This window comes from Flavobacterium sp. 90 (genome assembly GCF_004339525.1).
Lineage (GTDB): Bacteria > Bacteroidota > Bacteroidia > Flavobacteriales > Flavobacteriaceae > Flavobacterium.
Map to the genome: position 1 here is coordinate 2,364,534 of NZ_SMGE01000001.1, position 57,671 is coordinate 2,422,204.

Below are 57,671 nucleotides of genomic sequence, written 5' to 3' on the forward strand. Positions count from 1 at the left end.
TAGATTACGTCTCGTTTACTGAATTCGTTGTCATCAACGGATTAAAATCCGTCGCTACAATATGGTTCGTTCCTTCGGAACTTTTAGGAAAGAGCCTTAGGCTCGATTTATATTGTAGGGATGGATTTTAATCCATCCAATTTATAGATTGCAGTTTATAAAAACCTTTGTGAATCTTTGTGTAGTTTCTTCGTGAATCTCCGTGAAATAATTTCTAAACCAACTTCACAAACAAATTCGAAGCAATCTTATTCGAAATAGACAATTCACGACCATCAATTTTAATCTTCACAGATAAATCAAAAGATTCTTTAGACAAAAGTTCGATATTAGAACCCAAAGCAATCTCTTGTTTATCCAGATATTTAAGGAACTCTGATGAAGTATCTTTTACACCCACGCAAACACCAACTTGATTTTCGATTAACTCAGAAAGTAAGTGTTTTTCAATCTTAACGATTCTTCCATTAGCATCCGGAATTGGATCTCCATGCGGATCTTCGGTTGGATTTCCCAGAAAATCATCCAAACGATTAATCAATTGTTCAGATTTGATGTGTTCTAATTGTTCAGCGATATCGTGAACTTCATCCCACGAGAAATTTAATTTTTCGACAAGGAAAACTTCCCACAAACGATGTTTTCTAACAATCATTTTTGCTGCCAGTTTACCATTTTCGGTCAAAGAAACGCCTTGATATTTTTTATAATTCACCAAATCTTTCTCAGACAGCTTTTTAAGCATATCTGTAACCGATGAAGCTTTGGTTTCCATCATTTCGGCAATAGCATTTGTACTTACTTCAGCATCATTCGACGCTGTAAGATGATATATAGATTTAAGATAGTTTTCTTCTGAGAAAGTCATTCCATTTTAGATTTTAGAGTGTTGATTTTAGATTTTAGATTCAGAGAAAGCCTTTGCAGCTTTGTATCTCTGAACCTTTGTATCTCTAAAAGAACTATTTTTTGAGGTTCTAAGGTTCTAAGTTAAAAGTCTCGAAGTAAAAACCTCAGAAACTTAGCAACTCAGAACCTTAGTCCCTTTTATTTAACAATCAACAAAGGTATTGAAATTTTATGTCTCAATTTGTCTACAGTTGTACCAAACAAAATATCTTTTAAACCAGTGTGGCCGTGCGTTCCCATTACTAAAACATCGAAGTTTCCAAGGTTAATAATCTTCGGAATCACGGTGTTAGGTTTTCCAAAACCAAGTTCGGTTTGGATTTTGAAACCCTTTTGCGAAAGCATATCTTTATATTCTAATAATAATTTTTCGTCGATAGTCGTTTCATGATCGTCAACATTGCCACCATACATTAATGCACCAACTGTTTCTACGATATGAATTAAGGTATATTGTGCGTCGATTCCGCCAAGTTCGAAGGCATTGTTAAGTGCAGCTTCATCGGCTTTAGAAAAGTCTACAGAAATCGCTATGTTTTTTCTGTTGTAACTTTCTTTGGGAGTGTATTGCAGTTTTAAATGATGCGGTGAATGATTTTCGATATTGGATTTTGCTCTTGCAATAAAAGGCTTCGCAATGATGTACAACAACAAAGCAAGAAAACCAAAAGCAAGCGGAACCACTGTAAACCAAAGAATAGTTGGATTAGTTGAGTTCTCTAACCAAGAAGAGATTTCGTCATACACTAATTTCGCATTTAGCGAAACAATAATCAAAGCAATAATCCATGCGGCAACCTGAGTTGTTTTGGAAATATGAAATCCTTTCATTTTGGTTTTATCGCTCACAAAATGAATCAACGGAATAATCGCAAACCCTAATTGTAAACTCAAAATCACCTGACTTAAGATCAGAAGTTTTCCGGTAACGCTTTCTCCATAAATTAAAATCACGATAACAGCTGGAACAATCGCAATTAAACGTGTTATAATACGACGAACCCATGGTTGAATTCTTAAATTCAAATATCCTTCCATTACGATTTGTCCGGCCAAAGTTCCGGTTACGGTTGAGCTTTGTCCTGCAGCGATCAAGGCAACGGCAAACAAAACCGGCGCCCATTTGGTTCCTAACAAGGGTTCGAGGAATTTATGTGCATCCTGAATTTCGGCGACTTCAAACATTCCGTTTTTATAGAATGTGGCTGCAGCCAAAATCAAAATAGCAGCGTTGACAAAAAATGCGAGATTTAAAGCAATTGTGGAATCGATAAAGTTGTATTTCAGGGCTTGTTTGATTCCCGCAGGAGTTCTGTCGAATTTGCGAGTTTGCACCAAAGAAGAATGTAAATACAAATTGTGGGGCATTACAGTGGCACCAATAATTCCGATTGCGATGTATAAAGCCGCTGAACTTGGGATTGAAGGAACCAAACCATAAATGACTTTGTCCAATTCCGGTTCGGCAAATATCATTTCGAAAATGAAAGAAAATCCAATAATTGCGACCAATACAATTATGAAAGCTTCCATTTTTCGGATGCCTTTATTGATTAAGAAGAGTAGAAGGAAAGTGTCTAAAACCGTAATCAAAACACCTTCGATAAGTGGAATGTCAAAAAGAAGATTGATCCCGATTGCCATTCCCAGAACTTCGGCTAAATCACAAGCGGCGATCGCAATTTCGGCCAGAAAATATAAAATGTAGTTTATAAATTTCGAATAGGTTTCTCTCGATGCTTGCGCTAAATCACGTTGCGTTACAATTCCAAGTCTTGCGCTCAAACTTTGAAGTAATAAAGCCATTAAGTTGCTCATTAGCAACACCCAAAGCAAAGAATACCCAAACTGACTACCACCGGCAATGTCTGTCGCCCAGTTTCCCGGGTCCATGTATCCTACGCTTACTAAATATGCCGGACCTAAAAAGGCTAATATTTTTCTGAATCCTGTTTTTTTATGCTGTGTTGCAACCGATTGATGAACTTCTTCTAAAGATTTGGTCATTGTAGAAATGTTGTTTTAACAAATGTATGTAAAAATTACATTCGCGCAACAATATTTTTAGGCTTGTCTAAAACTTAAATGTTAGAATTGAAACATTTTGGGCATATTCCTGATAACGTAAAGTTTATATCATTGACCTTATAATTGTGCGGAAGAATATAACTTGGCTTCACATTTTCTAAGCAAGTTACCTCTTGACATTTCTCACAGCTAAAATGTGCATGATTATGTATGTGTACTCGTTGGGCATTATGATGACATTTTGCATACTTTACCGTTCCGTCGAGGTTGACAATTTTATGTACAATATCGTCATTTACTAATCGATCCAGGATTCTGTAAGTAGTAACGCGATCACACAAATCATTCAGTTCTTTTTGAATTTCTGTGTGAGACAATGCAGTCTTAGATTTCCCAAAAATCTCTAGAACGGCTGTCTTTGCTGCTGTATTACGTGTAGTTTTCATTTTTATTTGAATTTAAAAATATTAACGCAACAATGTTGCAATTGATTTTTATGTGTATATTTGCAACAAAATTGCATTAAGCAAATATACAGAAAATGAAGAAAACAAGTACATCTCTTTACGATATTTTAGGAATCTCGAGCGCGACCGTTTGTTTGGTTCATTGTTTGATTTTTCCGCTTTTGACAATTCTGCCTTTTGGATTAAGCCACAATCCTTTTATCGATTTGGTTTTTGCGACGATTGGTCTTTTTGCGATTATTAAAATTATAAATAAATCAGATCTTTTCGTTGCAACAATTCTTGTGATTTCAATGTCTTTGATTTGGATTAGTATTCTGAGTGAACTTTTTCTAGACATTCATCTTGATCTAATATTTATTGGCGGAACCGGAATGATCATTGGACACTTTTTGAATTATATAAATCATAAACCTTCCCAACAATGAAAAAATTACCCGTAACCGTATTAAGCGGATTTCTTGGTGCTGGCAAAACGACGCTGCTCAATCATATTTTGCACAACAAAGAAGGATTAAAAGTAGCTGTAATAGTCAATGACATGAGCGAAGTAAATATTGACGCGCAACTCGTAAAAAACGAATACACTTTATCCCGAACCGAAGAAAAATTAGTTGAAATGACTAATGGCTGTATTTGCTGTACATTGCGCGAAGATTTAATGCTTGAAGTCGAGAAACTGGCAAAGGAAAATAGGTTTGATTATTTGCTTATCGAAAGTTCCGGAATTAGCGAACCCATTCCGGTAGCGCAGACTTTCTCGTTTGTTAATGACGAAGAAAACATTGATTTGTCCAGATTTAGTTATATCGATACGATGGTTACAGTTGTGGATAGTTTTAATTTCTTTAAAGATTTTGGCTCAGCCAAAACATTACAGGAGCAAAATTTATCGGATATTGAAAATGATAACCGAACAATAGTCAATCTTTTGGTCGATCAGATAGAGTTTGCCAATGTTATTGTTTTGAATAAAACAGATTTAATCAGTGCAGAATCATTGCAAATGCTCCAAGCTTCAATTCAAAAACTGAATCCGGTTGCAAGAATAATTACGGCGGTTTTAGGAAAAGTAAATCCAAATGAAATTATAAATACCGGTTTGTTCAATTATGAAGAAGCTGAAAATTCTGCAGGTTGGATTAGAGAATTAGAAGGTATTCACACGCCTGAAACAGAAGAATACGGAATAAATTCTTTTGTATTTCGTGATCCAAGACCTTTTCACCCCAATAGATTATGGAATTTCATTTCTTCTGATTTTCCAAGTAACGTCATTCGAAGCAAAGGGTTATTGTGGATGGCATCACGACCGGAACAAGCCATTAACTGGAGTCAGGCCGGCGGATCTATGAAAGCCGAAGGAGCAGGAGTTTGGTGGGCAAGTATGCCACTAACCGAGCGAATGACCTTTAATAATTTTGTCGAATTTCAAGATGTTATAGAAGAACGATGGACTGCGGGTTTTGGCGACAGACTCAATGAGATTGTTTTTATAGGTCAGAAAATAAATGAAACGGAAATCCTTGCAACACTTAAAAAATGCCTTTGTACCGAAGATGAAATTGAAGATTATCATGATGGTTTCTTCCCAAACAAAGATCCATTTCCAATTCCAAGAACATATTAAAAGATACATTTATGACAGAACAAAAACACTTTGAAGTTATAATCATTGGCGGAAGTTACAGCGGACTTTCTGCAGCAATGAGTTTAGGTCGTTCTTTGCGACAAGTTTTAGTTATTGATAGTGGTTTGCCTTGTAATCGACAAACGCCACATTCGCATAATTTTATTACTCATGATGGTGAAAAACCTGCTGTTATTTCGGCGAAAGCCAAATTGCAAGTCGACTTATATAATACAGTTCAGTTTTATAATGGTTTAGCCGTAAGCGCCGTTAAAACTGAAAATGGATTTGAAATTAAAACCGAATCGGGAAAATCCTTTACTTCTCGAAAATTATTGTTCGCAACCGGAGTAAAAGATTTACTTCCCGAAATTCCAGGTTTTGCTGAATGTTGGGGGATTTCGGTTTTGCATTGTCCGTATTGTCATGGTTATGAAGTTAAAAAAGAGAAAACAGCAATTATTGCGAATGGCGAAATGGGATTTGAGTTTGCCAAACTGATTTCTAATTGGACAAAAAATCTCAGCGTATTAACCAATGGAAAATCAACTTTATCTCCGGAAGAAACCTTGATTTTAAAGCAACATAAAATTGAGATTATTGAAGATGAAATTGATTCATTTGAACATGAAAACGGAAATATCAGAGAAATTGTCTTCAGAAATCAATCAAAAATTGCAGTAAAAGCCATTTATGCAAGACCACCTTTTGAACAGCATTGTCGTTTACCAGAAGGTTTAGGTTGTGAATTGACTCCACAGGGTTTGTTGAAAGTCGATGCTATGCAAAAAACAAATATTGCTGGAATTTATGCGAGCGGAGATTGTACAATTCAAATGCGATCTGTGGCAATGGCCGTTTCTACAGGATCTTTTGCCGGAGCATCTATTAATAAAGAACTTATTGATGAGTCATTTGTTTAGCTTTTTTACATGGGAGATTATAAACAGTTATGTAAATCAAAGATTGAAATGTGCCTTTAGGTACTAAATATTGGTAGAAACATGAATTGTAATAAATTGAAGCGTGCCGCAGGTACGCAACAGCAATCGTTTTGTAGCGTACCTACGGCACGCTAACGAATTTCGCATTTATAACTACCAATATTTAGTACCTAACGGTACAAAAAAAAAGGGCTTTATTTAAACTTATAAGATTTGGCTAAAGCCCTTTTCGGTCCTGTTTATATTCTCATCCAGCTAAAGCTGGACGCTATTCAATCTTATTAAAGAACTTTTTGATGAAGATTGTTAGGCTTTTTGCATAGCCCCTAGTTTCAACTAGGGGAAAATAAGATTTGAATTAAAAAAGGCTTTAGCACAATTTTTTGGTTTAAAACCTTTTAGCCTTCTTTATAGTAAATAATAGAAATATAACATATTGATGTCATAAGAGTTATAAAATTATAATTCTAAAATCATTATTTGTCAAATTTAATTTTTAGTTTTGTCTAAATTTAATTTTATAACAATGAAAAAACTATTTTTAATATTGCTTTTGTTTTGTTTGCAATTCTTGTCTGCGCAGGAAACTACTTCTGTATCCGGTTTTATATCTGGTGAAGGGCAGAAATTACAGCTTGTAAACGTTCATTTAATTGGAACAAAACAGAAAACGGTTACAGATAGTTTAGGATATTATAAGTTCGAAAATGTTGCTATTGGAATTTATACCATTCAAATTTCTCAAATGGGTTTTCAGACTTTAAAAAAGAAAATCGAAGTTGTGAAAGATCCCGTTATATCATATGATTTTGAATTGACGGATAATGAAAATCAGCTTAACGAAGTCGTAGTTTCGGGAACTTTAAAACCCGTAAAAAGATTAGAAAGCGCTGTTCCGGTTGAGGTTTATTCGCCGGTTTTCTTCAAGAAAAATCCAACACCAAGTATTTATGAAGCACTTCAAAATATAAACGGCGTTCGCCCGCAACTTAATTGCGGGGTTTGTAATACGGGAGATATTCATATTAATGGTTTGGAAGGTCCATATACTTTGGTTTTAATTGACGGAATGCCAATTGTGAGCAGTCTTTCGACAGTTTACGGTTTATCCGGAATTCCGAATTCTTTGGTTGAACGTATAGAAATCGTAAAAGGTCCGGCGTCTTCTTTGTACGGAAGTGAAGCTGTTGGCGGATTGATCAACATTATTACCAAGAATCCAACGAATGCTCCATTATTTTCGGCGGATGTTTTTTCGACAACCTACTTAGAAACGAATGTTGATTTAGGAATGAAATTCAATCCAACTAAAAAGTCAACAACACTTTTAGGAATCAATTACTTCGATTACAATCAGGTTATTGATAAAGATAAGGATGGCTTTACCGATGTTACTTTGTCTAATAGAATTTCGGTTTTCAATAAATGGAGTTTTTTACGAAATGATAATCGTCTTTTTACGATCGCTGCCCGCGCAATGTACGAAGATCGTTGGGGCGGAGATGTACGTTGGGAGAAAAAGTACCGTGGTGGAGATGAAATTTATGGAGAAAGTATTTATACCAAAAGAGGAGAACTGATTGGAAGTTATCAATTGCCTTTTGAAGAAAAACTGATGCTTTCGTTCTCAGGAAACGTTCATTATCAAGACAGTCGTTACGGAACAACATCGTTTATTGCCAACCAGAAAATTGGTTTTTTACAATTAACCTGGGATAAGAAAATAGGTCGGAATGATTTCCTTGCGGGAATTGCCAATCGTTATTCGTATTATGACGATAATACCACGGCTACAAAGGAAGCGGAGAGTACGTGGTTACCGGGAATTTTTGTGCAGGATGAAATTACGCTTTCGCCTAAAAGTCAGGTTCTGTTAGGAATGCGATACGATTACAATTCCATTCATGGTTCGATTTATACACCAAGAGTTGCTTATCGATGGAAGAAAAGTGAAAACACTATTTTTAGATTCAACGCAGGAACTGGATTTCGGGTTGTGAATTTATTTACCGAAGATCACGCGGCACTTACAGGTTCCAGAGATGTTGTCTTAAAAAGTGATCTGAAACCCGAACAATCCATTAATGCAAATCTTAATTATATTCAGAAGATAAACTTTGGAAATGGAACTTTTATCGGAATTGAAACTACGGCTTTTTATACGCGATTCAGCAATAAAATCATTTCAGATTACGAAACCGATCCCAATAAAATCATTTACGACAACATAAACGGCTACGCAATAAGTCAGGGAATCAGCACGAATGTTGATGTAAATTTCCCAACGGGTTTAAAGATGATTTTGGGAGCGACCATTTTAGATAATAAAAATGTTGAAAATGGAGTTTCAGAAAGACCTTTTTTAACAGAGAATTTCACGGCAACCTGGAGCGTTTCGTATAAAGTAGATTCCTTAAATTTATTGTTAGATTACACAGGGAATGTTTACAGTCCTATGAATTTGCCTTTGTTGAGTCAATACGATCCAAGAAGTCCGAAATCGCCTTGGTATAGTATTCAGAATATTCAGTTTACGTATTATGGATGGAAGAATTTTGAACTTTATGGCGGAATCAAAAACCTTTTAAATTTCACACCGAAACAAAATAATCCATTTTTGATTTCAAGAACAAATGATCCTTTTGATAAAAATGTGCAAACTTCAGACGGAACTGCTGTTGGTATTCATGGCAACGTAGTTCCAAAAGGTCAAATAGTGGACACACCGGATAATCCGTATGGTTTGACTTTTGACACGACTTATGTTTACGGACAAAACCAAACAATTCGTGGATTTTTTGGATTGAGATATACTTTGAGATAAAATTATATGCCACAGATTAAATGGATTAAAAAGATTATTGTTTAGAATAAAGTTTGCCACGAATTGCACAAATTACCACGAATTTAATTAGTGTAAATTCGAGAAATTCGTGGCAAAAAAATCTTTTTAATCCATTTAATCAGTGGCAAGAAAACGATAACAAATGAAAAAGCTTATTCTCATTTTCTTCTTTCTAGGTATAACTTCAACAGGATTCTGTCAATTAAAAAGCAGATCTTTTGAGGAAGTAGATAGTTTGCAGCAAATTCAAAAGCGAAAAATAATCGTTTTCATCCATACTGATTGGTGTCAGTTTTGTCAAAGAATGAAAAGTACCACTTTTAAAAATCAGGAAATTATTGAAAAACTAAATTCCGATTTTTATTTCATTGATTTAAATGCAGAAGAAAAACGTGATATTACGTTCAATAATCAGGTTTTTAAATTCCAGCCTTCGGGAAATAATGTCGGTGTTCATGAACTGGCTTTGCAATTAGGAACGATAAAGAATCAAATTGTATATCCGGTTTTATGTGTTTTGAATGAGAAAAAAGAAATTATTCTGCAGTACAACAACTATTTAAGTCCAAAGGATTTTAAACTTCTTTTAGAAAAATTGAAAGAATAAAATTTCTTATTTTTGAAGATGACTTCCTCGCAAATAAAACATTTCAACTACATTTTTACCGGATCAGGTTTATCTGCTTTGATGACTGTTTATAAAATGGCATTGTCCGGAAAATTTTCAGATAAATCTATTTTGCTTTTAGATCAGGATCCAAAAAAAACAAATGACAGAACCTGGTGTTTTTGGGCAAAAGAAGAAACGATTTGGCATTCTATTGTTTTCAAAAAGTGGAATTCGGCTTTATTTGCTGATGAAAACTTTAAACGTGATTTGGCGTTGAAACCTTATCAATACAATCAAATTCGGGGTTTAGATTTTTATGATTTTGTTTTTGAAGCGCTTTCGAAACATCCGAATATTACTTTTCTAAATGAAAAAGTAACGGACATCAACGAACTCGAAACGCATGTTTTTGTTGGAACAGAAGAAAACAGATATACGTGTGATTCTTTATTCAATAGTATTTACACAAAGGCTTTCGCCGAAAATCAAACTAAATATCCGGTTTTGCAACAACATTTTATAGGTTGGTTTGTAAAAAGCGAATCTGAAATCTTCAATCCGGAACAAGCTACTTTTATGGATTTTTCGGTCGAACAAAGAGGAAATACAAGATTTATGTATGTTTTGCCCATTTCTAAAACTGAAGCTTTGGTAGAATATACTTTGTTTTCTGAAAAACTACTTCCAAAAGAAGAATACGAAAATGAGATTCAGCTTTATTTAAAGAAACTCGGAACAAAGAATTTTGAAATTCTCGAAAAGGAGCAGGGAAGTATTCCAATGACTTCTTATCCTTTTTGGAGGAAAAACACCAAACGAGTTTTAAATATTGGAACTGCCGGCGGATGGACAAAAGCGAGCACGGGTTTTACTTTTAGAAATTCGGATAAAAAGTCATCTGAATTGGTCGAGTTTCTTTGCGTTAATTCTTCCGAAACTTTAGAATCTTTAAGAATGACATCGTTTCATAAGAGAAATAGATTTTGGTTTTATGATTTATTGCTTTTGGATATTCTGTATCGCCATAATGAATTAGGAAGTTCCATTTTTTCGTCTTTGTTTAGAAAAGGAAATCCTGCTTTGATATTTAAGTTTTTGGATGAAGAAACTAGTTTATTAGAGGATTTTCAGGTGATTTTAAAATGCCCAAAACTTCCGTTTATAAAGGCGTTACTTCGTGTTATCTTTAAATAAAAAATTCTTTTCACTCAGCTTTTACAGCTTTAGGTAGATTGGTTTTTATATTAACTCAAAGTAAAAATCTGCGCTTATCTGTTTAAATCGGTATAATCTGCGTGCAATTTATCTCTTTGTTTCTATTACTATTTTAATAATTCTTAATATCGTAAAAAGTAGTGGATACCTTGAATATGAAGATTCATTTTAATAAAATGTCTTATTCTTTTGCTTTAAGAACCTTTCGAGGTCATTGCAAAACTGCTCTAACATTTAGCTTTGCCGCACAAATTTAATATAATCGTTCATTTACGATAATGAACAAATTGGCAAGCTAATGGGAATTACAAAACACTTAAATCTTGATCTGGAAACAAAAGCAATAGGTAAAATTTGCAAAGCTCTTGGACATCCAACTCGAATTCAGATTATGACACTTTTATGGAAAAGAAACAATAGAACTTGTGGTGAAATTGTTGAATTAATTCCGTTAGCGCAATCGACGATATCAAAACATTTGTTAGAATTAAAAAAAGCAAATCTGGTAAACATAGAAAACGTTGGTAAAAAAACGATCTATTCTGTTGAAGTGGAGAATATTCAAATGCTTAAAAAATATTTGAGCAGTTATCTTTCAACCATCGAAATTCCAGAACAAAGTAAATCGACGGTTTCGGCAACAAAACACAAATTAATAGGCAGAAAAAATCATTTGAAACAATACAATTATGAGTTTCCCGACAGAAGGGTAAAACTGGCACTTTAGTGATTCAGAATTTATGATTGAAATGGTTATAAAGCATTGTAATTTTGAATATTACAATAATATTTGGTCCTATTTATAATCTATTATCGTACTATAACAAAACTTTATACTTGAAATTAAGTAGTTGCGAGTAAACTTTGTAACTTTGCAGTTCAAAAGTAAAATTTAAAAATAAGAAATATGTATCCAGAAGAAATGGTAAAACCAATGCAAGCTGAATTGACAGCTGCAGGTTTTCAAGATTTACATAGTGCTGACGCTGTAGAGAATGCTATCAAAGCTGAAGGTACCACTCTAGTTGTTGTAAACTCTGTTTGTGGTTGTGCTGCAAGAAATGCACGTCCGGGAGCAAAAATGAGTTTAGAAGGAGCTAAAAAACCAGATCACTTAATCACTGTTTTTGCAGGTGTTGACAAAGAAGCTGTTGATGCGGCAAGACAACATATGTTTCCTTTTCCTCCATCTTCGCCATCTATGGCTTTATTCAAAAACGGAGAATTAGTTCACATGTTAGAACGTCACCACATCGAAGGTCGTCCAGCAGAATTAATCGCTGAGAACTTGCAAGATGCGTTTAATGAGTTCTGTTAATTTTTAAGGGACTAAGGTTCTGAGTTACTTAGGCTCTAAGTTTTTAGGTTCAAAGTGACAAAGGTACATAGGGACAAAGATTTAAAACAAAAAAGCATCAGCTACAGCTGGTGTTTTTTTTTATGCTCATAGTTTTTAAAAACCTTAGTGCCTAAGTAACTCAGAACCTTAGTACCTTTAAAAAAAACTAATTCCATCCCCCGCCAAGTGCTTTATATAATTGGATCATTGAGGATAATTGTTTTTGTGTTAAATTAGAAAGACTAAGTTGCGCTTCGAAAAGTGATCTTTGTGCATCAAGAACTTCCAGATACGAAACGTAACCGTTGTAATATCTGGCATTTGATAAATCATAATTTGTTTGTGCAGCTATAACTTGTCTGTTTCTTGCTGCCCATTCTTCTTTGTACATCGCCACATTTTGTAGTGAATTCTCTACTTCAGAAATCGCTATTAAATAGGTTTTTTGAAAGTTCAGTTTGCGTTCTTCGGCAATTTGACGATTGACTTCGACACGGCGTTTGTTTTTTCCGAAATTGAAAATTGGACCGGTAACTCCGGCACCAACATTTTGCAAATAAGAAGCGTCATTAAATAAATCAGCAACCATAACACTTGTAAAACCGGCAAGAGCAGCAATATTAAACGAAGGATATCGCATGGCTTGTGCAACGCCAATTCTTTCGTTTGCCGAACGGTACAAAAGTTCCGTGGCTTTTACATCAGGTCGGTTTTCAAGTAAGGCAGATGGAACCGAAGTTGGAAAAGTAGTGAGAATCAATAATTCACTATTAGTTTTTCCTCTTTCTATAGGTTGCGGAACTTGTCCGATTAAAATCGAAATTGAATTTTCAATTGCTGTAATTTGTCTTTTGATAGCTGGGATATTAGCTTCGGCAATTGCGACTTGTTGTTCGATTTGTACTTTGTCTAATTCAGCAACATAACCACTTTTAAAACGTTCGTTTATGATGTCGTAAGCTTTTTGTCTTGTTTCTAAAGTATGAATCGTGATTTCTAATTGATTGTCAAAATCACGCAATTCAAAATAAGAAATTGCAATATTGCTCACAATGTCTGCAAGTACCACTTTCCGAGCTTCATCAGTAGCCAAAAGTTCATTTTGAAGGGCTTTATTCTGATGACGGTATTTTCCCCAAAAGTCCAGTTCCCAAGACATGTTTGCAAATGCAGAATTAGGCTGCATAAAAGTTTCGGCACTATTTACTTGTCCTGAATATTGAAAAGTAGGATATAAGTCGGCTTTTGCCATTCCCAGATTAGCGCGTGCCTGCTCTAATCGCGCAATAGCGATTTTAAGATCGAAGTTATTTTGAAGTCCTTTTTCGATTAATCCAATTAAAACAGGATCATTAAAAATCGTCGACCATTTTATGGTTCGTACCGTATTTGTTGTGTCTGTCGTATGATCACCATGTAAGAAAGTTTCTGGTTTTGGTTGTTCTGGTTGCACATATTTTGGTCCAACCATACATCCATAAGGAAAAACGGTGATCAAAAGTACTGCTACTATTAATTTTAGATTTTTCATGGTTCTTCCTTTTTAGGTTCATCAATTTCTTTTGAAGGTTTTTTTCCAAAAGTTTCAATAAATACAAACAATACCGGAATCAAACAAACTCCCAGAATAGTGGCGACGAGCATACCGCTAAAAACGGTCATTCCCATTACTTTTCGGGCTTGAGCTCCGGCTCCGGTTGCGGTTAACAAAGGCACAACTCCCAAAATAAAAGCAAAGGCAGTCATTAGAATTGGACGGAAACGAAGTTTGGCTGCATATAAAGCTGCTTCTTTTACCGGCATTCCTTTTTCATATTCTTCTTTGGCAAACTCGACAATCAAAATGGCATTTTTTGCGGCGAGACCAATAAGCATAACAAGTCCAATTTGTGCAAAGACATTGTTGACATAATCCGGACTAAAAAAGCGACAGATGTATAATCCTAAAAAAGCTCCAAAAACGGCAAATGGCGTTCCCAGAAGTACACTAAAAGGCAGTTTCCAACTTTCGTATTGCGCTGCCAGAATTAGAAACACAAAAACTAATGCCATGATAAATACGGTATTTCCTTTTCCTTCGGCTTGTTTTTCCTGATAACTCATATTTGCCCATTCATAACTCATGGCGGCTGGCAAGGTTTTTTGAGCAGTTTCTTCTAAAGCAGTCATCGCTTGCGCGGAAGTAAATCCGGGCGCAGGTGTTCCTCCAATTTCTGCGGCCCTATACAAATTAAATCGGGTTGTAAATTCAGGTCCGCTTTCTTTTCTAATAGTTGCAATACTTGAAATCGGAATCATTTTGTTGCTTTTACTTCGAACAAAGATCTTATTGATGTCTTCGGGATTTACTGTAAAACTTGGATCTGCCTGAAGTAATACAATATATTGACGTCCAAATTTGTTGAACTCATTAATATATTGACCTCCTAAACTGGCACCAATTGCGAGATTGACATCTGAAAGGGAAAGTCCAAGTTCTGTAACTTTTTCGCGATCTACATCGAGACTAATTTGTGGTACATTTGGATTAAAGGTTGTTCGGATAGTTCCAATTTCCGTTCGTTTCCTGGCTTCAGCCATAAATCGTTGTGAGTTTTCAAAAAGATATTGAGGCGTATTTCCTTCCTTATCCTGAAGCATCATTGAGAATCCCGCGGCATTTCCAATTCCGGTAATTGGCGGTGGACCAAAGGCAAAGACGGTTGCTTCGGGAATGCCAAAAACTACTTTTCCATTTACTTCCTTTAGAATCTGAAATACATCTTGTTTACGTTCTTTCCATTCTTTCAAGGCTACGAAAAAGAATCCGTTATTGGTTGCAACCGAGTTTTTGATTAAACTAAATCCGGCAACAGAAGTGTAATATTCAACTCCATCATTTTTAGCTAAAATATGTTCGATTTTCTGAATCACTTTATTGGTTCTTTCTAAGGATGAAGCGCCCGGTAATTCGATATTTACAAACATATAACCCTGATCTTCTTCGGGAACGAATCCTCCTGGAATTTTTCCTCCCAAGAGAATAATGGCTCCAATAAGAATTCCGATGAAAATAAAACTTCGTGCCATTTTTTTGATTAGAAATCCTGAAAAGCCGGTGTATTTATCTGTAAAGGATGAAAATTTTCTATTGAAAGCGGCAAAGAATTTTCCAAGCCAGCCTTTTGCTTCCTGATTGGGTTTTAGTAATAAGGAACATAATGCGGGACTTAATGTTAAGGCGCTTAACGCGGAGAATATTACCGAAATGGCAATCGTTATAGCAAATTGCTGATAGAGTCGTCCAGTGATTCCGGGCGTTAACGCAACGGGAATAAATACGGCGGTTAATACAATTGCAATTGCAATTACGGGACCCGAAACTTCTTTCATCGCTTGATTTGTAGCGTCTTTTGGAGACATTCCTTGTTCGATATGATGCATTACGGCCTCGACGACGACAATGGCGTCATCGACGACAATACCAATTGCGAGTACTAATCCTAAAAGTGAAAGTACGTTTACTGAGAATCCTAATAATGGAAAAAGCATGAAAACTCCAACTAACGAAACTGGTACGGTTACTAACGGAATTAGGGTTGCACGCCAGTTTTGCAAAAAGATAAACACTACAATAATTACCAGCATAATGGCTTCGAAAAGCGTGTGCATGATTTCGTTAATTCCCTCGGAAATGGCGAGAGTAGTGTCTAATGAAACTCTATATTTTAAATCCTGTGGGAAACGCTTGCTTAATTGTTCGATGGTCTTTTTGACATTGGCAGCAACTTCTAAGGCATTTGATCCTGGCATTTGTTTAATTCCGATTGTTCCTGCCGGACTTCCGTTTAGTCTGGCAACAGATGCATAACTTTCAGTTCCTAAAGTTACGGTACCAACATCTTTTAAACGAACTTGCTGATTGTTGATGTTTGATTTTAGAATGATATTTTCAAAATCTTCCGGATTTACTAAACGATCTTTTAGTGTTACATTATAAGTAAATTCATTGTTGTCTGTTGCGGGCGGTGCACCGAATTTTCCTCCTGGCGAAATTGCATTTTGTTCTTTAATCGCCTGAATAATATCGGGAACGGTCAAGTTGTATTTGGACATGATATCGGGCTTGACCCAAATTCGCATAGCATAATTACTTCCTCCGTAAAGAGTAACTTCTCCAACACCTTTAATACGTGCCAATGCATCTACAATATTGATATTGGCATAATTGGTTAAAAAGTTATTATCAAATGTTTTTTCGGGAGAAAACAAAGAGATAATAAGCAAAGGCATCGAAAGCGACTTTTTGGTCGTAACTCCTGTTGTTTTTACATCGTTTGGGAGTTTATTGGTGGCTTCATTTACTCTGTTTTGGGTAAGCATTGTTGCAATATCCAAATCAGTTCCCATGTCAAATGTAATGTTCAGCGTCATACTTCCATCACCAGTATTGGTCGATTGCATGTAGAGCATGTTTTCAACTCCGTTTACCTTTTGTTCAATTGGTGTGGCAACGGCTTGTTCTACATTTAGGGCATTTGCACCTCTATAGCTGGTTGAAACTTGTACTAAAGGCGGAGCAATTTCGGGATATTGTGCAATGGGAGTTCCGAGGATTGAAAGCCCTCCAATAATAACGATAAATATGGATAGCACGATGGCGACTATCGGTCTTCTTACAAAAAAATTATCCATAATTTAGTCGTTTTGAGATGATGCAATCTGTTTTTTGTCGGCTACATAAGGAACAGGGGCAACAGTTGATCCGGGCTGAATAAACTGATTACCAATTATCGCTACTCTTTCATTGGGTTTTAATCCTTTTGTAATGATCCAGTCAACACCAGTTTTTTGACCTACTTCGACCATTCGGGTTTGAATAGTGTTTTTATCATCGATTACAGAAACCTGAAAAAGTCCCTGAATTTCGGTAACTGCTTTTTGAGGAATTACGATTGCATCTTTTGCAGTGCGAATCAGAACGCGAACTTTTCCGAATTGCCCTGAACGTAAAGTCCCGTCTGGATTTGGAAATTGAGCTTCGATAGTCACAGTTCCTGTCGTAGGATCTATTTTAGTATCAGAAAAGTTGAGGCTTCCTTTTTCGGGATGAATGCTTCCGTCTGATAATATGAGCTGAAGATCTGTGATTTTTTCACCTTGTTTAGTGCTTTTTTGATATTTAAGATAATCAGATTCACTAACGGTAAATTGTACTCTTACTTTTTCAAGTTTCGAAACCATATTCAATCTCGAGGCATTGCCTAATTTGGTAATATAATCTCCTAATCTGGCATTCGAAAGTCCGATAACGCCGTCTATTGGGGATTTAATATTGCAATAACCTCTTTCTATCTCCTGATTTTTTAAGCTTGCCTGCATACTGGCATAATTTGATCTTGCAGCTTTGTCTTTTGCAACTGCGGCGTCTAACTCTCGTTTACTCACAGCATTCATATCTGCAAGCGGGCGAATTCTTTTTAATTCTTCGTTAGCATTTACCAAACTACTTTGTGCAACAGCAACTTGTCCGCGGGCTTGCTCGACTTTAGTTTCATATTCTAACGGATCAATTGTATAAAGTAATTGACCTTTTTTAACTTTTTGACCTTCTTTAAAATAAACCCCAGTTAATATTCCGTCTACTCGCGCAATTAATTCGATGTCTAATTCGCCAAAAGTTTGTCCAGCAAAATCTTTATAAATTGGGACATCTTCACTTTTTACCGTTACAAAAGGTGCCTGAATGGGCGGCGGTGCTTTCGGTTGTTCTTTTTTACAGGAAATAAAAAAGATTAAAAAAAGGAGAATTGGGAAAATTGGTTTTGGTAGTTTTAAAGCATTCATAAGTATAAATGTTAAAATTGTTAACATAAATATAGTGATTTTTTTGTAACGTTCTGATAAACAGTGATGTTTTTTAGTTTCTCGGCTTTTTAGACTAAAAAAGATTATTTTATTGGATGAGGTATAGGCAGAAATTCTTAAATTTTCCAGTAAGTCTTATGTTGTTTAATTTTTGATTTTTAGTTGGTTTTGAAATTGCAAAGAAAAGCTTACCTTTGCGCCCGAATTCACTAGGAAAAAGAATTCATTACATAATTATTTCTCAACTTAAATTAGTTTATAGCATGCAACTGTACAACACTTTAAGCGCAGAAGAGAGAGCCATCATGATCGATGATGCCGGTAAACAACGACTAACGTTGTCTTTCTATGCGTATGCCAAAATTCAAGATCCCAAAAAATTTCGCGATGATTTATTTGTAGCCTGGAATAAGCTCGATGCTTTAGGCAGAATTTATGTTGCCAATGAAGGAATTAATGCTCAAATGAGTATTCCTGAAGAAAATTTGGAAGCTTTTAGATCAACTCTCGAAGTTTATGATTTCATGAAAGGTATACGATTGAATGAAGCGGTAGAACATGATGATCATTCGTTTTTAAAACTTACTATTAAAGTTCGTCACAAAATCGTTGCTGATGGTTTAAACGACGAAACTTTTGATGTTACTGATATCGGCGTTCACTTGAAAGCCAAAGAATTCAATGAAATCCTTGATGATCCAAATACTATTGTGGTAGATTTTAGAAATCATTACGAAAGTGAAGTTGGTCATTTTAAAGGTGCGATTACTCCGGATGTAGAAACTTTTAGAGAAAGTTTGCCAATAATTAACGATCAGCTTCAGAACCATAAAGAAGACAAAAACCTTGTAATGTATTGCACAGGTGGAATTCGTTGTGAAAAAGCAAGTGCTTATTTTAAACATCAGGGTTTTAAAAATGTTTTTCAACTAGAAGGAGGAATCATTAATTACGCCAAGCAAATTGAAGCAGAAGGTTTAGAAAGTAAATTCATTGGAAAAAACTTCGTATTCGATAACCGTCTTGGTGAAAGAATTACCGAAGATATTATCTCGCAATGTCACCAATGCGGAAAACCTTGCGATAATCACACTAATTGCGAAAACGACGGATGTCATTTGTTGTTTATTCAATGTGATGAATGTAAGGCTGCAATGGAAAATTGCTGTTCTACGGAATGTCTTGAAGTTATACACATGCCATTGGTTGATCAGGTTCGCTTGAGAACCGGAAAACAAGTTGGAAATAAGGTTTTTAGAAAAGGAAAATCTGAGAATCTAAAATTCAAACATTCAGGAGAATTGCCAGATACAGCTTTAGAACAAGTGAAGCAAAAACCTGCTGATATTCGCCAGAAAATAAAAGTTAAGAAAGTACTTCTTGGAAAAGCAGAGCATTATTATGTTAAAGCACAAGTTGGACTTTTTACTATCGAAAATCAAGAGCTAAACACAGGTGATAAAATCTTAATTTCAGGACCAACTACAGGAGACCAGGAATTGGTTTTAGAAAAAATGATTGTCAATGACGCAGAAGCTACTACTGCTAAAATTGGAGATCGAGTTACTTTTGAAGTTCCATTTCGTATTCGTTTGTCAGATAAATTATACAAAATTGTAAATTAGCAGAAATTTTAAGCTAATTTACATGTCGCATTCTTTTACCAAATTATGGATTCACGCAATTTGGGCAACCAAAAATCGTCAGGAATTAATTGATTATTTCATTGAGGAAAAAGTGTTCAATTATATTCGGGAAGAATTAATTGAATTGGGTTGCCCTGTTAGAATCATTAATGGAATGCCAGACCATGTACATGTTTTATTTTTACAAAATCCACAAAAAACTATCTCAGACTTGATGAAACAAGTAAAAGGAGGTTCTTCTCATGCTATAAATGGAGAAAATCTAATCCTTGAAAAATTTGCTTGGCAAACTGGTTTTGCGGCATTTTCTGTGAGTGAATCTCAGTTAGATGTTGTTTATAATTATATAAAAAATCAAAAGCAACATCATCTTAACAAAAATGGACAAGATGAATTTGATGAATTTGTAAAATTGCATGGGTTAGCGAGTAAATAAATGCTTATCGATATGTTTCCCAAGGTTAAAACCTTGGGCTATGGCTGGACATGAATTATAATCGTGAATCTATATTAACATAGCCCGTGGTTTCAACCATGGGAACACAATCAAAATCCCCAACGATTAGAGCTTTTATAAACAATACCACAAAAAAAGATCGACAATTTGATTCCATTATTTTAATAATGGGATATAATTGAAAAACAACATTTCCAAAGATTTCTATCGTTGGAAAAAATATCAATAAAAATGACATTTAATAACAAAATTGAACTTATGGCTCCCGCTGGGAGCTTTGAGTCACTTCAGGCTGCACTCGATAATGGCGCGGATTCTATCTATTTTGGCGTAGAACAACTTAATATGCGTGCACGTTCGACAGTAAATTTCACTATTGATGATTTACAGGAAATTGCTAATCGTTGTGAAGCTAAAAATGTTAGAAGCTATCTTACTTTAAACACGATTATTTATGATCATGATCTTTCTGTTGTAAAAGTGCTGTTGAACAAAGCTAAAGAAGCTAATATTACTGCTGTAATTGCATCTGATCAAGCTGTAATTGCAATGGCTAGATCAATTGGAATGGAAGTTCATATTTCTACACAATTGAATGTGACAAATATTGAAACGATTAAATTCTATAGTTTGTTTGCTGATACAATGGTTTTAAGTAGGGAATTGAGTTTACGACAAGTTAAAAGTATTACAAATCAAATTGAGAAAGAACAAATAAAAGGACCGAACGGAAATTTAGTCGAAATCGAAATTTTTGGTCATGGCGCTTTGTGTATGGCAGTTTCAGGTAAGTGTTATTTGAGTTTGCATTCGCATAATTCATCTGCAAACCGTGGAGCATGCAAACAAAATTGTCGTAAAAAATATACCGTTATCGATCAGGAAACGGGTTTTGAAATTGAACTTGATAACGAATACATGATGTCGCCTAAAGATTTATGCACACTTGATTTCTTAGATCAGGTTATTGATTCGGGAATTCAGGTTTTAAAAATAGAAGGCCGTGGTCGTGCACCGGAATATGTGGGGACAGTTATTAAAACCTATCGTGAAGCTATCGATTCGTATTACGATAAAATATTTTCTAAAGAAAAAATCGCAGTTTGGATGGAAGCTTTGAATACAGTTTATAATCGTGGTTTTTGGTCAGGGTATTATTTGGGACAAGAATTAGGAGAATGGAGCGATATTCCTGGCTCGGCGGCAACACAGAAAAAGGTTTATGTGGGAAAAGGAACTCATTATTTCCCAAAGGCAGAAGTAGGACAATTCAAAATTGAAGCTTACGATGTTAAAATCGGAGACAAAGTTTTAGTAACCGGACCAAGTACAGGTGCTCAGGAAATGATCATTGAAGAAATGCTGGTAAACGATATTGCATCTGAGAAAGCAACAAAAGGAGATGATTGCACTTTTAAATTGCCTTTTAGAATCAGAACGTCTGATAAATTATATAAAATTGTGGAGGTATAATGGTTATCATAACATTACAAAGAGATAAATGTATTGGATGTAATTACTGTGTAGAAATGGATCCAATACATTTTCAGATGTCAAAAAAAGACGGAAAGTCAGTTTTAATTCATTCGAAAGATGCAAAAGGATTTTTTACATTAAAATCTACTAACCATACGATTGTAGAAAGTTGTGAATTGGCTGCGAAAGCTTGTCCGGTCAAGATTATTACGGTCAAAGAAACTTAAAATATAATGTTTAATGACGAACAGGACTTTGTGTACAAGGACAATTGCTAATTCCGCGAAGAAAATCCAGTCCTATCGTTACAACGTGAGTTCCGGAGTTATAAGCGCCCAGTTGATTTAGTGATGCCTGATAAGAATATCCAAAATAAAAATCATTCTTTCTAAATCCTGCCATTGGCCCAATCATTAAAGGTTCTAAAAATTGATCATTTAGGAAACGATAAGAAACTCCAACCCAGAAATAATCTTCGTAACGATTATATTGTCGGTACTTAAAATTAAAATCAGTACTGGAACGTTTATCACTGGCAAACATTTGATAATAAACTGAAGGTTCAAATTCAATTCTATTAGTGGCACCTTTAAATGTAAATCCTGTGTACACTTGATAATTACGAAGTAAGCTTGGTTCTATTCCTGTAAATTGATCTATTTTTTTTTCGAGGATGTTACTAATGTTAAAGCTTAAAAAGTAACCTTTATTTCTATATAATGCTCCTATATCAAAATTGTTGTTTGCTAAATAGCGGTCATTTGTAATGCCGGGATCTGACATTGGGTTTTCATATGTAGGTTTGAATTCATTGATGTCGATTTTAAAATTATTAAAGTTATAGGAGATTCCAAACGATAAATATTGCTTAGAATAATAATCCAAAATAAGGTGATGCGCAAAAGATATTTTGCCTCCCATTTGTTTTGTATAGCCATTACTATCGTTATAAAGCGAAATCCCTAATCCGGAGCGGTCCAAAACTCTAAAGTCCGCATATATCGACTGATTGTCGGGAGCATCTTTAATACCAACCCATTGTGTTAGTCCATTGGCTCTTATTCTTAAATTGTCGCCAATACCTGCATAAGTTGAAGATATAACAAAGGGATTATCTGCTAAATATTGTGTAAAAACGGGTAAGTTTAATTCCTGACTGTAACCTGAGTTTACAATCATAAGTAATATTGTTATTATAAATTTTTTCATTGTATTGTAAGTTTTAGATAACGTAATGATTTTATTAGTTATCTGTAAAGGGTGAAATGTCCAACAAACTCTCTATTGTCTTTATTGTCGTTTAGTTTGAATACATACCAGTAATCACCAGAAGACAATTCTGTTCCATTGTATTTCCCATCCCATTTTTGGCCATATTTGTAATTACCGATTATACGACCGTATCTGTCAAAAATCATGAAAGTCAAGTTTTTGTATTGTGTGGTGCATCCAGGTCCCCATTCATCATTTATACCATCTCCGTTTGGAGTAAAATGATTTGGGATACAAACATCTATGAATTCAAAGTATCTTGAAGTTGTTACTGTACAGCCATTTTTATCCGTAACTGTGATGCTGTAATCTCCAGATTTGTAGATGATAAATTTATTGGTGGTGCTGTTAGGCTCATTATTAAATGAATATCTATATTGAGATTCACCACCGGTTGCAGTTGCTACAATTTCGTTTAATTCACCATCAGCTAATGTTAAGTTCAAAGGTTCAACGTAATCTATAAAGAACTCTTTGGTTTGTTGTATACATCCGTTAGAGTTTCGTGCGTATATAGTTTGCATTCCTGGACTAACATTTGTAAAAAGGTTATTAGATTGATAAATTATTCCATCTAAAGAATAATCTAAATCATTTACATCTGTAATACTTGGGTCAACATCTATAGTGACAGAATTTACTGTTATATTGTCCAGACAAGAATATGTAACATTGGCGACAGGATTTATTACAATTGCTTTTGGCATTTCTACTATAAGTGCTGTAGTACAATCTGATGAATCTTTGATGTAAATAATGTGTGAGCCTCCTTCAAGATTCGTAAAAGTGTTTTTATCGCCAATAATTTGATTATAGGAACCTTTTTTGTCATCAAGAGTTAAGCTATAAGGCATTATTCCACCTGTGATTTCAATGCTAAATGATCCGTCTTTATCTCCTGAACATAATTCTGGAATTAGGCTATTTGTTATAAGTGAGGCTTCTAATAATTTAGCCATAGTTAATTCCAAAGTCTGATCAGCAGTACATCCATCATTAGTTTTGGTATAAGTTCCAGAAGCCGAATAAGTTTTTCCGTCAACAGACCACGGGAAAGATTCACCAAAACAGATGTTCTCTTTAGTGATTATTGTTTCGGGTTTAGTTCCAATGGTTAATTCCAAAGTCTGATCAGCAGTACAACCGTCATTAGTTTTGGTATAAATTCCAGAAGCCGAATAGGTTTTTCCATCTACAGACCACGGGAAAGATTCTCCAAAACAGATGTTTTCTTTAGTGATTATTGTTTCGGGTTTAGTTCCAATGGTTAATTCCAAAGTCTGATCAGCAGAGCAACCATCATTAATTTTGGTATAAATCCCAGAAGCCGAATAGGTTTCTCCATCTACAGACCACGGGAAAGATTCACCAAAACAGATGTTCTCTTTAGTGATTATCGTTTCGGGTTTAGTCCTAATAGTTAATTCCAAAGACTGATCAGCAGTGCATCCATCATTAGTTTTGGTATAAGTTCCCGAAGCCGAATAGGTTTCTCCGTCTACAGACCATGAGAAAGATTCCCCAAAACAGATATTTTCTTTAGTGATGATTGTTTCGGGTTTAGTTCCAATAGTTAATTCCAAAGTCTGATCCGGGGTACAACCGTTATTGTTTTTAGTATAAGTTCCCGAAACGTTGTAGGTTTCTCCATTTACAGCCCAAGGGAAAGATTCACCAAAACAGATGTTTTCTTTAGTGATGATTGCTTCAGGTTTAGTGCCAATAGTCAATTCCAAAGTCTGATCAGCGGTACAACCATCATTAGTTTTGGTATAAGTTCCAGAAACCGAATAAGTTTTTCCGTTAACAGACCACGGGAAAGATTCGCCAAAACAGATGTTCTCTTTAGTGATGATTGTTTCTGGTTTAGTGCCAATAGTCAATTCCAAAGTCTGATCAGCGGTACAACCATCATTAGTTTTGGTATAAGTTCCAGAAACCGAATAAGTTTTTCCGTTAACAGACCACGGGAAAGATTCGCCAAAACAGATGTTCTCTTTAGTGATGATTGTTTCTGGTTTAGTGCCAATAGTCAATTCCAAAGTCTGATCAGCGGTACAACCATCATTAGTTTTGGTATAAGTTCCAGAAACCGAATAAGTTTTTCCGTTAACAGACCACGGGAAAGATTCGCCAAAACAGATGTTCTCTTTAGTGATGATCGTTTCGGGTTTAATGCCAATAGTTAATTCCAAAGTCTGATCAGCAGTACAGCCATCATTAGTTTTAGTATAAATTCCAGAAACCGAATAAGTTTTCCCATCTACAGACCAAGGGAAAGATTCTCCAAAACAGATGTTCTCTTTAGTGATTATCGTTTCGGGTTTAATGCCAATAGTCAATTCCAAAGTCTGATCTGCAGTACAACCGTTATTAGTTTTGGTATAAATTCCCGAAACGTTATAGGTTTCTCCATCTACAGACCATGGGAAAGATTCCCCAAAACAGATGTTCTCTTTAGTGATGATCGCTTCCGGTTTAGTTCCAATAGTCAATTCCAAAGTCTGATCAGCAGTACATCCATCATTAGTTTTGGTATAAATTCCTGAAACGCTGTAGATTTCTCCGTCAACAGTCCAAGGGAAAGATTCCCCAAAACAGATGTTCTCTTTAGTGATAATCGTTTCGGGTTTAGTCCCAATAGTTAATTCCAAAGTCTGATCAGCGGTACAACCGTCATTAATTTGAGTGTAAGTTCCAGAAGCGGTATACGTTTTCCCATCTACAGACCAGGGAAAAGATTCTCCAAAACAGATGTTCTCTTTAGTGATTATCGTTTCGGGTTTAGTTCCAATAGTTAATTCCAAAGTCTGATCAGCAGTACAACCGTCATTAGTTTTGGTATAAGTTCCAGAAGCCGAATAGGTTTCTCCGTCTACAGACCAAGGAAAAGATTCACCAAAGCAGATGTTCTCTTTAGTAATGATCGTCTCGGGTTTAGTCCCAATAGTTAATTCCAAAGTCTGATCAGCAGTACATCCATCATTAGTTTTGGTATAAATTCCTGAAACGCTGTAGATTTCTCCATCTACAGACCAGGGAAAAGATTCTCCAAAACAGATGTTTTCTTTAGTGATTATCGTTTCGGGTTTAGTTCCAATAGTCAATTCCAAAGTTTGATCTGCGGTGCATCCGTCATTAGTTTTGGTATAAATTCCCGAAACCGAATAGGTTTTTCCATCTACAGACCAGGGAAAAGATTCCCCAAAACAGATGTTTTCTTTAGTGATTATTGTTTTGGGTTTAGTTCCAATAGTTAATTCCAAAGTCTGATCAGCAGTACATCCATCATTAGTTTTAGTGTAAATTCCCGAAGCAGAATAAGTTTTTCCGTCAACAGTCCAAGGGAAAGATTCTGCAAAACAAATGTTTTCTTTAGTGATTATTGTTTCGGGTTTAGTTCCAATAGTTAATTCCAAAGTCTGATCTGCGGTACAGCCGTCATTAGTTTTGGTATAAGTTCCAGAAGCCGAATAAGTTTTTCCGTCAACAGTCCAAGGGAAAGATTCTGCAAAACAAATGTTTTCTTTAGTGATTATTGTTTCGGGTTTAGTTCCAATAGTTAATTCCAAAGTCTGATCTGCGGTACAGCCGTCATTAGTTTTGGTATAAGTTCCAGAAGCCGAATAAGTTTTTCCATCTACAGACCACGGGAAAGATTCTCCAAAACAGATTTCTTTTGTTGTGGTTACGGTTTCTGGTTTATTGTCAACAGTTAATTTTAGTATTTCATCAGCGATGCATCCGTTATAGTTTTTAGTGTACGTTCCAGATGTAGTATAAATTTTTCCGTTAGCATCCCAGAAAAAAGATTTTCCAAAACAGATATTTTCTGTTGTAGTTATTGTTTTTGCTTTTGGACGTACAACGATATTTCCAGTTGCTTCTCGCTTCTCGCAGTTTTCTGTTAATAAAGGTACACTAAACCAAAAATCACCTGATTCTGTTGCTGAACCATTAAGTTTAATGGTATTGTCAGAAGCTGACCAGATAAGAGAAAGTCCTGAAGGTAATCTCATAGGTGTTCCTATACCTGTAACTATACCTGAGGTTACCTCACAGACAGTTTTATTGTTGAATTCTTCACCATCTCCAATACATGTGCTAAATGCTAACTGTGTTACAATAAGCTTTTCTTTGATAGTAAGATTTAATACTTGATCAGATGTACAACCATCATTAGTTTTTGTATACGTTCCCGAAGCAGTATAGGTTTTACCATCTACTGACCAAGGGAAAGATTCTCCAAAACAGATATTCTCTTTAGTGATTATCGTTTCCGGTTTTGGATTCACCCTTACAACTACAGGTTTTATTGTTTCGCAACCTTGTGCAGAAGTATTCTTAATATAATATGTGCCAGATACTGCTACTGCTGTAGAATTAGTTAAAGGAATAGTTGCTACGGCATCTGTCCAGTAGGTTAAAATACCTGGAGTACTTTCTGTATTTACTGTTGAAGAGAGATTTACTGTGTTTCCTGAGCAAATTGCTTCCGGATTATCAATCTTTAAAACTGATATTTTAATAGTTGATACAGGAAGAGCAGTGGGACAGTCTTTAAAATTTACACAGTTTGCTAAGAGAGGAGGAACTAAATATTGATTATTGCCAGATTTAGCTATCCATGATCCAAGAGCAGATAAAGGACTAGGAGGGATCGATGTTTGTATTTCTACTCCATCGACATATATTCGTCCTTTGGTTTCTATTTGAGACACATTAGTTAAGTCACAATCTGCTTTTACCGTAATTAATATTGTTGGTTCACGTTGATAGGTTAAATCCCATAAATATGGATAATCTGTGTATTGAGGTGTAGAAAAAGAAAATCTGGAAGGAGTGACATACATCGATTGTGTTTGACTTACTAAAGTCGTGTGCGCTGGTAAATCGATAGAGCCTGTAATATTATGAAGGGTTACATGATCAGGATCTATATTTGACATTCTTAACATAAAAGTTATATTTTCACCAGGTTCTATTGTTCCGTTATCGTTAGCATCTTTTACTACTAGCCAAGCAGCAATTTTTGGAGATACTATTTGAACATTCGTTTGGGTTGTATTGCTGCAATCTCCATTTGTAAATGTGTATGTTACAGTATATGAATTTGCTAAGCTTTTATTAGGATCAATTGCTCCAGTATTTTCGTCAATATATAGGCCTAAAGGTGTAGCAGTATATTTGCCGTCAACCTGACCATTTAGCGTTACTACTTTTGTTTCTTCAGATGTTGAGTATGAAGATGCTGAATAAGTAATTGATGCCGTAGGTTTTGTTAATTGCTGAGTATAATGAAATTTAGCTGATTTTGCAGAAGTACAAGTAGTGTTAGTTGAAGTGACGGTATATTCTGTATTAACTTTCATTGCTGTAATAACCCCTGTGTTATCTACAGTTGGTCCTAGTGGAGCAAAAATATATGTATTGCTATCTAGATAATTATCAATTTTGCTTGTACTTGGAGTCGAACAGTTTGCATTTGTAGTTGTAACAAGTGGCGTTGTTAGTAAGGCATTAACAATAATATTTCCGGTTGCTGCGCTAGTACCACAATAGTTACTGTCTTTAGTTAAGTTAATAGTATAATTAAAAATTCCCGTTACTGTTGGTGTACCACTAATGGTAATCCTATTATTTGTAAAAGTTGCTGTAACACCAGTTGGTAGATTTGTTGATGAATCAATGCCTGTTATTCCATATGTTGTGTGTGTGATGGCTGGTATCGCTATATCGATACAAGTTTCTGTAGTAGATGTAGCAGCTTCTACAGTTGCATCTTCTTTGATTTCGAAAACAACGGGAATCCTTTTAAAGCATTCTGTTATGTCTCCTATGTAATAAGTTGTTTGACCAGCTGTATTTGTATTTGATAAGCCAGAGTTAGGTACGCCTACAGGATTAAACGTGTCTCCCCAACCTATCGGACTGCCACCAATAGAACTGGTATACCATGCAGTAATGGGATTTAAGAAAAAGCCTCCTCCATCAGGAGGTCTTAAGGTCCAAGTGTAATCTACAGGTTTAAGTGATTCATATGCTTGAAGAAGAGAAACTAGTGTATAAAGAGTCCCCACTTCAAGATGTGCTGTTAAAGTTGGGATTTTTTCGCCCATTATTCCATAATCATCATCTCCTGTAATCCAGGTTCCATCTTCAGGACAGGTTCCTAAGGTATAATTGCCTTTGTAAATATATCCGGCTCTATAATCCGTTGTTATGCCGGTCATTTTTAAAGTGTATTCGCCTGTTACATTTACTGAAAATGTAATAGTTTGATAACTTGCCGCTTGATCATCATAAAAACCACATTTAGGAATTTTGTTAGTTCTGCGCTCTGGCATAAATGTTTTAGGATCAGTAAGAGGATTCCAAGTGCCATTAAAAGAGAGTGAAGGCTGATTGTCTGTTTTAGTTCTTAGTGATCCTGTGCCGCCCTTGCATATAATAATTCCAGTAGCAATAATCTCAGTTGTTTTTTGATTAACGGTCAATTCTAATACCTCATTTGCTACACAGCCATTATTTACAGAAGTGTAAATTCCAGAGCTAGAATAAGGTTTGCCGTTTACGGGCCAAGTATAGGTTTCTCCAGGGCATATTGTTTTTTGGCTGACAACATTAGCAGGCTTATTAATAATAGGTGTATAAGTTATAGTAGAAACATTAGATGTTTTGCCATAAGAATCATTGAAAGTATAATTTATTGTTATTGGTTCCTCGACAGAATTAAATAGAGGTGTAAAAGTCACTGCTCCTCCTGTGGAATTATAAGTAAATGTTCCTTTTCCGGCAACTGTTTTAGAGGTTTGAATTCCAGGGATATCTTCGTCTAAGTCAACAGATTCTCTATTTGTGGTTCCTAGTACATTAACATTTCCCTCATTATTGATGTTTATGTCATTAGAAGAAATACATGTTAATCCTGCACATGCCGAAAGAGATATAGGTCTTGCAATTGGAGAAAGAAGCGTTGATAAATCTACAGAAAGGTTTAAGTTTCGTATCTCATGAAAATTATTATCCCCTCCTGTTGATGAAGAAATGGCAAACTTTAAATTTTCTGGTGCAGGAGTGGTGTATTCGAAGTTATTAATAACTAATGTTTTGGTGTTTCCATGTGTTAAATTTACATCTATAAAAAAGCCTCCTCCTTTACGGGGTTTTAGAATTATTTCTAATTTCCTGAAGCCGTCTTTTGAATTGTCTGTTGCTGTTCTGTCTTTTCCAGGTATGTTGAATAAGTAAGGTGAAGCTATAGTTTGTGCACTTGTGAGATATGGATAACCCGTGATGCCAGATCCCTGGCCTCTAAGTACGATGCTATTAGATGTAATTTGAGGTGTGCCGCCACTTTTTCCTTCACTCTTGGCAGCAAAATTGCCATATTCATCAATTCCAACACCTAAATAACCACCCGAGAAACCATTCATTGCACTATTTTGTTGTGCATAACCTAATGAACCTCCATAAGCTCCTGGAGTAACTCTAGGTGTTGTTGCGTCAAATAATATAAAGCAGATGCCATCTGCGCCATTAGATCCATTTCCCCCGTGAGTATAATATTCAAAAGAAATAGTCATTCCGTAGAAAGAAGGAAAAGCATATAAATCAGACCATATCATTCCTTGTTGGTTAGATCTATTACTTGTTAGTCTTAAATAACCGTCTCCGTCAGAATCAATAAATCCATCTTTTGATCCAGCACCTGCCGTAAGAAAAGCTGCAGGAGATCCTCCAAATTGAATATTTGAAGTTGTAGTTTTTTTAAAACTTTCAAAAAATGGAAATTGTGCTCTGGCTTGAAAAGTAACTAAAAACAAAAAGATGGAAAAACAGAAAAAAAGAGGTTTTTTATAAGTAATGTTTTGCATAGAGAAAGTAATTTAAGAGTAAATGACTTTTGTTCACAAAAACCATTTCATTATAGAATTATCGATTTTGTTTAATCTTTCTTTTGTAGATTAGACAAGATTTCGGAAAATTTTGAAAGCGTAAAATTCTTCCATTTTAAACGGGTGCTTTAATGGTGGAAGACAAGAATGTGACAGAATAGGGTAATTTTAAAAGGGCTTTAAAAGTGTTTTTGCTTAAAAATGAGCTATTTACCTCTTTAACATACCTTTAGAATAATCGATAAAAAGCAAACTAAAAAAAATACTATCTTTACCGATCAAACGTTTATGAACTTAAGTTGCTTTTTTGCAACACTACATATATAATTATGGCATGTACAAGTTGTTCAACCTCAGATGGTGGCGCACCAAAGGGTTGTAAAAATAATGGGACTTGCGGCACCGATAGCTGCAATAAATTGACGGTTTTTGACTGGCTCGCAAACATGAGTCCGTCTAATGGAGAAGCTATTTTTGACTGTGTTGAGGTTCGTTTTAAAAACGGACGTAAGGAATTCTTCAGAAATTCAGAAAAATTAACTTTAAGTATTGGTGATATTGTAGCTACTGTTGCATCACCTGGACATGATATTGGGATTGTTACTTTGACAGGAGAATTGGTTAAAATTCAAATGAAGAAAAAAGGCGTAAATCACGAAAGTAATGAAGTGCCAAAAATTTACCGAAAAGCATCTCAAAAAGACATTGATATTTGGTCTGTAGCACGTGATCGTGAAGAGCCTATGAAGGTTCGTGCACGTGAATTGGCAATTCAGCATAAATTGGAAATGAAAATTTCTGATATTGAATTTCAGGGAGATGGATCAAAAGCTACTTTTTACTACACGGCAAATGACAGAGTCGATTTTAGACTTTTGATTAAAGATTTTGCAAAAGAATTCAGTACCAGAGTTGAAATGAAACAAGTTGGTTTCCGTCAGGAAGCTGCTCGTTTGGGCGGAATTGGTTCTTGCGGAAGAGAGCTTTGCTGTTCAACTTGGCTTACAGATTTTAGAAGTGTAAATACATCTGCAGCAAGATATCAGCAACTATCATTAAATCCACAAAAATTGGCCGGACAATGCGGGAAATTAAAGTGTTGCTTAAATTACGAGCTTGATACTTATATGGATGCATTGAAAGATTTCCCTGATTATGATACTAAATTGGTAACAGAAAAAGGAGATGCAGTTTGCCAAAAACAAGATATTTTTAAAGGATTAATGTGGTTTGCTTACACGAATAATTTTGCAAATTGGCATGTTTTAAAAATTGATCAGGTAAAAGAAATTATCGCAGAAAATAAGTTGAAAAACAAAGTTTCTTCGTTAGAAGATTTTGCTGTTGAAATTACTTCGGAGCCTGAAAAAGACTTTAATAATGCAATGGGTCAGGAAAGTTTAACTCGTTTTGATCAGCCAAAAAGAAAGAAAAAACCAAATCGCAAGCGCAAACCAAATGCAGAAGCAGCGATTGTGGCAACTCCAAACAAACCTCAGGCAGCTCCAAATCAGAATAAACCTGCTGGAGGAAATCCTAATAAAGGAAATAATCAGAACAAAGGAAATAAACCGAATAATAATAACAAGCCGAATCAATCGAATAAGCCAAACAATTCGAATGAAAACAAACCGGCTGAACCTAGAAAACCTATAATTATTACTAAAAATGAGAATAAAAAATAGCGGAATTCTTCTTTTGGTAGCCATTCTTCTTTTTTCTTGTGATAAAAAAAGAGTGTTTGATCAGTACAAATCTGTTGGAAGTGCATGGCATAAAGACAGCATTGTAACCTTCGATTTGCCAGTTTTGGATTCCACAAAAAGATACAATTTATTTGTAAATTTGAGAGACAATAACAATTATCCGTTCAATAATTTGTTTTTGATTGTTGCTACAGAAACGCCAAGCGGTTTCACCAAAGTAGATACTTTAGAATATCAAATGGCAAATCCGGACGGAACTTTGCTTGGAAATGGTTTTACAGATATCAAAGAAAGTAAACTGTTTTATAAAGAAGACGTAAAGTTTAGAGGAAAATACAAAGTACACATCAAACAAGCCGTTAGAGAATCGGGAAAAATTCCGGGAGTTCAGGCTTTAGATGGTATTACAGACGTAGGTTTTAGAATAGAACAAAAAGATTAGAAAAATAGTTATATGGCCACCAAGAAAAACAATCAACCTAATAGTAATAAGGATATTAACTACTATAAAAAGAAATTCTGGAGAATTTTTGCTTATACCTTATTGGGTATTTTAGCTTTCTTTTTATTTGCATCATGGGGATTATTCGGATCAATGCCTTCTTTTGAAGATTTAGAAAATCCGGATTCCAATTTAGCGACCGAAATTATTTCGTCTGACGGAGTAGTTATTGGTAAGTATTTTAAAACCAACAGATCACAACTTAAATACTCAGATTTACCAAAAAGTCTGGTTGAAGCTTTGGTTGCCACTGAAGATGCTCGTTTTTATGAACATTCAGGAATCGACGGACGCGGAACTTTAAGAGCTGTTTTTAGTTTAGGAACCAATGGTGGAGCAAGTACATTATCGCAACAATTAGCTAAACAATTGTTTCATGGTGAAGGGTCTAAGTTTCTGCCTTTCAGGATTGTACAGAAAATAAAAGAGTGGATAATCGCCATTCGTCTGGAAAGACAATATACCAAAAATGAAATTTTGGCAATGTATTGCAACGTTTATGATTTTGGAAATTATTCTGTTGGAGTAAGTTCAGCAGCTCAAACTTATTTCTCTAAAGACCCGAAAGATTTAACAATGGATGAATCCGCTATTTTAGTGGGAATGTTCAAAAATTCAGGATTATACAATCCGGTTCGTAATCCTGAAGGAGTAAAAAATCGTCGTAATGTTGTACTTTCTCAAATGGAGAAAGCAAAGATGATTACTGAATCTGAAAAATTGAGATTACAAGCTTTACCAATTACTTTAAAATTCAAATTAGAAAGTCACCGCGAAGGAACAGCTACTTATTTCAGAGAGTATCTACGTGATTACATGAAAAAATGGGTTGCTGAAAATAAAAAACCAGACGGTTCTGATTATGATATCTACAAAGATGGATTGAAGATTTACACCACAATCGATTCAAGAATGCAATTACATGCTGAAGAAGCGGTTTCTGAACACATGAAAAATTTGCAACAACAGTTTTTCATCGAACAGAAAAATAATAAAAATGCACCTTTCGTAAATATCACTCAGGCAGAAACAGATAAACTGATGATGCAAGCCATGAAAAACTCAACACGTTGGGCAATCATGAAAGATATGGATAAAAGCGAAGATGATATCATTGCTTCATTCAAAGTAAAAACAAAAATGCGCATATTTACCTGGAAAGGAGAGCGTGATACAACAATGACGCCAATGGATTCCATTCGTTATTTTAAACACTTCTTGCAATCAGGTTTAATGGCGATGGAACCTCAAACCGGAAATATCAAAGCATGGGTTGGTGGAATTAATTATAAATATTTCCAATATGATCACGTTGGGCAAGGAGCAAGACAAGTAGGATCTACATTTAAACCATTTGTTTATGCTACGGCAATCGAACAATTAAATATGTCTCCTTGTGATTCTATTCTCGACGGACCATTTATGATTCACAAAGGACGTCATAATGTGACTGCAGATTGGGAGCCAAGAAATTCTGATAACAGATACCGTGGAATGGTAACTTTAAAACAAGGTCTTGCAAATTCTATCAATACAGTTTCGGCTAAATTGATTGATCGTGTTGGTCCGGAAGCTGTTGTAGAATTGACACATAAATTAGGTGTAAAAACTGAAATTCCTGCTCAGCCTTCTATCGCTTTAGGAGCAGTAGATATTACGGTTGAAGATATGGTCGCAGCATACAGTACGTTTGCCAATCAGGGAGTTTATGTTAAGCCACAGTTTTTATCTCGTATCGAAAACAAAAGCGGAGAGGTTATTTATGAGCCAATTCCGGAATCTCATGATGTTTTAAATAAAGATATTGCTTTTGCCGTAATTAAGTTACTAGAAGGAGTTACAGAAACTGGTTCTGGTGCTCGTTTACGTACAGAAGGAGGAGGAAGTGGAGATAACCGTTGGACAGGATATCCATATGTATTTAGAAACCCAATTGCGGGAAAAACAGGAACAACACAAAATCAATCAGACGGTTGGTTTATGGGAATGGTTCCAAATTTAGTAACCGGTGTTTGGGTTGGTTGTGAAGACCGTTCAGCACGTTTCAAGAGTTTAACTTACGGACAAGGAGCTACAGCGGCATTGCCAATTTGGGGATATTTCATGAAGCTTTGCTACGCAGATCCAGGACTTCAGGTTTCTAAATCTGAGTTTGAAAGACCTGCAAATCTTTCGATAAAAGTAGATTGCTATAGCAGGCCAGCAGTAGTAAAAGATACGACTCAAACAGAACAAAATACAGACGAATTCGAATTGTAGTTTAAAGTTCTGTTTTAAATATAAATTATCCTTTTGTGATCTTCTGAAATTCGGAAGAATACAAAAGGATTTTTTTATGGAATAGATTCCGTAGCCATAGCCCGAGGTTTCAACCTTGGGACACGAATCGTGATTGTGTTATTTGCCCCAAAGATTGAAGCCGCTGGTAATGTTTAAAGCGGTTACAAAACATATCGAAATATACTCCGCTAGGAGTTAAAGGTTGGTAGTAAATGTTGATGACAAATAATGACAGAGCATCCAGAATGTCCCGTAGGGACTAAACATTAAGAACAATGCATTTTCTACCGATATTTAATTTCTCCGAGATATATTTATATGTTGTTGAATATTGGTAATTAAAGCGGTTAAAATAAAGCTAATTAAAAAGATTACGAAATCGTTATAATTTAATCTAAAAATCTTATTTTTATCAAAAATATACAGTAATAAAGACAGTTTGTTATGATTACAAAAAAAGTAAATAACGTTCAGGACGCTATACAAGGAATCGAAAGCGGAATGACCATTATGTTTGGTGGTTTTGGCTTATGCGGAATTCCTGAGAATACTATTGCAGCATTAGTAAATACTTCGATTTCAGATTTAACGTGCATTTCGAATAATGCGGGAGTTGATGATTTTGGTTTAGGATTGCTTTTGCAGAAAAAACAAGTCAAAAAAATGATTTCGTCTTATGTTGGCGAAAACGCCGAATTCGAGCGTCAAATGCTTTCAGGTGAACTTGAGGTTGAATTAACTCCACAAGGAACCTTAGCGGAGCGTTGTCGTGCTGCACAAGCCGGAATTCCAGCTTTCTTTACACCTGCAGGTTATGGAACGGAAGTTGCGGAAGGAAAAGAAGTTCGTGAATTCAACGGAAAAATGCATATCATGGAAGAAGCTTTTAAAGCCGAATTCGCGATTGTAAAAGCATGGAAAGGTGACGAAGCCGGAAATCTTATCTTTAAAGGCACTGCAAGAAACTTTAATGCGTGTATGGCTGGAGCAGGAAAAATAACCATTGCCGAAGTTGAAGAATTAGTTCCCGTAGGAACATTAGATCCAAATCAAATTCATATTCCGGGAATTATGGTACAGCGTATTTTTCAGGGAGAAAAGTTTGAGAAGAGAATCGAGCAGAGAACAGTAAGACAGAGGGGTTAATTAGATAATGAGATAATTTGTAAATTAGATAATTTGTCAATTGCTTAGATTGTGCGTATTGTAATATTGTTCAATTTTATCATTGAAATCTTATGTGAAATAGATTATTAAAGACGAAAGCAACTATGTTGCGTTAGTATATTTTTTTTATAAAGATAATTGTAAATCAAATTATTAGAGTCTATTATATAAAGTGAAATATTATATAATTTCAAATTGAGTAATTTGAACATTTTTTACAATAAAAATAATTTATTTTATTTTGATAATTAGATGTTTACGATGAATTACATAAAGCAAAGAATTATCTAATTTTCTAATTGACACATTTTCTAATTAAATAAGAACCTTAAAAAGCCGTATTAAATGAAGAAATTCTTTGTAATTCTGTTTCTGTCTTTTCAGATGTTTGCTCAAACAACAAATGAACTTCGGCAACAATTGAATCAAATTATTGCAAGTAAAAATGCGACCGTCGGAATATCTATAAAAAGCATTGAAGATAAAGATACTTTAAGTATTAACGGAAATTTGAAAGCTCCTTTGATGAGTGTTTTTAAATTTCATATTGCGTTGACGGTTTTAAATTTGGTGGATGAAGGTAAGCTTTCTTTGACGCAGGAAATTTTTATTAAAAAGAAAGATTTACATGAAGATACCTGGAGTCCAATGAAAGAAGATTATCCGGATGGAAATGTGAAGTTAACTTTAGATAAAATATTGAGATATACTGTTTCGCATAGCGATAATAATGGCTGTGATATTCTTATTGATTTGGTTGGCGGTACAAAAGTGGTGCAGAAATTTATCAATAAGCAAGGAATCAAAGACTTCGTTATTAAAGTCAACGAAGAACAAATGAAAAATTGGAAAAATCTTTATATCAACACAACAACTCCGTTGGCAGCAACTGAATTATTGGAAAATTTTTATAAAGGAGAAATTCTAAAAGAAGAAACTACCAAGTATTTGTATCAAATAATGGTAGAAACCTCAAGAGGGCTTACGTGGTTGAAAGCAGGACTTCCTGAAAATACAGAATTGGCACACAGAACCGGAATTTCGGGAACAAATGATGCTAATTTGAGAGTTGCAATGAATGACATTGGGATTGTAAAACTCCCAAACGGAAAACATTTTATTATTTCTGTGTTTTTGAAAAACATAACAGAAAGTAAAGAAAATACAGAAAAAATAATTTCAGATATAGCGAGAGCAACTTGGGATTATTTCATTAAAAAGTAATTAGATAATTAGTCAATTTGATAATGAGATAATTGATATAGATTGCGCATAGTAATGCATTATCTCATTATCAAATTGACTAATTGGCACATTAATAAATTAACACATTAAAAAGATATGTTAACAAAAGAAGATATTGCAAAACGAATTGCAAAAGAAGTAAAAGACAGATATTTTGTGAATCTTGGAATTGGGATTCCAACTTTGGTTGCCAATTATGTGAGAGAAGATATTGCAGTTGAATTTCAAAGTGAAAATGGTGTTCTGGGAATGGGACCATTTCCTTTTGCCGGAGAAGAAGACGCTGATATCATTAACGCAGGAAAACAAACCATTACGACATTGCCGGGAGCGAGTTTCTTTGATTCTGCTTTTAGTTTTGGAATGATTCGCAGTCAAAAAGTAGATTTGACGATTCTGGGAGCAATGGAAGTTTCAGAAAATGGCGATATTGCCAATTGGAAGATTCCGGGAAAAATGGTGAAAGGAATGGGAGGAGCTATGGATTTAGTAGCTTCCGCCGAAAATATTATCGTTGCAATGATGCATGTAAACAAAGCGGGAGAATCTAAAATACTAAAAAAATGCACTTTGCCATTAACTGGTGTAGGTTGTGTAAAAAAGGTAGTAACAGAACTTGCTGTTCTGGAAGTGACCGAAAAAGGGTTTAAACTCTTAGAACGAGCACCTGGTATTTCTGTGGAACATATTATTGCATCTACAGAAGCTGAATTAATAATTGAAGGCAATATTCCGGAAATGGATATCCGATAAATTCTTACTTTTATAATAATGGCGTATGAAGGCTGGCTTTTAAAAAGGCTGGCCTTTTTTTGTACGAATAATTTAAGAATCCACGAACTGCCTTTTTCCAGTAAAATTGGGATCTCCGCTGTTTTTAATCGTTTAATATATTATAAATCAATAGAATAATTAATTTTAGCCCTTTGTTTTTGAGAAATCTTCATAGTTTGTTAAATAAATGTGAATTTTAGGTAAAAAATGTTGCATTTTATCGATTAAAGGCAAATTTCATCGATTATCTAACATAAATAAAATACTTTTATCTCGAAATAAAGTATTTACTTACATTAAATATTTTGTTTGTAATCCATTTAACCAAACTAAAATACCAAATTTATTATGGAAAGAAAATTACCCAAAATTATGGCCGGGACAGTTGTTATTCTTACATTTTCGCTATCAGGATTTGCACAGAATACCGACAAAAGAGTAAGTCAGAAAAGTGTCTCTGAAAACGGACAACCAAGTTTAATCACATTTAGTGAAAAATCCAGTTACAAGGAAGCAGATTATAATACTGTTTTTAAAGAACAACTAGGATTAAAAGAAAATCAGTCTTTTTCTAAGGTTAAAAAAGAATCAGACAAAGAAGGTTTTACGCATGAAAAGTTTCAATTGTATGAACAAGGAGTAAAAGTAGAATTTGCTAATTATACGATTCACTCCAAAGAGGGAAAAGTAGTTTCGATGAACGGAGAGTTTTATAAGCTCGAAAATGTCAAAACAACGCCTAAATTATCAAGTCAGGCAGCTTTTGATAAAGCAATTGCTTACACAGGAGCAAAACAGTATTTATGGGAAACTCCTGCAGATGCTGCTGCAATGGATTATAAAAAACCAAAAGGCGAACTTGTTTTGCTTCCATCAATGGATGACCAAGGCAAGGAAAGAAAAAGCGATAAAGTTCGTTTGGCCTACAAGTTTGATATTTATGCTACAAAACCATTGAGTCGTGGAGATCTTTACATCGATGCTCAAACTGGAGAAGCTTTGTTTTATAATGCAACAATAAAACATTTAGGCGAAAATAGTCATGGAAGATTCATGTCGGCTGCAGCCAAAGAACAAAGCAAAAACGCAACTTCAAAATTAGCGATTGTTGCCGCAAATGCTGCAACACGTTATAGCGGAACTCAAACTATTCAGACAACTTTAAGCGGATCTTCGTATATTTTATCTGATGGTACTCGTGGAAATGGAGTTCAGACTTACAATTCGGCGAAGACCGCAACTTATCCAACAACCAACTTTACGGATGCAGATAATAACTGGACAGCAGCCGAGTATAATAATACAAACAAAGACAATGGCGCGCTTGATGCACATTGGGGAGCTGAAATGACTTATGATTATTGGTCAGCCGTACACGGAAGAAACAGTTATGATAATGCCGGAGCAAAAATCAAAAGTTATGTGCATTATAATTTAGTTGCTGCGGGATATCCGGATAATAATAACGCATTTTGGAACGGAAGTGTTATGACTTACGGTGACGGAAGCGGAACCGGAGGATTTGATATCTTAACAGCGCTTGATGTTGCAGGACACGAAATAGGTCATGCGGTTTGTACTTATACAGCAAATTTGGCATATCAAAAAGAATCCGGAGCGATGAACGAAGCATTCTCTGATATTTGGGGAGCTTGTATCGAATATCGTGCTGCACCAACAAAATCGACTTGGTTAGTAGGAGAAGATATCGAAAGAAGAAGTGGGCATCTTGCTTTACGTTCGATGAGCGATCCAAATTCTGAAGGACAGCCAGATACTTATGGCGGAACTTATTGGGTAAATGTAAATTGTACGCCAACAAATAATAATGACCAATGTGGTGTTCATACCAATTCAGGAGTATTAAATCACTGGTTTTATATTTTGTCTGTAGGTAAAACAGGAACAAATGATATTGGAAACGCTTACAACGTAACCGGAATCACAATTGACAAAGCAGCAAAAATTGCTTTCCGTTTAGAAAGTGTTTATTTAACTTCAAATTCTACTTATGCAAACGCTAGAACTTCAGGAATTCAATCGGCTATTGATTTATACGGAGCTGGTTCTGCAGAAGTTATTGCAACTACAAACGCGTTTTATGCTGTAGGAGTTGGTGCTGCATATTCAGGATCTACAGATACAGTTGCTCCAAGTGCTCCAACAGCTCTTGCTGCTGCGGGAACAACAGGATCAAGTACTAATTTAACCTGGACAGCTTCTACAGATAATGTAGCCGTTACCGGATATGATATCTATCAAGGAGCAACTCTAAAAGGTTCTTCTACAACAACAAGTTATACTGTAACTGGATTAACAGCTTTGACAGCTTATACTTTTACGGTGAAAGCCAAAGATGCCGCAGGAAATGTTTCGGCAGCGAGTAATGCTGTGAATGTTACGACTACAGCAGCTTCAGTAGCTTATTGTACATCAAAAGGAAATAGCGCTACAGACGAGAGAATCTCAAAAGTTGTTTTTGGAACTATCAATAAAACTTCTACAGCAACAACTGGATATGAAGATTTTACTGCTACTTCTACAAATGCAGCGCAAGGAACTGCGTACACAATAACAATTACGCCAACATGGACTTCATCTGTTTACAGCGAAGGATATGCTGTTTTCATTGACTACAATCAAGATGGTGATTTTTCAGATTCAGGAGAAACTGTTTTCACAAAAGCAGCGTCAACAGCTTCAACAGCAACAGGATCAATTACAATTCCTGCAACGGCAACTTTGGGAACAACAAGACTTAGAGTTTCAATGAAATACAATGCAATTCCAACTTCTTGTGAATCTTTCTCTTATGGTCAAGTAGAAGATTATACTATAAACATAACTGCTTCAGGTGGAATTGTAAGTGAAGATGTTACTGCAGGATTAGTTGAAACAGTTGAAACTTCAAGTTTTGCTTTATATCCGAATCCGGTTGGAGGTGAACTGAACGTTTCATTTGCAAACAGTGAAGGTTATTCTTTTAGAATCATAAACACATTAGGTCAGCAATTAAAAACTGGTCTACTTTCTGGAAATCTTGTTGATGTAAGCAACTTGAGCACTGGAATTTATATTATCGAATTGAATAAAGACGACAAAAAAATCGTTAAGAAATTCGTTAAGAAATAATTAAATTGAAATTAGTAAAAATGAAAAGCCTCGCAATTTGCGAGGCTTTTTTATGAAGATTTGTGAAGTTATAATCTCGCAAAGACGCAAAGTCGCAAAGTTTTTTCTCATTTTATGTCATCTTGACGTAAGGAAGAATCTCTGCAAAGTAAATCGTTGAAAGGAACGCGGATGACACAGATTCGCTTTGCGAAAACGCAGATTTACACGGATTTTTTCTTGGGTTTATGATTTTAAAACAAACAAAAACCGCCCAAATGAGCGGTTTCTTCATATATAAAAACTTTGCGTCTCTGCTGCGACTTTGCGCGACTAAAAAAGTTACAAGAAACCTTAGCTATCTTTTCGGTTAAATATAAAATTAAAACTTTAAATGTTAAAGTGTAAAACTCATACGTCCAAAGTAGTAAGCTCCAGTAGTTCCCATTTGAACCGGCGCATATTTAAATACTCCGTAGTAACTGTTTTCGTAAATTTGTTTGTCCGGGAAAATGTCAAACAAGTTATTTGCACCCAAAGCAATCTGAATTTTTGGAGTTATTTTGTAAGCAACAGTTAAATCAGTAACCACTTTTCCGTTATGTTTCTGGATTCCTCCAAAAGGGAAACCGTCACGAATTACTTCTCCAAAATAAGTATTTCTCAATAAAAAGTTCCATTTTGTTAGACTATAATTGATTGCGAAAGTACCTTTATGTTTTGGCGTATTCGTTTCGATTAAACTTCTTTCCTGCGGACCATAATACACATCTTCTTGACCAATAAACAAAGGCGGAATATTATTCAACTGATCATCAACTTTGTTAGCATTGTAGTTGTATAATAGCGAAAGATTCATTTTTCCGGGACCAACATTTAGGTCATAATCAATAACCATATCGACTCCGTTTGTAGTGGTGTTGATCGCATTCGTAAAGAAACGACCCGTTTGAGCGCCATATTGAGCAAATAAATCACGAAGCGCCGGAACAGGTTCTCCGTAAGCATCGTTTCCTAAATTTCCCGTAAGGATAATTCTGTTGTCAATTCTAATGTGATAATAATCAGCCGTAATGTGTAATTTTTTGGTTGGAGAAAAAACAATTCCAAAGCTATAGTTTCTTGAAGTTTCTTCTTTTAATTTCGGAATTCCCAGTTCTTTAGCAACCTGACTATCATTTCTAAAAATACCCGAATTTAGAAGTTGTCCGTCAACAACATCTGTTGCGATATTATTGAAGAATTGTTGGTGTAACGAAGGCGCTCTAAAACCTGTACTAATGGCACCACGAACAAATAGATTGTCTAAGATTTTGTATCTCGCAGATAATTTTCCGTTAATCGTATTTCCAAAATCAGTGAAATCTTCGTAACGACCCGCAACTCCAATTAATAATTTTTCCGTAACATCAGCTTCAACATCAGCATAAACGCCAACGCTGTTTCTGTTTTCGTTTACAGCATTCAAAGGAGAAAATCCGGGGAACGATTGTGCTCCGCCATTAATATATGAATTCTCTTCGCCCGGAACAATTTTGTATTTTTCAAAACGATATTCACCTCCAAAAGCAACATTCAAACCATGAAAAACATCTTTATACAATCGAGAAATATCAGCATTGACCGTGTTTTGTAAAAACGAGTGATTTCCGGCCTTAAAATCTGTTGGACTATTATCACCTAAGGAAACGTTGTTTGTGTTCGATACATCGTAAATAAACTTGTTTTCACCAATAGTATTACTCAAGTCCAGTTTCCATTCTCCAAATTTAAATTTAAAACCAACAGAAGAAGAAAGATCCGTTACAACAGAATTTAATTCCGGTTGAAATCCGAAAGGGAAAATAGAAGCGACAACATTCTCCGTTTCACTTGGTAAACGTCTAAAACCAAAACCTGTTCCTTCTCTATGACTTACGCCACCATTTGCATAAAATTCGATTTGATCGTTTAACGGAATTGAAGTATTAAAGAATCCCTGAATATTTTGGATTTTTGCATCTCCAATCTGAAAATTGAAATCATCACGTTTCAATCCATTTTGAGCTAATAAATCATCATCAATTTGACGAGATTGAGCGGGATTATCAGCAAAATCATAAGCAAAGAAATTGCCTTGCGCCGATTGATCGAAGATAATCAGGTTGTTGTTTTGAGAGCGATTCGTTTTTTCGCGGTTATTAAATTCACCGGTTAAGTTGATAAAACCTCCTTTATTTCCAATTTTTGCTCCGTAGTTTAAGTTCACATTTGTAGTCTGACCATCATCTCGAGATGTTGAACCATAAGTTGCATTTACTTCAAGACCCGCGTTATCTTTTAAAACCAAATTGATTACACCAGCAATTGCATCAGAACCATATTGAGCTGCTGCACCATCACGCAAAACTTCAATACGTTTTATGGACGAAGCCGGAATAGCACTTAAATCTGTACCAACAGACCCGTTTCCAACCGTATTTTGGTAGTTTACCAATGAGGTAGTATGTCTTCTTTTTCCATTAACCAAAACCAAAACCTGATCAGGACCTAAACCTCTCAAGGAAGCCGGATCAATATGTTCGGTTCCATCTGCCGAAGATTGACGGTTTGAATTAAAAGACGGAATCATATACGTCAAAATATCGTTTGTCGTAGTTTGTGGCGTTATGTTTCTGATTTTAGCCAAGTTTACAACATCAACAGGAACTGCCGTTTCAAGTTTGCTCTTCTTAGGATTTCTACTTCCTACAACTACAATTTCGTCAAGACTATTGTTTTCCAAAGCTAATTGTACATCTACAAAATGGTCTTTTGCCACCAATTCTTTCGTTTGATAGCCAAATAGCGATACAATTAATGTTGGATTATTAGCCGAAGCGTTAATTGTAAATTTTCCTAAAGCATCACTTGTAGTATTGGTTTGAGTTCCTTTGATAAGAACAGTTGCAAATTCCAACGGATTTCCATTTTCATTTGTAATAGTCCCTTTTATCTCGTGATTCTGTGCAAAAAACAAAGTACTCGATAAAGTGAGAATTGCGGTTAGCACAATTTGTAATTTTTTTCTCATTGGTGAATTTGGTTTTGAATATGATGTAATAATTTTTCTTCAAACAGAAGAAATGCAAAGTAATTGTCTAGTATTTATATAGACTTATGAATAAAATGCAAATGTAATTGTAAATAATTAAAATCGATTTATAAAATATCATTATTTGTGATATCAACGTGTCAATTTTTAGGTTTAATGAAATATCTTTGCTGAAAATTTAAAAAGAGAAAAAATGAAATTAAGATTGTTACTTTTTTTGTGCGCTATTACATTTAATGTTTTTTCGCAAAATAACGTATTGGTTTTTCAATCAGATTTTGGTTTGAAAGATGGGGCAGTATCTGCTATGAAAGGGGTTGCGATGGGAGTTTCAACCGATTTGAAAATATTTGATGTAACTCACGAAATTCCGGCATTTAATATTTGGGAAGCCGCATATCGTTTGTCTCAAACGGCACAATATTATCCTGCAGGAACTGTTTTTGTTTCAGTTTGTGATCCTGGAGTTGGTACTTCGAGACATTCAGTTGTTCTATTGACCAAATCAGGACATTATTTTGTAACTCCGGATAACGGAACTTTAACTTTAATCGCTGAACAATTAGGAATTCAGGAAATTCGTGAAATCGATGAAGTAAAAAACCGTCGTCAGAATTCAAATGAATCTTATACGTTTCACGGTCGCGATGTTTACGCTTTTACCGGAGCGCGTTTAGCATCAAAAACAATTACGTTTGAAGAAGTTGGACCAAAATTGCCAAACGAAGTAGTGAAAATCGAATATCAAAAACCAGTTTTCGAAAAAGGAATTATCAAAGGCGGAATTCCAATTTTGGACATTCAATACGGAAACGTTTGGACAAATATTGATAAAAAGACTTTTGCTAATTTAGACGTGAAAGCTGGAGATATAGTTAAAATCCAGATTTTCAAAGGAACTAAAAAAGTTTATGACGGAAAATTAAAATTGGTACACACTTTTGGAGAAGTTCCGGTTGGTACTGATGTTTGTTATTTCAACAGTCTTCTGAATTTTTCATTAGCCGTAAATCAAGGAAGTTTCTCAGAAAAATACAAAATCTACAGCGGAGCAGATTGGAGTATTTTGCTAAGCAAATAATACAGCTATTATAATATTTAAGAATATCCCATAAAACAAAAAACCGCTCATTTGAGCGGTTTTTTGTTTTGTCAGGCTGAGCGAAGTCGAAGCCCGTTACAATTGGCAAACCTTCGACTTCGCTCAGGATGACATTTGAATTCATTAGAACAAAAAAACCGCTCATTTGAGCGGTTTTTGTTTTATATAAACTTTGCGTATCTGCGACTTTGCGAGAAATACATTGCGAACTTCGCGTAAAACTTCGCGCGCTTTGCGGTTAAGAACTCTTATAAATTAAAAGAAGCTCCTAAACTAAAAGTAGTTTGATTATTTAAATGATCGAATACATCATTGTTACTGCCATATTTTGCGATTGGGAATCCAATTTCTGTGAAAACACCAAAACCTTCTGTAAAGAAATAACGACCACCAACATGTCCGCCAAAATTGTGTAATCCTAAGCTTAAACCAGGATAAACATCCAGTTGTTCAACACCAATAACGCTGCTTAAATTTGCATTAATTCTTGCTTTAGCATCAAAACGATCACTAAAGTCTGGTTTTTGGTCATAATATGGAGTTGGGTTATTGTGGTAAAAACCATTAAAATTATCAACGCCTAATAAATAATTAGCAACAAAACCAAAAGAGAAATTTTCTCCTAAACCAAAATCAACTGATCCTTGAATTCCTGAACCACCATCTTGAAGATTAGCTCCTACGTTAACTTTAATATCTCCTTTTCCTTTAAAAGCTTGTTGTGCTTGTGTAATTCCAAATGATGCTAAAAACAAAAGTGTGATGATCTTTTTCATAAAACTTAAATATTAATTATTTTTTTTAAAGTGCAAAAATAGTTTTTTATAGATTAATTCCTACCTTTTTCGTCAGAATACAATTCATTTAACGGATCGCTTTGATAGAACTCTTTGGTTTCAACATTCATCATTGTAAGTGGACCTTTAAAAGCTGCGCCGGTATCTACATTCCAGACATTCGCTTTTTGAACGGGAACCGTTTCGCCAATTCTTGTTACAGGCGTATGTCCAATAAAGATTTCTTTGTATAAAGTAAAACGTTTTGGGTAAAACAAATCGCCTTCTTTTAGATTTGGATCTAATGAAAGTGCCGTTTCCCATAAGGTTCTGTCCCAAAAGAATAATTTAGGGAAATATTCGTAGGTTATTCCGTTGACGTTTGTAAAACCTGCGTGTACATACAAGCGGTTTTCTTCGTCTAGATAGTAATCTTCCAGTGATTCTAAAAATGCGATATGAATTTTGATTGTTTCGGCGCTGACTTTTTGGTAAGCCTTAACCGTTGCTTCACCGCCGTGTTTGTACCACGAAGTTTCGTCAATTTCTTCAGTTTCGTTTCTAAACCAGGATAACAACAAATCATCATGATTTCCTTTAATGCAAATGCAATTTTGTTTGCTTTTTAAATCAATCAGATAATCAATTACTTGTGGCGATTGGCTCCATCCATCAACATAATCGCCTAAAAATATGAGAGTATCTTCAGTTGTAATTTCGGCTCTTTTTATCACTTGTTCAAGCGCTAATAATCCGCCGTGTATGTCGCCTATAACAAATGTTCGCATTTTATTTTATTTCGTGTAGTAGTACAAAAATAAAGAAAATGATTTGTTTAAGATCATTAAGTTGAGAATCTTTAAAAATTGATATTATTTATAACTATTAACAGCATTCTTATTAATGCTTTACTGTTTAAATTTGCATAATGTCAGATGCACCAACATATCGAAAAATTATCCATATTGACATGGATGCTTTTTATGCTTCGGTAGAGCAGATGGATAATCCTGCTTTACGCGGAAAACCTGTTGCTGTTGGTGGTTCAGAAAATAGAGGAGTAGTTTCGGCGGCAAGTTATGAAGCTCGGAAATTTGGTGTTCGAAGCGCGATAAGTGGAGTTTTGGCCAAAAAATATTGTCCCGAAATTATCTTTGTTCGCCCAAGATTTGATCGATACAAAGAGATTTCGAATAAAATTCATAAGATTTTTTACGAATATACAGATTTAGTTGAGCCACTTTCGCTTGACGAGGCATATCTTGATGTAACTCAGAATAAAAAAGGAAATCCAAGTGCGAGTTTGCTTGCGCAGGAAATTAGAATGAGAATTTTGAATGAAGTCGGATTATCAGCTTCCGCGGGAATTTCGGTAAATAAATTTGTAGCTAAAATTGCTAGTGATGTCAATAAACCAAATGGACAAAAAACAGTAAATCCGGATGAAGTCGAAGCTTTTTTGGAAGAATTACCAATTCGGAAGTTTTATGGCGTTGGAAAAGTAACAACCGAAAAAATGTACCAGTTAGGAATTTTTACGGGAACAGATTTAAAAAGTAAATCGTTGGAGTTTTTGGAGAAGTATTTCGGGAAATCAGGTTCTTTTTATTATAAAGTGGTTCGTGGAATTCATAATAGCGAAGTAAAATCAAACCGAATTACCAAATCTGTCGCAGCAGAACATACTTTTGATGTGAATTTATCTTCGGAAATTTTTATGTTGGAGCAACTCGATAAAATTGCTGTTTCATTAGAAAGAAGATTAAAGAAGCACGGTATTTCTGGAAAAACAGTAACACTAAAAATTAAATACAGTGATTTTACGCAACAAACAAGAAGTAAAACCCTGGCTTATTTTATCTCGGATAAAAGTCTGATTATAGAAACAGTAGAAGAATTATTGTATCAGGAACGCATGAGAGATTCGGTTCGATTGCTCGGAATTTCATTAAGTAATCTAAATACCGAAGAAAAAAAGGCGGTTGTCGTGCAGCTTAAGTTTGCCTTTTGATTAAATTAACCTTTCGTTAAATCGCGTTTTTTATTCTTTTATGACGAATTTTCTTTCTATCTTTGAGAGAAAGGTTAAATTAATAAGAATCATTTATAATGAAAACTAATAAATTTGAAGAAGCTTCAAGTCGACATTCACTGCCAATTATGGCATGGGAATTTCATTGTGAATATTTGAGAGAACTGAAAGCTGTTTTGACTGATTTGAAGAAAATGAAAAAGATTTCGGATCAATTCGCGTGGAATGACGTTAATCTTGATATTAAAGATCGAATTCAGGACGAAGTTGTGTTGGTTACGGATGTAGATCTCAAAATTGTTTTTGCCTCAAATGGATTAAAAAAAATGACGGGTTATAAAGAAGAGGAAGTACTTGGTAAAACACCAAAGATGTTTCAGGGACCAACAACGTGTAAAGCTACTTTAGAAGAAATGAAAGAAGCCATTAAATTGCAAATCCCATTTGAAAAAACAATTCAAAACTACAGAAAAGATGGTAGAGTTTATAAATGCAAGATTAATGCTTCGCCGGTTTTTAATATAAAAGGAAAATTAACGCACTTTATAGCTTTCGAAAAAAATCTTAGTGCTTAAGGTTTAACCGCAAAGTACGGTAAGATTTAATTTTACTTTAAAAATAGAAAACACAAAGTTCGCAAAGCTAGATCAATACAAAGCTTTGCGAACTTTGCGGTTTTATAAAACCATACTTTAAAAAAATCTTGGTCATAAGGTTTAACCGCAAAGTTCGCTAAGACTTAATTTTACTTTACGCATAGAGAACACAAAGTTCGCAAAGCTTGATCAACACAAAGCTTTGCGAACTTTGTGTTTTTATAAAACCATACTTGAAAAAAATCTTAGCGAACTTTGCGGTTAAATAACCTCAGTTGAAAATAATTTGATAGCCATGAGAGTTTAAAAAGTATATAAACAATAAAACCGCCCAAATAGGCGGTTTTTATTTTATAAAAAGAGAATCAAACTTTGAACCTTTGTCCCTCAAAAGAAAAACTTAGAACCTCAGTAACTTAGTACCTCAGAACCTTAGAATTACAAATTCTCAAAGAAATCATTTCCTTTATCATCAGTAATGATAAAAGCAGGGAAATCTTTAACAGTAATTTTTCTAACAGCTTCCATTCCTAGTTCTTCAAAATCAACAACTTCTACTTTTAAGATATTGTCTTGTGCTAAGATTGCAGCAGGACCACCAATAGAACCCAAGTAGAATCCGCCATATTTATGACAGGCATCTGTAACTTGTTTGGTACGGTTTCCTTTTGCAAGCATAATCATACTTCCGCCATGTTTCTGGAATTCATCCACATAAACGTCCATACGTCCTGCAGTTGTAGGTCCAAAACTTCCTGAAGCCATTCCTTCCGGAGTTTTTGCAGGTCCGGCGTAATAAACCGGGTGATTTTTAAAATATTCCGGCATTGGTTTTCCGGCTTCCAATAATTCCATAATTTTTGCGTGAGCAATATCACGGGCAACAATCACAGTTCCGTTAAGTTTCAAACGAGTTTTAATTGGATATTGACTCAATTTAGCCAAAATATCTGCCATTGGCATATCAAGATCAATTTCTACAGGCGCTTCTAAATGTGGAGCTGTTTCCGGTAAAAATTGTTTTGGGTTTACTTCTAATTGCTCAACGAAAATTCCGTCTTTAGTGATTTTTCCTTTGATATTTCTATCAGCAGAACACGAAACTCCCAATCCAACCGGACAAGAAGCTGCATGTCGTGGCAAACGAATTACACGAACATCATGCGTAAAATATTTTCCTCCAAATTGCGCACCAATCGCACTTTCCTGACATATTTTCTGAACGCGTTGTTCCCATTCGATATCACGAAAAGCCTGACCAGCCATATTTCCAGAAGTTGGTAAATGATCGTAATATCCAGCCGAAGCTTTTTTTACCGCACTTAGATTTGCTTCCGCTGAAGTTCCTCCAATTACTAAAGCCAAATGGTAAGGCGGACAAGCCGAAGTTCCTAAATCTTTGATTTTTGTGCGAATGAAAGCATCCATAGATTTATCATTCAATAAAGACTTAGTTTGTTGGTATAAGTAGGTTTTATTAGCAGATCCACCACCTTTTGCCATAAATAAAAACTCGTAAGAAGTTCCTTTTTTAGCATAAATATCAATTTGCGCGGGAAGATTCGAACCTGAATTTTTTTCTTCAAACATCGAAATCGGAACAATCTGTGAGTAACGTAAATTACGTTTTTGATACGTGTTGAAAATTCCTCTGCTCAACCATTCAGCGTCATCAACACCGGTAAAGATGCTTTCGCCTTTTTTGGCCATTACAATCGCCGTTCCTGTATCCTGGCAACTTGGTAATTGACCTTCGGCAGCGACCGAAGCATTTTGAAGCAAATTATAAGCTACAAAACGATCGTTATCTGTAGCTTCAGGATCATCAAGAATATTGCGTAGTTTTTGCAAATGTGTCGTTCGCAACATAAACGAAACATCTGTTAAGGCTTCTTCAGCCAATAATTCTAGTCCTTTTGGATCAACGGTTAAAACTTCACGTTCTCCAAACTGCTCTACTTTTACAAAATCAGAAGTGATTTTGCGGTATTGCGTATCATCCTTTAAAATAGGATAAGGGTCTTGGTATATAAAATCAATCATTGCTTTGTTTTTTACAAAGTTAGAAATTATTTACCTAAGAAAGAATTTGAATAAGGGCTGTTTGTGCGTTTATTTTTGATTGTGAAAAGCATCAAAAGCCATTTTTTTCTCGAAATAAGTTTTGTCTTTTGCCGAAAGAAGCTGCTTTTTGTAACTATTTCCGCTTAAGCGAAAAACAATCGAATCAGAATGTGTTACTGTTCCCATGTTTTCGTCATTATCTTCGGGTTCAAAAGAAACAGTTTTGCAGTAGAATGATTCAGGATTGGCTTTCGCCGAAGGATTTTCAAACTCAACCCAGGTTCCCCAACCGCTATCAGTCATAGAATCCCATTCATAGACAAGTTGCAAATTGCTGTTTTTTAAATAATACAAATAGTTACTTTGTGTATATCCGCAAGCTGGATATCCAAAACTGATATGAATAAGTGGAGAATTTTTGGCTGTAGCCGAAGTCAATCCGTAAGAAGCGCCCCATTCTGATCCTTTTTCAATTCCTTTAATCGTAATCTTTGAAGTAGCAGTTTTACTTTTATCCAAATAAAAATCAAGCTGATATTTTCCAGTTACAATACTGTCTTTATCTGCTTTTTGATCTACAAGATGCGCAAGTACATAATTGTTATTTGATGTTTCTCCATCTTCAGAAATAAAAAGAGTGTCCGTTTTTAAGAATTTTTCTTCTTTTGTGATAGCTGCTTCTGTTTTGGTTTCTGTAGTTGTTATACTTGATATTTGTGATTCAGATTTTGGTTTTTGACAACCAATTAATATAAATAAAATAAAAAGGGATTGTGGTTTCATGAATGTGTGGTATTTATTGTATTGTTTGTCTATGTCGAACCGGATTGAAATCCGGCCTTACAATATGGTTCGTTCCTCCGGAACTTTAACACATTGCGTTCTACTAATGTATGTTTTTTATTATTTACAAAATTTCGAAATAAAGAGCCAACGGCTCGATCTATATTGTAGGGCCGGATTTCAATCCGGTTTAGATAAAAATAGGATTAAAATATAATTACATTAAATTTTCAAAAAGACATCTTTTATCAAATGTGACATTCATATTTGTCTAAAAAAGAAGAATATTCATCTTTGAAATTTTGTTTTTTGTGATGTTCTTCCTGATTACCAATGTATTTATAGACCCTGTCGATGTGAGATTTGCTATATGAAAAAGCACCATAACCTACCTGCCATTCAAATCTATGTTTTGTCAATTGATGATCATTTATAAATTTTGATGATTTTCCTTTTACAACTTTCATCAAATCCGAAATAGAAATTGTAGGTTTAAGAGCTAAAAGACAATGAATATGATCTTCTGTGCCATTTACGATAATGGTTTTACAACCTGTTTCATTTATTAAATTTCCAATTACACTTAATATTTTAGGTTTACATTCCTTCGTTATGACTGCTTCTCTATATTTTACTGCAAAAACGATCTGAATATAAACTTGATGAAATGTATTTGACATTTTAGATGTATTATTTTAAACGATTATTTCGTTTTACAATAATACAAAATATTCTTACATAATATTGAATTTATTCTTACGTTTAAACCGGATTGAAATCCGGCCCTACAATATGATTCGTTCCTTCGGAACTTTAATAAATTGCATTCGAATGATTTATGTTTCTTTCAGTATTTACAAAATTTCAAAATAAAGAGCCAACGGCTCGATTTATATTGTAAGGCCGGATTTTAATCCGGTTTACATAAAAGCAGATGAGGTTCTTAAAAAAACCAGCTAGCAACAAAAATCGCCGTAATCACGCAAATCACATCAACCAGAAGCATTGTGCCTAAAGCATATCGGGTATTTTTGATATTAACAGAACCAAAATAAACAGCAATTACATAAAAAGTACTTTCGGCACTACATTGAAAAATGCTGCTTAATCTTCCCGTTAAGGAATCAGCACCAAAAGTATTCATGGAGTCAATCAAAAATCCTCGTGATCCTGCAGAACTAAAAGGTCTTAACATCGCAACCGGTAAAGCATCGGTTATTTGTTTGTTGACACCCATATTTGAGAAAATAAAGGCGATGCCATCACTGATAATTTCAAATAAACCGCTGTTTCTGAATAATGAAATAGCAACTAACATTCCTAAAACATATGGGAAAATAGTAACTCCCGTTTTAACTCCGTTATTTGCTCCAACTACGAAAGCATCAAAAACAGTAGTGTTTGCTTCGGTAAATTTCTTTTCATGTAGGAACGAAAATATCAAAGTCGCAACAATTATCCCGATTAATATTAATCCTGAAAGATTAGCGGTGAAATAATTTTTTCCTATTAAGTCTAAATGGTTCACATACATCAACAAACCAACAATGGCGGCGATTAATACCATTAAGGCGATAACAAGAGAAGCGCTTTTGAAATTGATTTTTTGTTTTATTCCAACAATTAAAAAGGCGGCAATTGTACCAATAAACGAAGTAATGATGCAAGGCAGCATAACATCTGCAGGATTACTTGCGTTTGCGGCAGCGCGATAACCAATAATGGAAGTTGCGATCAAAGTCAAACCAGAAGCGTGTAAACACATAAACATAATTTGTGCGTCGCTGGCTTTGTCTTTATCGGGGTTTATTTCTTGTAAACTTTCCATTGCTTTAAGACCGAATGGCGTTGCAGCAGAATCTAATCCCAAGAAATTAGCGGCAAAGTTTAACGTCATATACGATATCGAAGGATGGTTTTTTGGAATACTTGGAAATACCTTCACAAAAACCGGACTTAAGGCTTTGGCTAATTTTCCGGATACTCCAGAAATGATTAAAAGTTCCATTAATCCGCAGAAAAAAGCAAGATAGGCGATAAGTGGCAGAATCAAATCAAGCAAAGTAGTTTTGCAAGTTGGCAATAAACCATCTGATTTTTGAACGCCGCTGTAAATTTTTACGGTTTTGTTTTTATAAACATAAGTCGTGTCGGCATTAAGCGTATCACGATTGATAATCATCGTTTGATCCGGCGCTTTTTTGATACTGTCTTTGATGAAAGCAGGAAGTTGCTCCGCATATTTTTCAGAAACAAGAATAGGATCATCCTTTTTTCCATTCAAAACATAATCAATAGTATAAGTGTTGGCTGTGAATAAGCTGATTATAATAAAGATAATCGACGAAATAAAAATAGTTAACCAAAATCTACTTAATACCATAATGTTAATTTTTTTGTAAATGTAATAAATCAATTGCAATGACAATTACAAAAGTCAATTTCGTGATTTAAGACAAAATTAATTTATTTTGAATTTGTTTTTTGCATAGATGATATAAAACAAAAGAGCTATTTGTTGAAAAATGATTACATAATATCCAAAGCCTAAATCATCATGTAAATTGTAAAAAGAGATAGACATTATTAGCAATGTTACAATAACAAGAAGAATAGAGGTGGTAATTTTATTCAATAAAAATAGAATTGAAGAAAAAATGAGTGAAAAACATACTAGGAGAATAAGTAAAGTTTCGATTAAATTGTTTAAACGAGGTAATGTACTGAAAAAATCAGGAATGAATCTTATGAGGCTATCGTAATAATAGTCTCTCGACCTGAAGTTTTCTCCACAAGCAGTAATAACAACTTTATTATATGGAAGAAATAACGAAACAAATCCGAGTAATGAAAAAGTAAAAGAAATAATTTTTTTATGCATTTAATAGCTTTTGATTTTTTAAAATTATTAAAAATCTCATTCGATCACAATTTTTGTTCCCAGATAGTTTTCAAAAGCTTTAAGTTCTTCAAACAGAATTGTTTTTTTATGACTTTCGATTTCATGAAAAAATTGCGTTTCTATTTTGGCGTGATCTTTTTTAAGGGTTCTTTTCCAGGTTCCAATGACTTTTCCGTTTTCGAGAATAATTGGTTTAAAGATTCCATTATTCGTAAAAGCTTTAGATTGATGTTCTGATAAAATAGACGCTTCACGAGTTTTATACGAAATCAAAATCTCATCAAAAGCAGGAAGAAAATGAACGCTTTCGCGGAAGTTAGATTCCACAGAAATATCATTTCCAAACCAATATGTTTGGTCATCAATCTCAATAGAATTCAATTGCAACTCTATTGCATTAATGGTCGGTTTGCAGGTAGTTGGCGGAAAACCAGACCACCACGAAAAGTCAAGTAACGTTGCGGGACCATGACTTGTGAAATATCGAAGCGCTAATTTTGCCAAAGCCTCTTCTTTTGTAAGTTTGTTTTTTGGCTTAACAACTCTTTCTTCAAGTAGAGAATAAGTGATTTGCTTGCCTTTCATTTTTCCATTACAAACCAAACCATCCAATTCAGCATTCATCATAATAGCGGCACTTAAAAAATCTTCGTTAGAAGTTTTTTTGATATTAAGTTCCTGCATGATCTCGTCGCGTGTCAAATAATTATTTCCACTTAACATTTTTTCGATTTGGGAATTAACCTGATCTAGTTTTTTGTCATCATAACCATATTTTTTGGCAGCAGAAGTTGTAAATCGTTTGACTTGTGGCGCCGAAAGATCCAACATCCAATAAATATCATGAGACGCAACAAAATGCCAGGTTGGTCTTAGAATATGAGTTCGAATTATTTCAGCTGAATTTATGGCTTCTTCAATCGCTTTTTCAGAAGAATCACAACGAGAACCAATCGCCCATTTTGCCATCGCATAATCCTGTGCCTGCATTGCGCCTAAATGCTTTACAATTTCCTGCGGCGAACATGTAGTCGTTTTATAAAGCTTTTGCGAAGCAAGGCGATAATGTGATATTTCCGAATGTGTCATTTCTAAAAAATTAAACCAGATAAGTTATATAAGTTCATTTAATAAACTTTGCACCTATGAACCTTTGCCTCTTTGCACCTTAAAAAAAACTATACATGAATAATTTCATCATCAATTAATAATTCTTCTCGGCGTAAGCGAAGGAAAACTTGCGCTACGGCAATCGTATCTTTTTCGCAATACGTTATAATTCGGTCGATGTCTTTTTCTACGTAATACACATGTCCAACCTGACTTCCGTCAATATCGCCTTTTGGCGATGGAACGCCTAGAATCTTAGTCAATAGTTTTAAAGAGGTGAAATGTTTATAGTCGCCAAATTTCCATAATTCTAAAGTGTCTAAGTGAGCAATTTCCCAAGGTTTCTTGCCGAATAGATTCAGTTTGTCAGGAATCGCAATTTGGTTGATGATCATTCTTCGGGCAATAAACGGAATATCAAATTCCTTTGCATTATGTCCGCATAAAAGATGTTGTGGCTGATTAAAATGATTGTTTAGCAGATTATTGAAGTCCTTTAATATCTTCTTTTCATCGCCAAAAAACGATGTCACTCTAAAATTTCTGACATCACCTTTAATCGTGAAATATCCAACCGAAATACAGATAATCTTCCCAAACTCGGCCCAGATTCCGGCGCGATCATAAAATTCTTCAGGAGTAAAATCATCTTTTCTTTGATATTGCGTTTTATGATCCCATAAAGATTGCATTTCGGCGTCAAGCGAATTGAAGTTCTCTTCTTCCGGAACGGTTTCTATATCGAGAAATAATATGTTGTTGAGGTTTATTTTTTCTATCATGTTTTTTGCCACGAATTTCGCTAATGTTCACTAATTCTTTGTGTAGATAAATGTACACAAAATTGATTTTAAAATAAGAAATAACTTATGATTTAAAAACAATGATTTTTTGCCACGAATTTCACGAATTATCACAAATTAAAATTAGCTAGCAAACTAATAAACTAGAAATTAGTGTTAATTCGTGAAATTCGTGGCTAACTTTTTTAGAATAAACTTTGTTGTGTAGTTGGGTTTTCATGTTCGAGTAACCATTTTTTACGTGACAAACCTCCAGCATAACCGGTTAAAGAACCATTTGTTCCAATAACGCGATGACAAGGCACGACAATCCATAACGGATTTTTACCATTTGCAGATGCTACGGCGCGAATCGCTTTTACATCGCCCAGTTTTTTAGTCTGATCCATGTAACTTATCGTTTTTCCATATGGAATTTCCAAAAGTGATTTCCATACTTTTTGCTGAAAATCAGTTCCTTTTGGGTTTAGTTTGAAATCGAAATCAAGTCTTTTTTTATCAAAGTATTCCTGAAGTTGAAGAACAGCATCTTTTAATTCATTGGGAATCTCTGTAGAAATTTCTCCTTCATCTAAAACAGAAATCTCCGAAACGCCATTTTCGTCTCCAATAATTCGCGCAATTCCTATAGGAGTCTGAATATGAACTGTATGATTCATCTTAAATAGTGTATTTAATTGTTCTAATTGCAGTGTGAATTCTACCAGCCACCGCCACCGCCGCCTCCACCTCCGCCACCGGAGCTTCCACCACCTGAACTTCCGCTGCTGGAAGAACTTGAGGCTGAAGAGGAATTATAAGTATTATAAAAATGAACTACAATTTGATTGGAAAATCCAACAGAACCATCGCTGGTTTTGATCCAGTTACTGGTGTAATTTAGATTTTTTAAGGCTTTTTCAAATTTTAAATTCCATTCTTCTTCGATTTCCAATGCAAATGCGTAGGGTAAATTTTCTTCGTATGTTCTTATTATATTTGAGTTTTGATCTAAAACATAATTTAATAATTGCTGTTTTAATCTCTCAGTTTGGTTTTTTGTTGCAAGTCCCAGTTTAGTAT

41 protein-coding genes (1 of these 41 only partly in view) are annotated in these 57,671 nt (G+C 34.9%); 22 read left to right on the top strand and 19 right to left on the bottom strand.

Annotated elements, in window-relative coordinates; translation table 11 throughout:
* Window positions 1–214: 214 nt before the first annotated feature.
* From C8C83_RS09550 to C8C83_RS09560, 3 genes are all read right to left on the bottom strand, one after another.
* Complete coding sequence (locus tag C8C83_RS09550) at window positions 215–868, bottom strand: metal-dependent transcriptional regulator (protein WP_121328137.1); 654 nt, start codon at window positions 866–868, stop codon at window positions 215–217.
* A gap of 179 nt (window positions 869–1,047) precedes the next feature.
* On the bottom strand, window positions 1,048–2,916 hold the full coding sequence (locus tag C8C83_RS09555; protein WP_121328139.1) for an Nramp family divalent metal transporter: 1,869 nt from the start codon (window positions 2,914–2,916) through the stop codon (window positions 1,048–1,050).
* A 74-nt stretch (window positions 2,917–2,990) separates the two neighbouring features.
* Window positions 2,991–3,383, bottom strand: coding sequence for a transcriptional repressor (locus tag C8C83_RS09560; protein ID WP_121328141.1), 393 nt, complete (start codon window positions 3,381–3,383; stop codon window positions 2,991–2,993).
* Window positions 3,384–3,478: 95 nt separating this feature from the next.
* Here C8C83_RS09560 and C8C83_RS09565 point away from each other — a divergent pair, with 95 nt between their 5' ends.
* From C8C83_RS09565 to C8C83_RS09600, 8 genes are all read left to right on the top strand, one after another.
* Window positions 3,479–3,832, top strand: a complete 354-nt coding sequence (locus C8C83_RS09565) for a MerC domain-containing protein (protein WP_121328143.1) — start codon at window positions 3,479–3,481, stop codon at window positions 3,830–3,832.
* Window positions 3,829–5,034, top strand: a complete 1,206-nt coding sequence (locus C8C83_RS09570) for a GTP-binding protein (protein ID WP_121328145.1) — start codon at window positions 3,829–3,831, stop codon at window positions 5,032–5,034. Before C8C83_RS09565 ends, C8C83_RS09570 begins: the two co-directional genes overlap by 4 nt.
* 11 nt (window positions 5,035–5,045) lie before the next feature.
* Window positions 5,046–5,957 carry an NAD(P)/FAD-dependent oxidoreductase gene (locus tag C8C83_RS09575; RefSeq protein WP_121328147.1) on the top strand — a complete coding sequence of 304 codons (912 nt, stop codon included), beginning with the start codon at window positions 5,046–5,048 and terminating at the stop codon, window positions 5,955–5,957.
* 547 nt (window positions 5,958–6,504) lie between these two features.
* Window positions 6,505–8,802 carry a TonB-dependent receptor gene (locus C8C83_RS09580; RefSeq protein ID WP_121328149.1) on the top strand — a complete coding sequence of 766 codons (2,298 nt, stop codon included), beginning with the start codon at window positions 6,505–6,507 and terminating at the stop codon, window positions 8,800–8,802.
* A 163-nt stretch (window positions 8,803–8,965) separates the two neighbouring features.
* The gene (locus C8C83_RS09585; protein ID WP_121328152.1) at window positions 8,966–9,430 is read left to right on the top strand and encodes a thioredoxin fold domain-containing protein; all 465 of its coding nucleotides are present in this window, start codon (window positions 8,966–8,968) and stop codon (window positions 9,428–9,430) included.
* An 18-nt stretch (window positions 9,431–9,448) separates the two neighbouring features.
* The gene (locus tag C8C83_RS09590; RefSeq protein ID WP_121328154.1) at window positions 9,449–10,627 is read left to right on the top strand and encodes a lycopene cyclase family protein; all 1,179 of its coding nucleotides are present in this window, start codon (window positions 9,449–9,451) and stop codon (window positions 10,625–10,627) included.
* A gap of 319 nt (window positions 10,628–10,946) precedes the next feature.
* Entirely contained in the window at window positions 10,947–11,375 is a 429-nt protein-coding gene (locus C8C83_RS09595; RefSeq protein WP_121328156.1) for a metalloregulator ArsR/SmtB family transcription factor, read from the top strand.
* A gap of 180 nt (window positions 11,376–11,555) precedes the next feature.
* Window positions 11,556–11,966, top strand: coding sequence for a BrxA/BrxB family bacilliredoxin (locus C8C83_RS09600; protein WP_121328158.1), 411 nt, complete (start codon window positions 11,556–11,558; stop codon window positions 11,964–11,966).
* Between the two features lie 187 nt (window positions 11,967–12,153).
* Here the strand turns inward: C8C83_RS09600 and C8C83_RS09605 are convergent, their stop codons facing one another.
* Genes C8C83_RS09605 through C8C83_RS09615 form a run of 3 tightly spaced genes read right to left on the bottom strand, consistent with a single transcriptional unit; the run spans window position 12,154 to window position 17,840 of the window.
* The gene (locus C8C83_RS09605) at window positions 12,154–13,518 is read right to left on the bottom strand and encodes an efflux transporter outer membrane subunit (protein ID WP_121328160.1); all 1,365 of its coding nucleotides are present in this window, start codon (window positions 13,516–13,518) and stop codon (window positions 12,154–12,156) included.
* A complete protein-coding gene (locus C8C83_RS09610; RefSeq protein ID WP_121328162.1) occupies window positions 13,515–16,661 on the bottom strand; it encodes a multidrug efflux RND transporter permease subunit in 3,147 nt (1,048 codons plus the stop codon). The genes C8C83_RS09605 and C8C83_RS09610 overlap by 4 nt, the downstream gene beginning before the upstream one ends.
* 3 nt (window positions 16,662–16,664) lie before the next feature.
* Entirely contained in the window at window positions 16,665–17,840 is a 1,176-nt protein-coding gene (locus C8C83_RS09615; protein WP_121328164.1) for an efflux RND transporter periplasmic adaptor subunit, read from the bottom strand.
* A gap of 257 nt (window positions 17,841–18,097) precedes the next feature.
* On the opposite strand from C8C83_RS09615, the gene C8C83_RS09620 reads away from it, so the two are divergent.
* The 4 genes from C8C83_RS09620 (at window position 18,098) to C8C83_RS09635 (ending at window position 21,640) form a co-directional block, all read left to right on the top strand.
* Window positions 18,098–19,459: a rhodanese-related sulfurtransferase gene (locus C8C83_RS09620; RefSeq protein ID WP_121328166.1), complete on the top strand. Its 1,362-nt coding sequence runs from the start codon at window positions 18,098–18,100 to the stop codon at window positions 19,457–19,459.
* A gap of 22 nt (window positions 19,460–19,481) precedes the next feature.
* On the top strand, window positions 19,482–19,916 hold the full coding sequence (gene tnpA / locus C8C83_RS09625; protein WP_121328168.1) for an IS200/IS605 family transposase: 435 nt from the start codon (window positions 19,482–19,484) through the stop codon (window positions 19,914–19,916).
* Window positions 19,917–20,168: 252 nt separating this feature from the next.
* Window positions 20,169–21,410 (top strand): peptidase U32 family protein, encoded by a 1,242-nt coding sequence (locus C8C83_RS09630; protein WP_121328173.1) that lies wholly within the window; start codon window positions 20,169–20,171, stop codon window positions 21,408–21,410.
* Window positions 21,410–21,640: a ferredoxin gene (locus C8C83_RS09635; RefSeq protein WP_121328175.1), complete on the top strand. Its 231-nt coding sequence runs from the start codon at window positions 21,410–21,412 to the stop codon at window positions 21,638–21,640. The genes C8C83_RS09630 and C8C83_RS09635 overlap by 1 nt, the downstream gene beginning before the upstream one ends.
* A gap of 10 nt (window positions 21,641–21,650) precedes the next feature.
* Here C8C83_RS09635 and C8C83_RS09640 read toward each other — a convergent pair whose 3' ends face one another.
* Together C8C83_RS09640 and C8C83_RS09645 are read right to left on the bottom strand one after the other, a co-directional pair.
* Window positions 21,651–22,622 (bottom strand): type IX secretion system membrane protein PorP/SprF, encoded by a 972-nt coding sequence (locus tag C8C83_RS09640; RefSeq protein WP_121328177.1) that lies wholly within the window; start codon window positions 22,620–22,622, stop codon window positions 21,651–21,653.
* Window positions 22,623–22,660: 38 nt separating this feature from the next.
* The gene (locus C8C83_RS09645; RefSeq protein ID WP_121328179.1) at window positions 22,661–30,562 is read right to left on the bottom strand and encodes a T9SS type B sorting domain-containing protein; all 7,902 of its coding nucleotides are present in this window, start codon (window positions 30,560–30,562) and stop codon (window positions 22,661–22,663) included.
* A gap of 350 nt (window positions 30,563–30,912) precedes the next feature.
* Here C8C83_RS09645 and ricT point away from each other — a divergent pair, with 350 nt between their 5' ends.
* From ricT to C8C83_RS09680, 7 genes are all read left to right on the top strand, one after another.
* Window positions 30,913–32,268, top strand: coding sequence for a regulatory iron-sulfur-containing complex subunit RicT (gene ricT, locus C8C83_RS09650; protein WP_121328181.1), 1,356 nt, complete (start codon window positions 30,913–30,915; stop codon window positions 32,266–32,268).
* Window positions 32,252–32,731, top strand: a complete 480-nt coding sequence (locus tag C8C83_RS09655; protein ID WP_121328183.1) for a gliding motility lipoprotein GldH — start codon at window positions 32,252–32,254, stop codon at window positions 32,729–32,731. The genes ricT and C8C83_RS09655 overlap by 17 nt, the downstream gene beginning before the upstream one ends.
* A gap of 12 nt (window positions 32,732–32,743) precedes the next feature.
* Complete coding sequence (locus C8C83_RS09660) at window positions 32,744–35,050, top strand: transglycosylase domain-containing protein (RefSeq protein WP_121328185.1); 2,307 nt, start codon at window positions 32,744–32,746, stop codon at window positions 35,048–35,050.
* 465 nt (window positions 35,051–35,515) lie between these two features.
* Window positions 35,516–36,217 (top strand): CoA transferase subunit A, encoded by a 702-nt coding sequence (locus C8C83_RS09665; protein ID WP_121328187.1) that lies wholly within the window; start codon window positions 35,516–35,518, stop codon window positions 36,215–36,217.
* Between the two features lie 366 nt (window positions 36,218–36,583).
* Window positions 36,584–37,462, top strand: a complete 879-nt coding sequence (gene bla / locus C8C83_RS09670) for a class A beta-lactamase, subclass A2 (RefSeq protein WP_121328189.1) — start codon at window positions 36,584–36,586, stop codon at window positions 37,460–37,462.
* A gap of 117 nt (window positions 37,463–37,579) precedes the next feature.
* On the top strand, window positions 37,580–38,236 hold the full coding sequence (locus tag C8C83_RS09675) for a CoA transferase subunit B (protein WP_121328191.1): 657 nt from the start codon (window positions 37,580–37,582) through the stop codon (window positions 38,234–38,236).
* Window positions 38,237–38,605: 369 nt separating this feature from the next.
* A complete protein-coding gene (locus C8C83_RS09680) occupies window positions 38,606–41,389 on the top strand; it encodes a M4 family metallopeptidase (protein ID WP_121328193.1) in 2,784 nt (927 codons plus the stop codon).
* A 376-nt stretch (window positions 41,390–41,765) separates the two neighbouring features.
* Here C8C83_RS09680 and C8C83_RS09685 read toward each other — a convergent pair whose 3' ends face one another.
* Entirely contained in the window at window positions 41,766–44,420 is a 2,655-nt protein-coding gene (locus C8C83_RS09685) for a TonB-dependent receptor (RefSeq protein WP_121328195.1), read from the bottom strand.
* 214 nt (window positions 44,421–44,634) lie between these two features.
* Between C8C83_RS09685 and C8C83_RS09690 the strand changes: the two genes are divergently transcribed.
* On the top strand, window positions 44,635–45,522 hold the full coding sequence (locus tag C8C83_RS09690; RefSeq protein ID WP_121328197.1) for an S-adenosyl-l-methionine hydroxide adenosyltransferase family protein: 888 nt from the start codon (window positions 44,635–44,637) through the stop codon (window positions 45,520–45,522).
* A gap of 269 nt (window positions 45,523–45,791) precedes the next feature.
* On the opposite strand, the gene C8C83_RS09695 is transcribed toward C8C83_RS09690, so the two are convergent.
* Entirely contained in the window at window positions 45,792–46,319 is a 528-nt protein-coding gene (locus tag C8C83_RS09695; protein ID WP_121328199.1) for a DUF6646 family protein, read from the bottom strand.
* 53 nt (window positions 46,320–46,372) lie between these two features.
* Entirely contained in the window at window positions 46,373–47,107 is a 735-nt protein-coding gene (locus tag C8C83_RS09700; protein WP_121328201.1) for a metallophosphoesterase family protein, read from the bottom strand.
* Between the two features lie 140 nt (window positions 47,108–47,247).
* On the opposite strand from C8C83_RS09700, the gene dinB reads away from it, so the two are divergent.
* Window positions 47,248–48,330, top strand: coding sequence for a DNA polymerase IV (dinB, locus tag C8C83_RS09705; RefSeq protein ID WP_121328203.1), 1,083 nt, complete (start codon window positions 47,248–47,250; stop codon window positions 48,328–48,330).
* 98 nt (window positions 48,331–48,428) lie between these two features.
* Window positions 48,429–48,926, top strand: a complete 498-nt coding sequence (locus tag C8C83_RS09710; RefSeq protein ID WP_121328205.1) for a PAS domain-containing protein — start codon at window positions 48,429–48,431, stop codon at window positions 48,924–48,926.
* 459 nt (window positions 48,927–49,385) lie between these two features.
* Here C8C83_RS09710 and C8C83_RS09715 read toward each other — a convergent pair whose 3' ends face one another.
* The 8 genes from C8C83_RS09715 to C8C83_RS09750 form a co-directional block, all read right to left on the bottom strand.
* Complete coding sequence (locus C8C83_RS09715) at window positions 49,386–50,990, bottom strand: fumarate hydratase (RefSeq protein ID WP_121328207.1); 1,605 nt, start codon at window positions 50,988–50,990, stop codon at window positions 49,386–49,388.
* 69 nt (window positions 50,991–51,059) lie between these two features.
* Window positions 51,060–51,794 (bottom strand): hypothetical protein, encoded by a 735-nt coding sequence (locus C8C83_RS09720; RefSeq protein ID WP_121328209.1) that lies wholly within the window; start codon window positions 51,792–51,794, stop codon window positions 51,060–51,062.
* A 248-nt stretch (window positions 51,795–52,042) separates the two neighbouring features.
* The gene (tnpA, locus tag C8C83_RS09725) at window positions 52,043–52,474 is read right to left on the bottom strand and encodes an IS200/IS605 family transposase (RefSeq protein WP_347812783.1); all 432 of its coding nucleotides are present in this window, start codon (window positions 52,472–52,474) and stop codon (window positions 52,043–52,045) included.
* 263 nt (window positions 52,475–52,737) lie between these two features.
* Window positions 52,738–54,177, bottom strand: coding sequence for a nucleoside recognition domain-containing protein (locus C8C83_RS09730; RefSeq protein ID WP_121328211.1), 1,440 nt, complete (start codon window positions 54,175–54,177; stop codon window positions 52,738–52,740).
* Window positions 54,178–54,711: 534 nt separating this feature from the next.
* Window positions 54,712–55,785 (bottom strand): winged helix DNA-binding domain-containing protein, encoded by a 1,074-nt coding sequence (locus C8C83_RS09735; RefSeq protein ID WP_121328215.1) that lies wholly within the window; start codon window positions 55,783–55,785, stop codon window positions 54,712–54,714.
* An 89-nt stretch (window positions 55,786–55,874) separates the two neighbouring features.
* Window positions 55,875–56,588 carry a 3'-5' exonuclease gene (locus C8C83_RS09740; RefSeq protein WP_099710011.1) on the bottom strand — a complete coding sequence of 238 codons (714 nt, stop codon included), beginning with the start codon at window positions 56,586–56,588 and terminating at the stop codon, window positions 55,875–55,877.
* A gap of 206 nt (window positions 56,589–56,794) precedes the next feature.
* Window positions 56,795–57,268, bottom strand: a complete 474-nt coding sequence (locus C8C83_RS09745; protein WP_121328217.1) for a methylated-DNA--[protein]-cysteine S-methyltransferase — start codon at window positions 57,266–57,268, stop codon at window positions 56,795–56,797.
* A 41-nt stretch (window positions 57,269–57,309) separates the two neighbouring features.
* A protein-coding gene (locus C8C83_RS09750; protein ID WP_121328219.1) for a DUF2207 domain-containing protein crosses the window boundary here: on the bottom strand, window positions 57,310–57,671 show its final stretch. Its footprint extends 1,534 nt past the window's final position; 362 of the gene's 1,896 nt are visible here — the last part of the coding sequence; its start codon lies off the right edge, out of view; the stop codon is at window positions 57,310–57,312.

Bases quoted from the DNA above. Each gene is read 5' to 3' on its own strand.
- C8C83_RS09550 (WP_121328137.1), bottom strand. From the start codon at position 868: ATGACTTTCTCAGAAGAAAACTATCTTAAATCTATATATCATCTTACA.
- C8C83_RS09555 (WP_121328139.1), bottom strand. From the start codon at position 2,916: ATGACCAAATCTTTAGAAGAAGTTCATCAATCGGTTGCAACACAGCAT.
- C8C83_RS09560 (WP_121328141.1), bottom strand. From the start codon at position 3,383: ATGAAAACTACACGTAATACAGCAGCAAAGACAGCCGTTCTAGAGATT.
- C8C83_RS09565 (WP_121328143.1), top strand. From the start codon at position 3,479: ATGAAGAAAACAAGTACATCTCTTTACGATATTTTAGGAATCTCGAGC.
- C8C83_RS09570 (WP_121328145.1), top strand. From the start codon at position 3,829: ATGAAAAAATTACCCGTAACCGTATTAAGCGGATTTCTTGGTGCTGGC.
- C8C83_RS09575 (WP_121328147.1), top strand. From the start codon at position 5,046: ATGACAGAACAAAAACACTTTGAAGTTATAATCATTGGCGGAAGTTAC.
- C8C83_RS09580 (WP_121328149.1), top strand. From the start codon at position 6,505: ATGAAAAAACTATTTTTAATATTGCTTTTGTTTTGTTTGCAATTCTTG.
- C8C83_RS09585 (WP_121328152.1), top strand. From the start codon at position 8,966: ATGAAAAAGCTTATTCTCATTTTCTTCTTTCTAGGTATAACTTCAACA.
- C8C83_RS09590 (WP_121328154.1), top strand. From the start codon at position 9,449: ATGACTTCCTCGCAAATAAAACATTTCAACTACATTTTTACCGGATCA.
- C8C83_RS09595 (WP_121328156.1), top strand. From the start codon at position 10,947: ATGGGAATTACAAAACACTTAAATCTTGATCTGGAAACAAAAGCAATA.
- C8C83_RS09600 (WP_121328158.1), top strand. From the start codon at position 11,556: ATGTATCCAGAAGAAATGGTAAAACCAATGCAAGCTGAATTGACAGCT.
- C8C83_RS09605 (WP_121328160.1), bottom strand. From the start codon at position 13,518: ATGAAAAATCTAAAATTAATAGTAGCAGTACTTTTGATCACCGTTTTT.
- C8C83_RS09610 (WP_121328162.1), bottom strand. From the start codon at position 16,661: ATGGATAATTTTTTTGTAAGAAGACCGATAGTCGCCATCGTGCTATCC.
- C8C83_RS09615 (WP_121328164.1), bottom strand. From the start codon at position 17,840: ATGTTAACAATTTTAACATTTATACTTATGAATGCTTTAAAACTACCA.
- C8C83_RS09620 (WP_121328166.1), top strand. From the start codon at position 18,098: ATGCAACTGTACAACACTTTAAGCGCAGAAGAGAGAGCCATCATGATC.
- tnpA (WP_121328168.1), top strand. From the start codon at position 19,482: ATGTCGCATTCTTTTACCAAATTATGGATTCACGCAATTTGGGCAACC.
- C8C83_RS09630 (WP_121328173.1), top strand. From the start codon at position 20,169: ATGACATTTAATAACAAAATTGAACTTATGGCTCCCGCTGGGAGCTTT.
- C8C83_RS09635 (WP_121328175.1), top strand. From the start codon at position 21,410: ATGGTTATCATAACATTACAAAGAGATAAATGTATTGGATGTAATTAC.
- C8C83_RS09640 (WP_121328177.1), bottom strand. From the start codon at position 22,622: ATGAAAAAATTTATAATAACAATATTACTTATGATTGTAAACTCAGGT.
- C8C83_RS09645 (WP_121328179.1), bottom strand. From the start codon at position 30,562: ATGCAAAACATTACTTATAAAAAACCTCTTTTTTTCTGTTTTTCCATC.
- ricT (WP_121328181.1), top strand. From the start codon at position 30,913: ATGGCATGTACAAGTTGTTCAACCTCAGATGGTGGCGCACCAAAGGGT.
- C8C83_RS09655 (WP_121328183.1), top strand. From the start codon at position 32,252: ATGAGAATAAAAAATAGCGGAATTCTTCTTTTGGTAGCCATTCTTCTT.
- C8C83_RS09660 (WP_121328185.1), top strand. From the start codon at position 32,744: ATGGCCACCAAGAAAAACAATCAACCTAATAGTAATAAGGATATTAAC.
- C8C83_RS09665 (WP_121328187.1), top strand. From the start codon at position 35,516: ATGATTACAAAAAAAGTAAATAACGTTCAGGACGCTATACAAGGAATC.
- bla (WP_121328189.1), top strand. From the start codon at position 36,584: ATGAAGAAATTCTTTGTAATTCTGTTTCTGTCTTTTCAGATGTTTGCT.
- C8C83_RS09675 (WP_121328191.1), top strand. From the start codon at position 37,580: ATGTTAACAAAAGAAGATATTGCAAAACGAATTGCAAAAGAAGTAAAA.
- C8C83_RS09680 (WP_121328193.1), top strand. From the start codon at position 38,606: ATGGAAAGAAAATTACCCAAAATTATGGCCGGGACAGTTGTTATTCTT.
- C8C83_RS09685 (WP_121328195.1), bottom strand. From the start codon at position 44,420: ATGAGAAAAAAATTACAAATTGTGCTAACCGCAATTCTCACTTTATCG.
- C8C83_RS09690 (WP_121328197.1), top strand. From the start codon at position 44,635: ATGAAATTAAGATTGTTACTTTTTTTGTGCGCTATTACATTTAATGTT.
- C8C83_RS09695 (WP_121328199.1), bottom strand. From the start codon at position 46,319: ATGAAAAAGATCATCACACTTTTGTTTTTAGCATCATTTGGAATTACA.
- C8C83_RS09700 (WP_121328201.1), bottom strand. From the start codon at position 47,107: ATGCGAACATTTGTTATAGGCGACATACACGGCGGATTATTAGCGCTT.
- dinB (WP_121328203.1), top strand. From the start codon at position 47,248: ATGTCAGATGCACCAACATATCGAAAAATTATCCATATTGACATGGAT.
- C8C83_RS09710 (WP_121328205.1), top strand. From the start codon at position 48,429: ATGAAAACTAATAAATTTGAAGAAGCTTCAAGTCGACATTCACTGCCA.
- C8C83_RS09715 (WP_121328207.1), bottom strand. From the start codon at position 50,990: ATGATTGATTTTATATACCAAGACCCTTATCCTATTTTAAAGGATGAT.
- C8C83_RS09720 (WP_121328209.1), bottom strand. From the start codon at position 51,794: ATGAAACCACAATCCCTTTTTATTTTATTTATATTAATTGGTTGTCAA.
- tnpA (WP_347812783.1), bottom strand. From the start codon at position 52,474: ATGTCAAATACATTTCATCAAGTTTATATTCAGATCGTTTTTGCAGTA.
- C8C83_RS09730 (WP_121328211.1), bottom strand. From the start codon at position 54,177: ATGGTATTAAGTAGATTTTGGTTAACTATTTTTATTTCGTCGATTATC.
- C8C83_RS09735 (WP_121328215.1), bottom strand. From the start codon at position 55,785: ATGACACATTCGGAAATATCACATTATCGCCTTGCTTCGCAAAAGCTT.
- C8C83_RS09740 (WP_099710011.1), bottom strand. From the start codon at position 56,588: ATGATAGAAAAAATAAACCTCAACAACATATTATTTCTCGATATAGAA.
- C8C83_RS09745 (WP_121328217.1), bottom strand. From the start codon at position 57,268: ATGAATCATACAGTTCATATTCAGACTCCTATAGGAATTGCGCGAATT.